The organism is Micromonospora zhanjiangensis (assembly GCF_042650605.1).
In the GTDB taxonomy this organism is placed as follows: Bacteria; Actinomycetota; Actinomycetes; order Mycobacteriales; family Micromonosporaceae; genus Micromonospora_J; species Micromonospora_J zhanjiangensis.
In genome coordinates this window covers 57672-114463 of sequence record NZ_JBHSBN010000008.1, presented here as the reverse complement: position 1 = coordinate 114463, position 56792 = coordinate 57672, and the positions used below count along the sequence as shown (strand labels likewise).

The window sequence follows — 56792 nt, the reverse complement described above, 5'->3', positions numbered from 1 at the left end:
CCCCGGGCGACTGCCCGGGGCGACGCGGATGTCGGTGTGCAGGTCGCCTCTCGGCGCGTGGCGCGACGCGGCTCCAGCCGAGCGGTATTCCGCGAAGGCATTTCAGGTGAGGCCCGGGGACACTGGAACACACCGACGGAAGGCACAACGGGCGACCCGGCCCGGATGTTCCCGGGTCGTCGGGGTGTCCCGCGTCACGTGTTTGACCGGTTCGCGGCGGGGTAGCCGGACCGGGTGACCGACGAGACATCGCAGCGCCGCCTGGACGACCTGCTCGACGGCCTGTGGGTGGGGCAGGAGCGGATGACCCAGGCGGAGATCCACCGCCGGGCCGTCGCCGCCGAGGTACCGGCGGACCTGCTCACCCGGATCAACGCGATCCCCGAGGGCGAGTACGCCGTCGACGAGGTGTCCGAACTGCTCGGCGGCTCGTCGGGGTGAGACCTCCCGACCGGTCACCTTCCCCCGTCCCTCCGGCCGAGAGAGCCCGCTGATGAATTCCGACCTGCCCGACCACGACCCGGCCGACGAGCGCCTGCCGGCGATCGGTCAGCCGCCCCGCGAGTCCGACCCCGACGCGGACCCCGACTTCGCCGACGAGCACGACGAGACCGCGGTCTCCGGGGACGTCATCACCGGTGCGGACGCCGGCAGGCGCGAGCCGGAGTCGCCGCGCGGTTGGTCCGGCATGCAACGCTGACCGGGCCCGTCCCTGCGCTGACCGGGCCCGTCCCTGCCCGGCACGGGTCAGCCGCTCCGGCCCGTCGGGCCGCCGGCCTCGCCGGCTACCCGGCCGGCGCCGCTGTCCCGTTCGGCGGCCCGCTGCGCCATCGCGTACCCCATCTGGAGGAAGTCGGAGGCGGCCACGGCGGTCAGCGCGGTGGCCACCAGGCGGGTCAGCCGGGGGGCCAGCACCAGTCCGCCGGTGAGTCCGGTGGCCACCCAGACGGCGAGGCAGAACGGGCAGCTGAGCAGCTCGCCGATCGCGTGCTTGGCGCTGCTGCCCTGGTCGCGTACCTGTTCCATCACCTCGCCACTGCCGATCGGCCTCTGGTAGCTGGTGAACGGTGCGCGCAGCGGGCTGGTGATCGCGTCCTTGGACAACAGCCGGCTGAGCTTGTGGGTGGCGATCGACAACAGCACGACGTCGGCGGCTGCCGGTCGGACCGGCATGCTCCGCCCGGTGGCCCGGGCCAGGCCGGCGATGGTGGCGGTGACCCCCGCGTAGGTGCCCATGGCCACCAGGTAGCCGTCCAGCGGCCGGTGCTCGTGCGGCGCGTACGCCCGGCGCAGCCGCGCCAACCGGTCGCGCACGCTCACCTCAGCCACCGTCCCGCAGCCGGCTCGGGTCGATCTCCCGGCCGGGATGCCGGGCGAGGTACTCGGTCTCCAGGTCGGCCGTGCGGCGCAGGTGGTTGGCCAGCGCCGTGTCGGCGGCGTGCCGGAGGGTGTCCAGCCGGGTCCGGTGCAGGCTGTGCAGTTCGCGGATCAGGTCGTCGTCGGTGAGTTCGGCGGGATCCACGCCGAGCAGGTCGGTGCCGTCCAGGTCCGGCCCTGCCGCCGCGTGTACGTGGTCGCCGTCCCACTCGGCGACCCGCTGTTCCGGGCTGGCGGCGTGGCCGGCGTCGGAGCCGGGCGATGGCGAACCGCCACCGCGTACGGATTCGGTCATGATCGTCCCCGGGGTGTCGGAAATGGGTTGCCGACTGGACGGTTGCCCAGAGCGGACCGCACCAAACCCGTCCGTCCCGACCCGCCGGTCGCCCGGAGCCGGAGTACGCCGGCGGCGCGACTACTACGACGGTGCGTCGGAGAAGGGCGCGACGGTCGGTAGGATTCAGCCCATGAGACGGCTGTGTACCCCGGCGTGGATCGCCCGGCACGCGCTGGCCGTCGGCCTGGTCACCGCGTGCCTGGGGCTCGGCTGGTGGCAGGTCAGCCGGGCCGCGTCCGGGAACACCCTGAGCTGGGCGTACGCCGTCGAATGGCCGATATTCGCCGGTTTTGTGGTGTTCTTATGGTTTCGTGAGGCGCGACAGGCCGTCCGGGGCGACGACCGACCGGCCGAGTCGGCGGACGACGTACCGGCCCCACCGTCGGCCGTGCCGGGGATCCGCCGCCCGGTCCGGTCCGCCCGGTCCGCCCGGTCCGCGGTGCCGGCCGAGCCGGTCGGCGACGCCGAACTGACCGAGTACAACCGTTACCTGTCCTGGCTGAGCGCCAACCCCGGCGCCCGGCCCGGCGACTACCCCGGCTGACCGGCCGGGCGGAAGGAATGGGAACCCAGGTGCGCGCTGCCCTGACCAGATACCGCGTCATGGCCTACATCGTGGGCGTGGCGCTGATCGTGCTCACGTTGATCGGCATGCCGATGAAGTACATCTGGGACGACTCGCGGGTGGTCGCCACCGTCGGCACCGCCCACGGCTGGTTGTACATGGTCCTGTTGGTCACGATCTTCGACCTCGGCCGCCGGGCCCGATGGTCGCTGGGCCGGATGGTCAAGGTGATGCTCGCCGGCACCGTGCCGTTCCTGTCCTTCTACATGGAGCGCGTGGTGACCCGCTGGATCCGGGAGCAGGAGCGCCGCCGGGAGCGGGAACCCGAGCGGGTCGCCGGCTGAGCCGGCCCGGTCATCCGGCGCCCGGCCCGGCCGCCTCCCAGGCCCGCAGCAGCGCCCGGCTGACCTGACCGAACTCGCGTTCCCGGGCACTGCGGAACAGCAGCACGGTCTGCCCCCGGTAGTGCCCCCACAGCTCGTAGTCGGGCGGGCGCAGCCGACGCCCCAGCACGACCAGCAACCCGGGTAGCACGGCCGCGGCCGCCAGGGTGAGGTAACCGACCGCGCCGGGCCGGTCCGGCCGGGTGGTGGCGTACAGCACCGCGACGACGGCGACGAGCACCACGCCGGTGGCGCCCGCCGCGCGCACGCCGAGCGGATCGCGCCGCCCCCGGGCGGTACGCAGGTCGGACAGCTCCCGTACCGGATAGCGCCGGCCGGCGACGGTCAGGTGCTCGGCCGTCACCTGGATCTCCGGCGTGGCGTAGTGCACCGGCGACTCCCCCGACCTGGGCCGGTACGGGCCGGTGGGACGGACGGGTGGACGGACGGGCTTCACCAGATACCTCCGACGGCACGCGGCCGAACTCGATCCGACACCGCACCGGCGCGGGATCGAGGGCCGCTGCGGGATCGACTGACGGTGGTGCGGGACCCGGGTCTGCCGTCATTGTGCGCCGGCCGCGCCAGTGGGAACGCCGAGCTGCACTGTGGATACTCTGGGTAATCTCGACATCAGGGCAATTGATGACGTCTGCCGCGCAAACCGTGGCCGCCACTGTTGGTTCTCCGCACAGCGGGTTAGGTTGGTCCGGCCGGCCTGGTCAGCAGCCATCCAAACAGGTGGCGCCGGGTCGGTGCCGTCGCCTCGCCGGCCCGGTCGTAAAGCCGCAGGACCAGCGGTTTCGTCGACGAGTCGGTTGCCCATACCGGTCGGACCCGCGCGGGTCCGACCGACAGGTGGCGGCCAGCGAGAAGGGTTCTACGTTCTTGTCGCCAGTGCGGATCCTGCTGCGCGCAATCGCCGTGGCCGGCATCACAGCCGGTCTGATCGCACCGGCAACGGTCGCTCGGGCCGCGCCGTCGCAAGCCGAGCTGACGCAGCAGATCAACAAGAAGTCCACCGAGCTGGAAAAGACCGTCGAGTCGTACAACAAGCTCAAAGAGGAGATCAAGGCGACCCAGGCGGCCAGCGCCGACCTGACCAAGCGCATGGCTCCCCTCGAACAGCAGGTCAACGCGGCCCGGGCGCAGGTCGGTGACCTCGCCGCGACCGCGTACAAGTCGGGCAACCTGCACACCGCTCGGGCGCTGCTGGAGAAGGGCTCCACCACCGACCTGCTGTCCCGGCTCGGCACACTCGACCTGCTGGCCCGGGACCGCGGCAAGCAGGTGGCCGGCTTCGACCAGGCACAGCAGAAGTACCTGGCGCAGAAGTCCCAGTTGGACACGACGCTGGCCCGGCAGACCGCGCAGGCCAAGCAGATGGATGCCGGCAAGAAGAAGATCGAGGCCGAGCTCAGCAAGCTGTACGACATGCGGACGGCGGCGTACGGCTCGGCCACCTCGTCGAGTGGCGGCTACACGGGCAAGATCCCGGCCGTCTCCGGCCAGGCCGGGGTGGCCGTGCGCTACGCGTACAACGCGATCGGCAAGCCGTACGACTGGGGCGCCGAAGGGCCGAACGGCTACGACTGTTCCGGCCTGACCCTCGCGGCGTGGCGGGCGGCCGGCAAGTCCCTGCCGCACAACGCCGAGATGCAGTTCAACCAGACGTCACGGATCAGCCGTTCCTCGCTGGCCGCCGGCGACCTGGTGTTCTACAGCAACCTCGGACACGTCGCGCTCTACGTGGGCGGCGGCAAGGTGATCCACGCGCCGACGTTCGGGGAGAGCGTCAAGCTCGCCGACGTCGACATGATGTCACCGTACGGCTACGGACGGGTCCGCTAGACCCGAAGGTCCGCGCAGACAGCGAAAAGGCCGCCGGCCGGCGTCCGGGAGATCGGACACCGGCCGGCGGCCTTTTCGTACGTGCGTCGCGGCGCGGGCGGGCGGACGGTGGGGCGCGTGGCCCCCGGGGTCAGGCGGCCTGCAGGCCCTCGGCCCGGGCCAGCTCGCGCAGCCGGCCGAGCGCCTGGATCTCCAGCTGCCGGATCCGCTCCCGGGAGAGCGAGAAGCGCGACGCGACCTCGGTGAGCGAGTGCTCGCGGCCGTCCTCCAGCCCGTACCGCGCCCGCATGATGCCGGCGGACCGGTCGTCCAGGTGGTTGAGCAGCCCTTCGATCCGCTGCCGCTCCAGCGCGGTGAGGACGATCTCCTCCGGCGACGGGGCGTCGCTGTCGGCGACCAGGTCACCCAGGTTGGTGTCGCCGTCGTCGCCGACCGGCGTGTCCAACGACACGGTGTCCTGCGACCAGCGGATCAGCTCGTTGACCCGCTCGACGGTCACGCCCAGGGCCGTGGCGACCTGCTCGGGCTCGGGGTCCTGGCCGAGTTCCCGGGTCAGCTGCCGGGCCACGTTGCGCATCCGGTTGACGTCCTCGACCAGGTGCACGGGCAGTCGGACCGTACGCTCCTGCTGGGCGATGGCCCGGCTGATCGCCTGGCGGATCCACCAGGTGGCGTAGGTCGAGAACTTGTAGCCGCGCTCGTAGTCGAACTTCTCCACCGCGCGGACCAGGCCGGTGTTGCCCTCCTGGATCAGGTCCAGCATCGGCATCCCGGACCGCACGTAGCGGCGGGCGATCGACACGACCAGCCGCAGGTTGGCCCGGATGAACAGGTCCTTGGCCCGCTCCCCCTCGACCACCAGGCGTTCGAGTTCCTCGCTGCCCACGCCGGCCGGGATCCGGCCCGACCCGAGCAGGTGCTCCGCGTACAGTCCGGCCTCGATCGACTTCGAGAGGTCGACCTCCCGCGCCGCGTCCAACAGCGGCGTCCGGGAGATCTCGTGCAGGTAGACACCAACCAGGTCGCGCTCCTCGGCGACCTCGTCGGTCCGCATCACGATCTTCTTCTCCACGTTGCCCACGATCCCCTCATTCGCGCCGGTCGCCCGGTTTACCGCCGTCCCCGCGTTCATCGACTCGGCCCCTCCCCCGTAACCTCCGCTGTGCCCCTTGGTGCTGACATCTACACAACAGATGAGACGCGTCAGGGATTCCATCTGGTCAGTCGAAAGTGTCACGAATGCCTGAGTGCTTGCTGAAAGCCCGGTCGATGTTTGCTGTCAGGCGCCCGCGTCAGGCGTGATTCGCCAGCTTGTCGGCCCCGGATAGGGCGGGTGGCGCGGCCTCGATCGGTCTGGCGCCCATTCGCCCAGTCCAACCACAGGACATCACCCCGGCCTGTCGCGGCGCAGCGACGCGGGTCACCGCGGCGCTGCGATCCTCGTCACTACACGGATACGCTTCCGTGCGCCGATCGGTTCACCCGCCGTCCAGGATTACCCCCGGGCCGGATGGCCAATCCCCGTCCGGCCCCGAAACGGGCCGGCGCGGTCGGGTGGCGAACTCAGTGATCGAGCATGCCCAGGGCCGTCCGTACCTGACCGGAGGCACCAGCCAGGGCGGCGCGGGAGTCACCCACCGGCGCACCTGACAGCAACGCCACGAGGGCCGTCTTCAATTCCCCGTCGGCCTGGTCGAGGGCCCGCCGGCAGGCCGGCTCGGCGCTGCCGGTGGCGGCCATCAGGATGGAGATCATCCGACCGCGCAGCTTGGCGTTGGTGGCCACCATGTCGATCATGAGGTTGGAGTAGACCCGGCCGAGCCGCACCATCACCGCCGTGGAGAAGGCGTTGAGCACCAGCTTCTGGCCGGTCGCGGCCTTCATCCGGGTGGAGCCGGTGACCACCTCGGGCCCGGTCGCCAGCCCGATGAACACGGTCACCTCGCCGGCCGCCACGGCGTCCGGGTCGGCGCACACCAGCACCGTGCCCGCGCCGCGCGCCGCCGCCGCCCGCAAGGCCCCGAGCACGTACGGGGTCCGGCCGCTGGCGGCCAGGCCGACCACCAGGTCACCCGGCCCGACACAGCCGTCCGCCTCGGCCGCGCCGGTCGCCTCGTCGTCCTCGGCGTTCTCCACCGCCCGGGCCATCGCCGCCGCGCCACCGGCCAGGTGGGCGCAGAACCAGCCGGCCGGAGCGTTGTAGGTGGGTGGCAGCTCGGCCGCGTCGAGCACCCCGAGCCGCCCGGAGCTGCCCGCCCCGAAGTAGTGCACCCGGTGGCCGGCCCGCAGCGCACCGACCGCCAGGTCGACCGCCGCGGCCACCTCGTCGAGGACGGCGGCGACCGCCACCGGCACCCGCTGGTCCTCGGCGTTGATCACCGCGAGCACGTCCCGGGTGGACATCAGGTCCAGGTCCGTGCTGCGGGGATTGCGAAGCTCCGTGGGGGCCGCCACCCGGACCACCGCCCCACCGTCCAGGCTCACGCCGCGACCTCTCCCCGACCCGCCGGCGTGCCCGACACCGTCGTCATGCCCGCCTCCGGCCGCCGCCGAGCCGGTGCGGCCGCACGGCCTCCGCCGTCGCCTCGAGTGCCTTCCGGGCTCTGGTCCGGTTCCGGGCGGCGACCCCGACGAAGAGGCAGTCCACCACGGTGAGCTGGGCGAGCCGGCTGGCCATGGCGCCGGACCGGTACGTCGTCTCGCGGGCCGCCGTGGTCAGCACGAAGTCGGACACCTCGGCGATCGGCGACCGGGGGAAGTTGGTAAGCGCCACCGTGGTCGCGCCTCGGGCCCGGGCCTGCTCCAGCACCTCGACCACGTCGGAGGTGGTGCCGGTGTGCGAGATACCCACCGCGATGTCACCCTTGCCGAGCAACGCGGCCGAGGTGAGCGCGGTGTGGATGTCCGGGAAGTAGAAGGCGGTCCGGCCGATCCGGTGCAGCTTCTGCTGGAAGTCGGAGGCGACGAATCCGCTGGCACCGGCACCGTAGATGTCGATCCGACCGGCGGCGCTGATCGCCTCGACCACCCGCTCGCACACGGCGGGGTCGAGCTGCTCGGCGGTCTCCTCGACGGCCCGGGCGTCGTTGAACGCGATCGTGGCGATGATCTGGGCCAGGTCGGCGCCCGGCGGGATGTCACCGCCCACCACCCGCGCGTCCGGCGGCTCGACCCGGCGGGCGGCCTCGGCGGCCAACCGAATCCGCAGCTGCGGGTAGCCGTCCATGCCGACCGAGCGGCAGAATCGGATGACGGTCGCCTCGGACGTCTCCGCGGCGGTGGCGAGATCGGTGATGGTGCGGCGGGCGGCGTCGGCCGGATCGGCCACCACGAGCCGCGCGACGCGTTGTTCGGCGGGCGAGAGCGACGGGAGCAGTCCGCTGATATGGACGATGAGCCCGCCCGGTTCCTGGTTTGCGGAAATCTTCGCACTCTTCGCCACGCATGAAACTTACTTTCAGTAAGGCCGAAGCGTCAACCAGGACACCGTCCTCTCGGGAAAGTACGCCCGGCCGGCGTACCGGGACCGCCTTTTCGGTGGTGTTTCCCTCGTCCGCCGGACCGGAGCCGGGGGTCGCCCGGCCGCGCCGGGCGGAGCCGCGGCGCACTACCGTGTTCGGCATGGTGCAGCGCAGCGTTCTGGTCACCGGGGGAACCGGCGGCCTGGGGCAGGCCGTCACCGCGGCGTTCGTGGCGGACGGTTGGCGGGTGGTCGTACCGGTGCGGGCCGGTTCCGGACGGCCGGACCGACGGGACGGTCGGCCGCCCGGCGGACCGGCCGGGCCCACCGCCGGGCGGTCCGCGACCGACGGCCCGGTGGTCCGGGTCACCGCGGACCTGACCCGGCCCGAGGACGTCGCCGCGGCGGTGGCGGTCGCGGCGGGCGAGGCCGACGCACCGCTGCGGGCCGTGGTCAACCTGGTCGGCGGGTACGCCGCCGGCGGCCGGGTACACGAGACCCCGGTCGAGGAGTTCGAGCGGATCGTCGCGTTGAACCTCCGGCCGACGTACCTGGTCACCCAGCAGGCGTTGCCGCACCTGGTGGCGGCCGGCGGCGGGTCGGTGGTGTGCGTGTCGTCGCGGGCGGCGGTGGCCCCGTTCCCGGGCGCGGCCGGCTACGTGACGGCCAAGGCCGCGGTGCTGGCCTTCGCGTCGGCCGTCGCCGTCGAGTACCGGGCCGCCGGGGTGCGCTGCAACACCGTGCTGCCCAGCATCATCGACACGCCGACGAACCGGGCCGACCAGCCGGACGCCGATCAGACCCGGTGGGTGCCGCCGGCCGAGATCGCCACCGTGATCCGATTCCTGGCCGGCGACGAGTCCGCGCCGACGAGCGGCGCCGCCATTCCGGTGTACGGCCGGGCCTGATCGGCCACCCGGCGCCCGTCGGCCGGCTCGGCCGGCTCGGCCGGCTCGGGCGGCTCGGCCGGCTCGGGCGGCTCGGGCGGCTCGGTGGGGTCGACGGCGGGCCCGCCCCACCCGGCGCGACCGTCCAGATACGCCAGGATGGCCGCGCCGACCTCGTCCGGCGAACCGTTCGCGTCGATCATGACGAAGTCCACCGACTCCGGCAGCAGTCGGTAGGCGGTGTCCAGGGCGGTCAGGTGGCCGAGTTCCTCGTGGTCGGTGCCGCGCCGCTCGACCCGCCGGTACGCCTCGGTCGGCCGGACGGTGAGCAGGAAGGTGACGTCCGGCGACGGGAACAGCCGGTACGCCAACCGGGCCGGCGGTTCCCACCGCGGGTTCCCGGTCGCCCGGATCCGGGCGTACTGGCAGACCGCGTAGCGGTCCATCACCGCCAGCCGCCCGGTCGTCCGGCTCGCGACGAGGGCCCCGGCGATGGCCAGCCAACGCAGCACGGACTCGAAGATCAGGGCGCCGACCGGCCCGAGCAGGTGCGGCCCGTCGGGCCGGCCCAGCCGGCGGGCCGCCCGGTCCAGCCACCGCCGGCCGCCCGCGTTGCGCCAGTAGCCCGCCGGTACGCCCGCCGCCCGGAGCGTGGCGGCCAACCGGCGCGCCTGGGTGGTCTTGCCCGAACCGTCGATGCCGACGAGGGCGACCGTGCGCGGCCGGCGGCGGTCGGCGCGGCGGTTGACCGTCGTGGGGACCATGCCCAGCAAAGGTACCGGGGCGGCGCCACCGGTAATTGCGACGAAAGCTGCCTTAAGCCCCAGAACGGTACAGTCGACTCCGAGTGGAAGGTGTGACGGACGGGATGTCGGGTACGGAACATCTTCGCCGGATCGCCGCGCGGACAGGGAGACTCGATGGCCGACCAAGAGGACGACAGGTTGCTGCACACCCTCAAGCGGGTGGCCGCCGTCCTCAAACAGTCCGAGATCCCGTTCGCGCTGGCCGGCAGCTTCGCCGTGTACGCGCACGGCGGTCACTCCAGCGAGCACGACGTCGACTTCCTGATCCGTGAGCGGGACGTCGAGCAGGCGCTGGCGGAGCTCACCGCGGCCGGCTTCACCGCCGAGCGGCCACCGGAGGACTGGCTGGTGAAGGTCTACGACGAGGACCGGATGGTCGACCTGATCCACCGGCCGGTCGAGACCCCGGTCACCGACCAGACCTTCGCCGACACGCTGGTCCGTTCGGTCGACGCGATCAACATGCCGGTGCTGTCGGCGACCGAACTGATGGTGCACAAGCTGTTGAGCTTCTCCCAGCACTACTGCGACTTCGCCCGCGGCCTGCCGCTGGCCCGCTCGTTGCGGGAGCAGATCGACTGGGAACGGGTCCGCCGAAAGACCCGGCACTCGCCGTACGCGGAGGCGTTCCTGGTGCTGCTGGACCGGCTGGAGGTCGTACCGGCGCCCCGGGCCACGCCGGCCGGGCCGATGGACACGAGGAGGGTGACGGCTTGACCGAGCACAGCGAACGCGGCGAGGAGTACCTCGAGGCCGCCGTGCAGCGGCTGTTGGCCGAGAACGCCGACACCGCCGAGCAGGGCATCACGGTCGTCCGCCGGGACGGCACGCTGGTGCTCTGCGGCGAGGTGGAAAGCCCGCAACGGCGGGACGAGATCTTCCGGCTGGTGGTGGCCAACTATCCCGACGTACCGGTCGCGGTCGACATCGGGGTGACCCGGGCGGCCGCGCCGACCGAGGTGGAGCACCTGCCGTGAGGGGGCCGACATGGTGATCAGGATCGCGGCGGTCGGGGACGTACACGTCGACCAGGACGTCGTGGGGCGGTTCCGGCCGGCGTTGGAGCGCCTGCCCGAGCAGGCCGACGTGCTGCTGCTGGCCGGCGACCTGACCCGGCACGGTACGGAGTCCGAGGCGCGGTGCGTGGCCACCGAGTTCGGCGGCCTGGGCGTGCCGGTGGTGACCGTGCTGGGCAACCACGACTACCACTGCGACCAGGTGCCGCGGGTGATCCGGGTGCTCGAGGACGCCGGCATCCTGGTGCTGGAGGGCACGAACACGGTGCTCGACTGTCCCGGCGGGCGACTCGGGGTGGCCGGCGCCAAGGGCTTCGGCGGTGGGTTCGCCGGGCGCTGCGCGAGCAACTTCGGCGAGCCGGAGATGAAGGCCTTCGTCGGCACCACCACCGCCATCGCCGACCAGTTGGGGGTGGCGCTGCGGGAACTCGACTGCGACGTGCGGGTCGCGCTGACGCACTACGCGCCCGTGCCGGACACGTTGGCCGGCGAACCGCCGGAGATCTACCCGTTCCTCGGCTCGTACCTGCTCGGGCAGGCGATCGACTCGGCGCCGACCGAGCTGGCCCTGCACGGTCACGCGCACGCGGGCAGCGAGCGGGGCACGACCCCGGGCGGGGTACGGGTACGCAACGTGGCGCACCCGGTGATCAAGCAGGCATACAGCATCTTCCATCTGCACGAACAGGGTGGCGGGACGAAGGTTTCCGTCAATCAGGGGTCGGGTATCGCATAGACATGCTGAGCCTTCTTCTCTGGATTCTCGCAGTCGTACTGGTGGTCGCCGGCGTGCTCGCGCTGTTCCGGCGGCAGATCCTCTGGGGCGTCGTCCTCATCATCGTCGGCCTGCTCGTCGGCCCCGGCGGTGTCAGCATCTTCACCTGATCGACCCCCACCCCCGTCCCGATAACCCCCCAGCCCGCCGGGGTCGTCGCGCCCGGGTCCCTGTCCTCCCGACAAGGAACCCGCAGCGGCGATCCCGGCGCCTTCATGTCCGCGCCCGGCCGCGCCCGTGGTCCTGTCGGCGGGACGCGGCGGGTGACCACCGAGGGTGGAGCCAACGGGGCGTACCGCACCGCGAGCCCGCCGACCCGCCGGCCTCCGACGGTCGGAAACCGGGCAATTCGCTGAGCGTCGTCACGCATTCAGCTATTCACGCCAACGCGGCTTCGCGTGCCCCCGCGGGCCCGCCGCCGGGTTCACCGTGCCGGGCGACCGGATTTTTTTCTCGGCGTGCGGACGGTGCCGACGACCTGCGGCACCGACCTCCTAAAAGGGGACGCCCACGACACACCGACGACGCCTGGCTATATCCCAATTCGGTGAACGTCCCGTCATTCAATTGTTATCGAGTCGATCACAACTGAGGCATTGCGGAATCCACCGATAACGGTTTGACTGGCGCCCGAGTATTCGCTCCGGGTGTCCGCGTGCGGTCACGCTGCGTGATCCGACAGTCGCCCCGGGGCATGATGAGAAAGGAAGGGCGCATGTCCCTCCGCCCCACCAAGCGGCGCCTGACGGTCGCTGCGGCCGGCGTTCTCGGACTCACCCTCACCATCCCGCTCGCGGCATGTGGCGGTGGAGGTTCCGACAAGGCGTCCGACGCACCCAAGATCGATTGTGAGCAGTTCAAGCAGTTCGGCGACCTCAAGGGCAAGACGATCTCGGTCTACACCGGCATCGTGACCCCCGAGGACACCCCGTACATCAAGTCCTACAAGCCCTTCGAGGACTGCACCGGAGCCAAGGTCAAGTACGAGGGCGACAAGGCGTTCGAGACCCAGATCCTGGTTCGGGCCAAGGCCGGTAACACGCCGGACATCGCCATCGTGCCGCAGCCCGGTCTGCTCAAGCAGCTCGTCGACACCGGCAAGGCCAAGGAGGCCCCGCCGGAGGTGGCCGCCAACGTCGACAAGTTCTGGGGCAAGGACTGGAAGGCGTACGCCACCGTCGACGGCAAGTTCTACGGCGCGCCGTCCGGTGCCAGCATCAAGTCGCTGGTCTGGTACTCCCCCAAGGAGTTCAAGGACAACGGCTACAAGATCCCCACCACGCTGGACGAGCTGACCGCCCTGTCGGACCAGATCGCGGCCAAGGGCAAGAAGCCGTGGTGCGCCGGCATCTCCAGCGGTGAGGCCACCGGTTGGCCGGTCACCGACTGGATGGAGGACATGATGCTCCGGCTCTCCGGGCCGGACGAGTACGACAAGTGGGTCAAGCACGAGATCCCGTTCAACTCGCCCGCGCCCACCGCGGCGCTGGACGAGGCCGGCAAGTTCCTCAAGAACCCCAAGTACGTCAACGGCGGCCTGGGCGACGTGAAGAGCATCGCCACCACCACCTTCCAGGACGGTGGCCTGCCGATCCTGCAGGGCACCTGCTCGCTGCACCGCCAGGCGAGCTTCTACGCCGCCAACTTCCCCAAGGGCACCAAGGTCGACGAGAACGGTGACGTCTTCGCCTTCTACCTGCCGGGCAAGACCGCGGCCGAGAAGCCGCTGCTCGGTGGTGGCGAGTTCAACGTGGCGTTCTCGGACCGCCCGGAGGTCAAGGCGTTCCAGATCTACCTGTCCACCGACACCTGGGCCAACCTCAAGGCCAGCCTGTCCCAGGGCTGGGTCAGCGCCAACAAGGGTCTGGACATCAACAAGGTGAGCAACCCGATCGACAAGCTCGCCGTGCAACTGCTGCAGGACCCGAAGTCGGTCTTCCGCTTCGACGGCTCGGACCTGATGCCCGCCGCCGTCGGTCAGAACTCCTTCTGGAAGCAGTCGACCAGCTGGATCACCGGGCAGAGCACCCAGGACACGGTGAACAACATCGAATCCTCCTGGCCCAAGTGACCTGAGGACCTCCTCGACCGGCCGGCGTCCCCGTACCACGACAGGCGCCGGCCGGTCCTTCCATCCCTAGAAGGAGGTGAGGGTGCCGTGCCCACTGCCGAAAAGTTCGGTGACATGGCTCTCGCGGTGCTCCTCTTCGCCGCGGTCATGGGCGTCATCCTGTTCATCGCGGGCCGGGTCGGTGGCCGCCGCAACGACCGGGTGGTGGCGTACGCCTACCTGGCGCCGGCCCTGTTGATGCTCGCCATCGGGCTGCTCTACCCAGGCGCCCGCACGATCTACCAGTCGTTCTTCGACGCCGCCGGCAACGCGTTCGTCGGCCTGGACAACTACAAGACCATCTTCACCACCCCGGACCAGCTCACCGTGCTGCGCAACACGGTCCTCTGGGTGGTCGTCACCCCGTTCGTGGCCACCGCGGTCGGCCTGCTCTACGCCATCCTGGTGGACAAGGCCCGGATCGAGGCGTTCGCCAAGGCGCTGATCTTCCTGCCGATGTCCATCTCGTTCGTCGGTGCCTCGATCATCTGGAAGTTCATCTACGAGTACCGGCCCGACCAGGCCGGCGTGAACCAGATCGGCCTGCTCAACCAGGTCCTGGTCTGGCTGGGCGCCACGCCCCGGCAGTGGCTGGTCGACTCGCCGCTGAACACGCTGTTGCTGATCGTGGTGATGATCTGGATCCAGGCCGGGTTCGCCATGACGGTGCTGTCCGCGGCGATCAAGGCCATCCCGGACGACGTCGTCGAGGCCGCCCGGTTGGACGGGGTCACCGCGTTCGGCATGTTCCGGTTCGTGACCCTGCCCAGCATCCGGCCGGCCGTGGTGGTGGTCCTGACCACCATCGGTATCGGCACGCTCAAGGTCTTCGACATCGTGCGCACGATGACCGGTGGCCAGTTCGACACCAGCGTGGTGGCGAACGAGTTCTACAGCCAGAGCTTCCGAAGCGGTAACGACGGTCTGGGCGCGGCGCTGGCCGTGCTGCTGTTCGTCCTGGTCATCCCGATCGTCGTCTACAACGTCCGGCAACTGCGCGCTTCGGAGGGACGATGAGCACGACAGCCACTCCGCTCACCACCACACCGGCCGTACCGCCGGTCGGCACCCCCGCGGCCAAGGCCCGCCGCAAGCTCACCTCGCCCTGGGCGTCCCTGGTCGCGGTCGTGCTCGCGGTGCTCTGGACCATCCCGACCCTGGGGCTGGCGATCTCGTCGTTCCGGCCGGAGTTGCAGATCAAGACCACCGGCTGGTGGACGGCGTTCTCCGACCCGGAGTTCACGCTGGACAACTACCGGGCGGTCCTGGGCGTCGGCGAGGACGCCTCGACCAACCTGGGTGACTACTTCATCAACTCGCTGGTGATCACCATCCCCTCGGTGATCATCCCGATCTGCCTGGCCACCCTGGCGGCGTACGCCTTCGCGTGGATCAAGTTCCCGGGCCGGAACCTGCTGTTCGTGGCGGTGTTCGTCCTGCAGATCGTGCCGATCCAGGTCACCCTGATCCCGCTGCTCAAGCTCTACGTCGACGCGGACCTCATGGGCGGCTACTGGCCGATCTGGCTGTCGCACTCGACCTTCGCGCTGCCACTGGCGATCTTCCTGCTGCACAACTTCATGAAGGAGATCCCGGCCGGGCTGCTGGAGGCCGCCCGGGTGGACGGCGCCGGGCACGTCGCCATCTTCTTCCGGGTGCTGCTGCCGCTGCTCACCCCGGCACTGGCGGCGTTCGCCATCTTCCAGTTCCTCTGGGTCTGGAACGACCTGCTGGTGGCGCTGACCTTCGCCGGCGGCGGGGAGGACGTCGCGCCGATCACGGTGGCGCTGGCCAACCTGTCCGGCACCCGGGGCACCGCCTGGCACCTGCTCTCGGCCGGTGCCTTCGTCTCCATCATCCTGCCCGTCACGGTGTTCCTGCTGCTCCAGCGCTACTTCGTCCGGGGCCTGCTGGCCGGCGGCCTGAAGGGCTGACCGGCCGGACGTCGACGGACCCCGTCACCCGTACCGTGGGTGGCGGGGTCCGTCGCGTTCGCGCCGGCCGGCGGCACCGAGGGCCGAAACCGGGCGGCCGGGTGATCCCCGACACACCGACCGGCAGGTCGGCATCGGTCGGACCGGTATGGGCACACTGGAGCGGAACCGCAGGCCCACACCCCCGGGAGAGTGCCCTGAATACCGACTCCACGACGTCCCCGCCCCCGACACGGACCGCCACGCCCCCGGCGTGGTGGCGGGACGCGGTCATCTACCAGATCTATCCCCGGTCCTTCGCCGACTCCGACGGCGACGGCATGGGCGACCTGCCGGGCATCACCGGCCGGCTGGGACACCTCGCCGAGCTGGGCGTGGACGCGGTGTGGCTGTCGCCGTTCTACCCGTCGCCGCAGGCCGACGCCGGGTACGACGTCGCCGACTACCGCGGCGTCGACCCGCTCTTCGGGCAGCTCGCCGACGCCGACAAGCTGATCGCCGAGGCCCGCTCGCACGGGCTGCGGGTGATCGTCGACCTGGTACCGAACCACACCTCGTCGGCGCACGCCTGGTTCGTCGAGGCGCTGGCCGACGAGCCGGGTGGCCCGGCCCGGCAGCGCTACATCTTCCGCGACGGCAAGGGTCCGGACGGCGGCGAGCCGCCCAACGACTGGCAGAGCGTCTTCGGCGGGCCGGCGTGGACCCGGGTCACCGACCCCGACGGCCGGCCCGGGCAGTGGTACCTGCACCTGTTCGACGTCGGCCAGCCGGACCTGAACTGGGATAATCCGCAGGTCCGCACCGAGTTCCTGGACATCCTGCGGTTCTGGCTGGACCGCGGGGTGGACGGTTTCCGGGTGGACGTGGCGCACGGCCTGGTCAAGCAGGCCGACCTGGCCGACTGGAAGGAACCGCAGGAGATCCTCTCCGGTCGCGAGGTCGACAAGCCCCGACCGCCGATGTGGGACCAGGACGGCGTACACGAGATCTACCGGGAGTGGCGGGCGCTGCTGGACGGCTACCCCGGCGAGCGGATCCTGGTCGCCGAGGCCTGGGTCGAGCCGGTCGAGCGGCTGGTCGCCTACATCCGCCCGGACGAGATGCACCAGGCGTTCAACTTCGAGTACCTGCTGGCGGCCTGGACCGCGCCGGCCCAGTACGCGGTGATCACCCGATCGCTGGAGGCCACCGACGCGGTCGGCGCGCCGACCACCTGGGTGCTGTCCAACCACGACGTGGTGCGGCACGCCTCCCGGCTCGGGCTGCCGGTCGGCACCCCGCGCCCGAACGGCATCGGCGTCGGTGACCCGCAGCCGGACGCGGCCCTGGGCCTGCGCCGGGCCCGGGCGGCCACCCTGCTGATGCTGGCCCTGCCCGGATCGGCCTACCTGTACCAGGGCGAGGAACTCGGCCTGCCGGAGCACACCACGCTGGACGACGCCGCCCGACAGGACCCCACCTGGGTCCGCAGCGGACACACCGAGCGCGGTCGGGACGGCTGCCGGGTGCCGATCCCGTGGGAGGCGGACGCCCCGTCGTACGGCTTCGGCCCGACCGACGCGAGTTGGCTGCCCCAACCAAAGAGCTGGGCGGAGTACGCCCTGGACCGGCAGCGCGGGGTGCCCGCCTCGACGTACGAGATGTACCGGACCGCGCTGCGGCTGCGCCGGGAACTCGGCCTGGGCGGCGGGACGCTGGAGTGGCTGGAGAGCCCGGACGACGTGCTGTCGTTCCGGATCGGCGGCATCCGGGTGCTGACCAACTTCGGCGCCGACCCGGTCGAGTTGCCGGCCGGTGCCGAACTGCTGCACGCCAGTGGGCAGGTGGCGGCCGACGGCCTGGTGCCCACCGACGTGACGGTCTGGCTGCGCGGCTGAGCCGTCGTGGCGCGAGGGGGTCCGCCCGGCACACGACGGGCGGGCCCCTTCCCGTTCACCGCTTCCCGGCGCGCTCGTCGAGCAGGTCGTGCACGGCGGCGATGTCCCGGGGCGAGCTGCGCGAGGCGCGCCAGAACGCCAGTCCGGTCGGGATGAAGAAGAGTTGGCAGACGGCCAACCCGACGGCGAAGTTCAGCGGCGGCGGGAACGCTGTCCGCAGGGCGCCGAACACCACGCCGACCAGGCCGTTGCCGGCCGCCCGGCCCACCCCGTTGACCAGGTTCACCAGGCTGTAGACCGTGCCCCGGTGCTCGGGCGGGTTGACGTCGGCGATCAGCGCGAACCAGTTCGGCGCGTTCGCGGAGGTCAACCCGAGGGCGACCAGGGCCGCGAGCAGGCTGATCCCGACGGTCGGTTCGGTCAGCACGCTGGCCAGCACCGCGCCGACCACGGTGCCCGCGCCGGCGCCGTCCGGAACGTCCACCCGCATCGGCACGAAGAACAACACCAGGTAGAACGGCACCGCCGCGAGTACCCCCACGGCGGCGACCAGGGCCCGCCCGCGCGGGGTACGCCGCTGCAGCGCGTCGCCGGCCAACCCGCCGACGATCGACAGCACCCCGCCCAACTGGAACAGGGTGGCGAACACGCTGCCGACCACGACCGAGGTCTCGGTGGAGTAGCCCTGCGCCTCGGCCCGGTTGGCGAACAGCACCGGCAGCCAGACCAGCGACCCGAAGGCGAACTGGGCGGTCAGGCCCTGCAGGATCAGCCAGACGTTGGTCCGTCGGGCGACGATGCCGGGCAGGTCCGAACGGCTGATCCGGTAGTCGTAGTCCGCCGCCCCGGCCAACTCCGGCTGGCTCTGGCCCGGCCGGATGTCGTACGTGAAGAAGTAGGCCGCCGTGGCGACCAGGCCGGCGACGCTGAGCAACAGGAAGGGGCGGCGCCAGTCGGCGGCGCCCAGGATTCCGCCGGCCAGCGTCCCGGCCAGCGTCCCGACCCCCTGGGACAGCCCCCAGAAGCTCATCACCAGCCCGCGCCGGCGCGGCGAGATCAGATCGGTGACCACCGAGAAGCCGACCGAACCGACCGCGCCGAGGCCGACCGCCGCGACCAGTTGGGCCAGCAGGAACAGCGGATAATTCGCCGCGTACCCGCTGCCGGCCGTGCCGGCGGCCCAGATCAACGTGCCGATCATCAGCAGTGGCTTGCGGTTGGTCCGGTCGCCGGAGTAGGCCCAGCCGACCGCGGCCACCGCGCTGACCAGGAAACTGGCCGCGGTGACGAAGCCGACGGCGCGCTGCGGGACGGCGAGCGCCGTGCTGATCGGCCCGTACAGCGGCGGTACCAGACCGATCGCCACGTTGTCCAGCGAGGCCAGCACGACGAAGACCAGCACGCTGTAGAACCGGTGCGCCGGACCGCCACGCGGCGGGAACCCTCCCGTCGCGCTGGTTCGGCCGGTCGGCGTGGCGGGCTCCCCGCTGGTCATGAGCGGAACTCAATCAGCAATCGGCCCGGTTGGAAAGCCGGAACGCCGGTCGATTCGCCCCGGTGGCGCACGGCAGGGGACCCGACCCGGGTCAGGCCGAGCGGGCCGGGCGGTGCCGCTCGGTCGTGGGCTGCTGCACCTCGTCGAACTCGGCCAGGCCGCGCAGCAGGGCCTGCCGGCCGGCCGGGCTCATCGAGGTGAGCACCTCGGCCAGCCGCTGCCGCCGGTGGTCCCGCAGCTCGTCGAGCAGCTTCCGACCGGCCGGGGTCAGATGCAGGGAGATCTCCCGCCGGTCCTGGCGGCCGGGCTCGCGTTCGAGCACGCCGGCGGCGACCAGCCGGTCGCACAGCCGGCTCGCCGACGACAGGAGCATGTTGACGCTCTTGGCGAGGCCGCGCAGGTTGATCCCGTCGTACCGCTCGACGACAATCAGGGCGCGCAACTGCGAGGCGGACAACTGACTCACGGCCTGTTCCCGGGCGGCGTCCCAGAGCGACACCAAAGCAGCCGCCGCGGTGTCCACCGCGGCGGTGATGCTCACATCGGGCCCGTCCGAGCCATGAATGTCGGTCATGCTGGGCAAGAGGGTACTCCAGCAGGGAGAACCCCTGCACCAGCGAGGGGGCGAGATGTCGGACCGATTGACCGAGATCCGCCGGATCCTGGCCGGAGCCCCCGCCGATCTCCTCGTCGAGCGGCTCGCCGAGGCGGTGGCGAAGGCGTACGAACTCACCACCACCGAGCTGCTCCTGGTCGACTACCGGCTGACCTCGCTGCTGCCGCTGGGCGGCGGGCGGGAGCGGGTCGGCGCCGGGGATCCGGCCTGGCGGTGCTTCGACCACCAGGAGGCGCTGGTCCGCGACGGGATGCTCTACCTGCCGGTGACCATGCGGGGCGAACGGACCGGTGTGCTGGCGCTCGCGCCCGCGCCGGCCGACCCGACGGACCTGGACGAACTGGCGGAGATCGCCACGCTGCTGGCCCACGAACTGGCCGCCGTGCGGGCGGGCACCGACCTGTACGCGCTCGCGGCCCGCAGCCGGCGGCTCACCCTGGCCGCCGAGATGCAGTGGGAACTGCTGCCCGGGCGCAGCCGGGAGCGCTCCTCGTTCACCCTGGCCGGCCAGTTGGAACCGGCGTACGCGGTCCGTGGCGACACCTTCGACTGGTCCGACGACGGGCACCGGGTCTGGCTGTCGGTCGTCAACGGCATGGGCGAGGGCGTGGTCGCGGCCAGCCTGACCGCCCTGGCCACCAACGCGCTGCGCAACGCCCGGCGCGGCGGCCTCGAACTGGCCGACCAGGCGACGCTGGCCGATCAGGCGATCTACTCGTACCACCGGGGCGCGCAGCACCTGTCCGCCCTGCTGCTCGAACTCGACCTGGCGGGCGGGCAGGTGACGGCGATCGACGCCGGGTCGCCCCGGCTGCTGGTGCTGCGCGGCGACGCGGTGCTCGAACAGCCGCTGGAGGCGCAGTTCCCGCTGGGCATGTTCGAGGACACCGTCTACCGTCCGCAACGATTCCAGCTGTCGGTGGGCGACCGGTTGTTCGTGGTCAGCGACGGCATCTTCGAGGCCACCTCCGACACCGGCCGCCGGTACGGCGACACGGCGCTGGAACGGTTCGTCCGGCGCAGCGGGACGATGGCGCCGCTGGAGGCGGTCCGGTCGCTGCTGGGCGACCTGCGCGCGTACGTCGGCTCCGACCTGGTGGACGACGCGGTGGCGGTGTGCCTGGACTGGCGTGGCCCGCAGCCGTGAGCCGTGTCCGGGTCAGTAGGCACCGCGGCCGTTGACGACCGCGCCCACCGTCTTCCACAGGATTGTCAGGTCGGTGGCCAGCGACCAGTTCTCCACGTAGTAGAGGTCGAGCCGGATGCCGTCCTCCCAGGTGAGATCGGACCGTCCGCTGACCTGCCACAACCCGGTCATGCCCGGCTTGACCAGCAGTCGCCGGGCGACGTCCCCGTCGTACCGGGCCACCTCGGAGGGCAGCGGTGGCCGGGGGCCGACCAGGCTCATGTCCCCGAACAGCACGTTGGCCAGTTGGGGCAGTTCGTCCAGGGACCACTTGCGCAGGAACCGGCCGACCCGGGTGACCCGGGGATCCTCGCGCATCTTGAACAACAGTCCGTCGGTCTCGTTCCGGGCGGCCAGCTCGGCCAGCAGCGTGTCGGCGTTGACCACCATGGTGCGGAACTTGTAGACGCCGAACTCCTCGCCGCCACGGCCGACCCGGACCTGCCGGAAGATCACCGGGCCGCGGCTGTCCAGCTTGACGGCCAGCGCGATCGCGGCGAGCGCCGGCAGCGCGAGGGTCAGCGCGGCCAGCGCGACGGTCCGGTCGACCAGACCCTTGACGAGCTTGCGGGCGCCCCGGAACTCGGGCGCCTCGACGTGGATCAGTGGCAGCCCGGCGACCGGCCGGGTGTGGATGCGCGGTCCGGCGACATCGGTCAGCGCGGGCGCCAGCACCAGGTCGATGCCGGTGCCCTCCAACTGCCAACCCAGCCGGCGCAACCGGGTCGCGGTCAGTTCCCCGGACGCGGTCACCGCGACGGTGTCCACGCCGCTCGCGTCGGCGGCCTCCAGGATGCCGCGGAACGAGCCGACCACCGGGACGTCGCCGAGTCGCTGCGGCACCGGGGCGAGCAGCGCGTCGGGGATGCACGCGCCGACCACCTGGTACCCCGCGTACGGCTCGCGGCGCAGCGTGCCGACCAGTTCCAGCACGTGGGCCGCGTCGCCGACCACGAGCACCCGGCGGGACCAGCCGGCTCCCCGGGCCCGGGCCCGGTGCAGCACCTTACGGGCGCCGAACCGGGCCGCGACCAGGCCGGTCGTGCCGACGCCGAAGGAGATGGCGAGGAAACCCCGGGAGACACCCACGTCGGCGACGTAACCGGCGATCGCGACCGCCCCGGCGAGCCGCAGGCTGGCCGACACCACCCGGCGGTACTCGTCGGCACCGTAGCCCAGCACCCGGTCGTCGTAGCACCGGAGCGTCTTGAGGAAGAGCAACCAGGCCAGCACCAGACCCGGCCCGACCAGGATGTACGGGATGTCGGAACCGCGCGGGTCGTCGTCGCCGAACCGGGCCAGGTAGCCGCAGATCACGGCGACCGCGATGACCCCGACGTCGAGCACGAGCAGGAAGCGCAGGTAACGGCTCTGTTGCTCCCGCTGGGCGAGAACGGCACCGTCCGAAGTGGTCCCGGGCCCCGCAACAACGGGGCTGAGCAGGGGCGACGTCGTCAACGGCCCTCCCACAGGTCTGCCGGGGCGCCCCCGTGACCGAACCGACGGCCCGTTACCGGGACCGACGACATCGGGGCACCAGGACATCCTCACCCATGGGCGGGATTACGGAGAGCTTCCGACAGATTACTGTCACTTGGCGCGTCGTGAACGAAATTCACTTGCGCTCATGGGGCGTACCCCTTCCCGCCGGAGGCGGGAACCGACGCGGGCCGCGGTCGGAAACCGACCACGGCCCTGGCGTCGATCCGGGGTCAGCGGGTGGCCGGTGGTCGCAGCGAGATCGCCTTGAGGAAGATGGTGCCGATCTCGGCCGGGTCCTCGGTGACGAACTGGCCGCCACCGGTCACCTTGACGATGGCCTCCAACTCGGCCCGGCTCACGTCCCGACCGATGCCGATGATGATCACCTGGACCGGCCGTTCGGGGTCAATGGCCGCCTTCAGCTTGGCGATGAGTTGCTGCTGGGTCAGACCGCCGGGGTTCTCGTTCTTGCCGTCGGTGAACAGCACCACCGAGTTGACCTTGCCAGGCTCCCAGCCGTCCTGTACCGCCTTGTACGCCGCCAGGGTGGTGTCGAACAGGCCGGTGTTGCCGTCCGGCTTGGGCACGACCGTGGTCAGGCCGGCGAGCAGCTTCGTCCGCTGGCTGGACAGCGGGCCGATCGGCACGAGCTGCTTCCACGGCTGGCTGCCGACCATGTTCGTTGAGAACGTCCACAGGCCGATCGCCCAGGAGTCGTCGAAGAGGCCGAGCCCCTTCGACGCCGCCGCGACGGTCACCTGTTCCCGGGTGGCGTTGTTCGCCGTCGGGACGGTCCGTTCCATCGAGCCGGACACGTCGATCACGGCCAGCATCCGCCCGCTCTGGGTGGCGATGGACCAGGTGGAGAGCGCCCGCTCGACCACGTCCGCGGCCAGCCCGCCGGCGGCGGCCGTACCGCCCGGTTGCGGGGTGGTCGCGCCGGGCGGGCTGCCGGCCGGACTCGGGGCGCCCTGCGGCGCGCTCAGCCCGGGCGTCACGGTGCCGTCCGGCGCGCGCAGGCCCTGGGCGCCGAGCCGGTCGCGGAACCCGGCGGTGTTGAGCAGTTCGAACAGCCGACCGGCCGCGGCCGCACGGGCCGGATCGATGCCCGGCATCACCGCGTACGGGTAGTCCAGCGAGATCGGCGCGGGCTCCAGGTAGAGCGCGGCGAGCGGGATGGGCGGCTTCTTCGCGTTGTAGTAGATGACATCTTCCTCGGACATCGCCGCCGCGCTGAGCGCGGCGGCGATGGCCGCGGGGTCACCGGCGCGGGGGAACCGCTGCAACAGGTCCTCGCGGAGCACCGACTTGGTGGCCGCGAGCGCCCGGAGCGCCCCGGTGGTCTGCCGCTGCGCGTCCGGGCCGGCGGTCGCCGCGGCCTGGCTGATGGAGAGCAGGCCGGACAGGCCGGCGGCGTCCCGGCTCGGCTCGACGATGCCGGCCTTGAGCTTGGTCCCCGTGGTGAGCTGGCCGAGCAGGTCGTTCCAGGTCAGCTTCTTGTCGGGCCAGCCGAGGGTGGCGGCGACCGGCTCGGGCATGGCCACCACGACCGGGCTGCGGGCGATCGACGCGCGGTTGCTCGGCGCGAATCCGGCGGCGGCCTTCTGCAACCGCAGCAGCCAGGTCGACGAGTCGGGCACCCAGACGTCGGGCAGGACCGCGTCGCCGCTGGCCTGGCCGACCCCGGGCAGGGTGACCCCGTGCTGGCCGGCCACCGCGGCCGCGACGTCCACCGGCTCGGCCGCCTGTACGTCGGCGACGACACAGACACCGCCGACCGCGGCGCCGTCGGACGACCACTTCGCGGCGGCGGCCTGGACGGCCGGGGCCATCTCGGGCGTGGCCGCCACCCGGATCCGCAGCTCCCCGGAGCAGGCCGGTTCGGTGAACTTCTGGTAGCCGAACCACGCCCCCGTGACAACGAGGACCACCGCCATCGCCCCAGCGACGGCGGCTCCTCGACGGATCTGGGCACGATTGCGATGGCGGCCTGACACGATCACCAATCTTGCGGGTCGGAGGGTTCTCCCTGCTAGGTACGTTCGGACGAAAGTTACTCAGGAGAAACAGCGCGGGCAACTCTCGTCACTGCGGGCACACCCCTCATCGCGGTGCGTCTCGGTATGCGTAGCTTTTGTCCGGCTCGCATCTTAGGCCGGAAAACTCACCACGACAAAACTTAAGCAAAATTTAAGGCAGGACACAGGTTGGGCTGGCAACGGGAACCGGTTCCACCGCCGGGGTGAGACCACCCGACTCCGGATCGACCGCGAAGACGAAGATGCGATGTGCGCGTTCGTCGGCAACGTAGAGATGATCCCCGATAAGGGCGAAATGCCGGGGCCAGTCGCCGCCGGTATCCACCTCCGACACCTGCCGCGGCGCGCTCTCGTCCAGCGCGAAGACCGTCACCGTGCCGATCCCCCGGTTCGCCACGTAGAGGAACCGCCCGTCCGGCCGCACCGCGATCTCGGACGGCTGCACGTGCCCCGACCGCCGGCTGGCCGGCACCCGGGCCCGCTCGCGCAACACCCCGTCGGCGTCCCGCTCGTAGCCGGTCACCGTCGGGTCCAACTCCCCGGCCAGGAAGAACCGGTGCCCGTCCGGATGCCGGGCCAGGTGCCGCGGTCCGGTGCCAGGCCGGATCCGCACCGGCGGGCCGGCCTGCGCCAGCCGCCCGGCCGGACCGACGTCGTACCGGTAGATCCCGTCGGCGCCCAGGTCCACCACCAGCAGTCGGTCGCCGGTCGGCTCGGGCGACACCATGTGCGCGTGCGCGTGTTCCTGCCGGTCGGCGACCGGACCATGGCCGTCGTGGGTCACCAGGTCGGCACGCTCGCCGGGCCGACCCGCGTCGTCGAGGCGGTGCACCGCGACGCTGCCGCTGCCGTAGTTGGCCGAGAACAGGAACCGGCCGGTCGCCGAGACGGCCAGGTGACACGGGCTGTCACCACCCGTGGCCACGGTGCCCGCCGCGGTGAGCCCGCCGTCCGGCCGCACCGTGAAGGCGCTCACCGTCCCCTCGGCCAGCTCGTTGACCGCGTACAGCACCGGGAGTTCGGGGTGCCGGGCCAGGAAGGACGGGGACGGCGTCGACACGGCCGGGCCGAGCGGCGCCAGGGCGCCGGACGCCGGATCGCGGCGGGCCGTGACGATCCCCTCCCCCCGGCCGCCGCTCACGGCCGTGTAGCAGCCGATATGGACGATGGTGTCGTCGCCGTTCACCCGCGGTTCCCTCCGCCGATCCGTGTCCCGTCCATACGCGCGGAAGGGCCCCGGCGCCGCGCTCGTCGCCCGGGCGGAGACCCTTCCCGACCGATGTAACCAGAGTCCCGCCGGGTGCGCAGCGCGTCCCGGCTCGACGTCCTGCTGGTGCTCGACGTCCTGCTGGTGGTCGTCCACCCCCGGGACGGTGGTACGTCCCGTTCCGCCGACGGTATTTCCCCGCCCGGGGGAAAATGCTCCGGAGGGGGATTGGCGACCACCTCCGCGCGGGAATAGCAGGTGGCGAAGGAGGAGCCATGTCGCCCACGCAGATAATCGTTCTCGTCCTCGTCCTGCTCGTCGTCGCCGCCGTCGTGGTCACCGCGGTGGTGCTCGGTCGACGCCGGGCCCTGCGGACGCGGTTCGGCCCGGAGTACGACCGGGTCGTCGCTGAGCAGGAGAATCGGTCCGCCGCCGAGCGGGAGTTGCGGGAGCGGGAACGGCGGCACGCCGACCTCGACCTCACCCCGCTGTCCGACGAGTCCCGCCGCGAGTACTCGACGGCCTGGGAGGAACTCCAGGCCCGGTTCATCGACGCTCCCGGCGAGGCCGTCGGCGCGGCCGACGAGCTGGTCACCCGGTTGATCGCCGAACGGGGCTACCCGACCCAGGGGTACGAGGAGCAGCTCGCCCACCTCTCCGTCGAACACGCCCGGACCCTGACCCACTACCGCGACGCCCACGAGATCCACCTGAGCAACGAACGCGGCGAGGCGAGCACCGAACAGCTCCGCCAGGCCGTCGTGCACTACCGGGCGCTCTTCGCCGACCTGCTCGGCACCGATCCGGTACGCGCCCACACCTCGGACGGGACCCGTCCGGACGCCCCCCAAGACGCGCCGAACCGCTGAGGAGATCCCCATGCGTCACCAGGACCAGCAGTTCCAGGACGACCGGACCGACCACCCGACGGGCCCGGCCGACACCGACCGGGACGACACCGACCGGGACGGTCTCGCCGCGGCCGACACCGACCGGGACGGCCTGGCGCACGACCGGGCGGACTCCCTGCACGACTCGGACCGGATCGACGGCGCGCCGATCGGCGACGCGGAGGTCGACGACCGGGACGGGACGGAGTTCCACGAGCCGGGTCCGGTCCCCACCGCGTTCGGGGCCAGCACCGTCGGCGGTGCCGCGGCGGCCGCCGCCCTGGCCAACCCCGACCGCGAGCGGGAACCCGACCCCCGGGACGAGAGCACCGTCCGGTCCGGCGACGGGACCGTCGACGACCGGACCGCGCCACTGACCGGCGAGCACGCCGACGCGCCGCTGACCGGCGAGCACGTTGACGGGGCAGTCGACGGCGTGGCGCACCACGGGCCGGAGGACGTACCGGAGCAGGCGGTGATCAACCCCGTGGACGAGGCCACCCCGGCGCCGGACGGGGACCGCTCGGTGGGCGCGGCCGGACCGGCGTCGACCGAGCTGATGCCGGGTGACGTACCCGTCGAACCGGTCGCCGCGTTGCTGACCGACGACGCCACGCGGGGATTCCGGGACCGGTGGCGGGACGTGCAGCTTCGGTTCGTCGACGACCCGCGGGCCGCGGCCGGCGAGGCGCAGGGACTGGTCGAGGAGGCGATCGAGGCGCTGGCCGCCGCGCTGTCCCGGCAGAAGGACGACCTCGGTGGTTGGCAGAACGGTGAGCCGGGCGACACCGAACAACTGCGGGTGGTCGTCCGCCGCTACCGGGACCTCCTGGACCGGCTGCTCGGGCTCTGACATATCGGACAGCCAGCGCGGAGCACCCACGGGACCACCGGGCTCCACACCCATTCGGCCGAAAACCCCGCCGTCGCACCCCGGACGGCGGGGTTTTCCCGTCAAAACCTGCCGGTCGGCAAGAGGGCGTGAATTTTCTTCGCCCTGGGTAGTAGGCCCGGCGCCCCTACCGGGCGGTAGCCGACCATAGACAGGAGTGGCTCGTGGATGGCGGCCTGAGACTCAATATGAACGCGCTGGACTACACGCTCCTGGCGCTGTACTTCGTGACGGTCCTGGGGGTCGGTTTCGCCGCCCGACGGGCGATCAAATCGAGCGTGGACTTCTTCCTGTCCGGTCGTTCCCTACCGGCCTGGGTGACCGGTCTGGCCTTCGTGTCGGCCAACCTCGGCGCGTTGGAGATCATGGGTATGGCCGCCAACGGCGCCCAGTACGGCATGATGACCGTGCACTACTACTGGATCGGCGCCGTACCGGCGATGGTCTTCCTGGGCATCGTGATGATGCCCTTCTACTACGGCTCCAAGGTCCGCAGCGTGCCGGAGTACCTGCGGTTGCGATTCAACCGGCCGACCCACCTGCTGAACGCGCTGAGCTTCGCGGTCGCCCAGGTGCTCATCGCCGGGGTCAACCTGTACGCCCTGGCCCTGGTCATGCAGGCCCTGCTCGGCTGGCCGCTGTGGCTCTCGATCGTGGTGGGCGCGGCCATCGTGCTGGCCTACATCACCATCGGTGGCCTCTCCTCGGCCATCTACAACGAGGTGCTCCAGTTCTTCGTCATCCTGGCCGGCCTCATCCCGATCACGGTGATCGGCCTGGTCAAGGTGGGCGGCATCCACGGCCTGTTCGACGCGGTCCGGGGCAGCGAACTCGGTGAGGCGGGACTGCACGCCTGGGCGGACACGAACGGCACCGGCAACCCGCTCGGCGCGCATTGGCTGGGCATCGTCTTCGGGCTCGGTTTCGTGCTGTCGTTCGGTTACTGGACCACCAATTTCGCCGAGGTGCAGCGTGCCCTGTCGGCCAAGAACATGAGCGCCGCGCGGCGTACCCCGATCATCGCCGCGTACCCGAAGCTGCTGATCCCGGCGGTCACCGTGATCCCGGGCCTGGTCGCCCTGGTCACCGTGAAGGGGCTGGGAGCCGACAAGGGCGACCTGCAGTACAACAACGCCATCCCGCTGCTGATGCGTGACCTGTTGCCCAACGGCGTGCTCGGCATCGCGGTCACCGGCCTGCTCGCCTCGTTCATGGCCGGCATGGCGGCGAACGTCAGCGGCTTCAACACCGTCTTCACGTACGACATCTGGCAGGCCTACATCCGCAAGGACCGGCCCGACGGGTACTACCTGAAGGTGGGCCGGATCGCCACCATCGTCGGTGTCGTGGTCGGCATCGGCACGGCCTTCATCGCGGCCGGCTTCAGCAACATCATGAACTACATCCAGGCGCTGTTCTCGCTGTTCAACGCGCCGCTGTTCGCCACCTTCATCATCGGCATGTTCTGGAAGCGGATGACCGCGTGGGCCGGCTTCTGGTCGCTGCTCACCGGCACCCTGGGCGCGCTCGCGACGTACCTGCTCTACAAGGGCGGCGTCATCGACTTCAACTCGGAGCTGGAGGAGAGCTTCTGGGGTGCCGGCATCGCGTTCGTCCTGGTCGCGATCGTCGCGGCGATCCTCACCCCGCTGACCACCCCGAAGCCGGACAAGGAACTGCGCGGCCTGGTCTCCGGACTCGGCGGGGTGGACCTGAAGGGCGACGTGCTGGTCGGTGACACCGCCTGGTACCGCTCGCCGGTGCTGCTCGGCGTGATCGCGGTCGCCCTGGCCGTGCTCTTCTACCTGCCGGTCTTCTAAAGAGGGAGTTCCGCGATGACTGACCACACCTCCGAACCAAACGACCCGCAGGTCGACGAGACCGAGCGGGAACAGCGCACGTCCTCCGCCGCGGCCCGGCTGTTCGACATCCGCCGGGTGATCGGTGGCCTCTTCCTGGCGTACGGGCTGATCGTCACCGTTGTCGGCCTCCTCGACGGGCAGAGCGAGCTCGACAAGGCGCAGGGCGTACGGATCAACCTGTGGGCCGGGCTCGGAATGCTCGCCCTCGGGCTGTTCTTCCTCGTCTCCCAGTGGCTGCGACCGGCGCAGGCCCCGGAGGGCAGCCCGGACGCCGACCGGCCGGCCCGGGACGGGGACTCCTGACCCGGGTACCCAGAGACCCCGGCTCGCGGCCGCCACCGTCACCGACGGTGGCGGCCGCGGTCGCATGGGGCCGCCGATCCTGGGTACGTGGACTGGTGGCCGTAATCAACCGGACAGAAGGGCGGAGAGCCGATGACGGCACGTGATCGGAACAGCGGGCGCCCGCTGGAGGAGTCGCCCGAGGTGCGGTCGGCGGTGCGGGACGAGAGCACGGTGCCTCAACTGGCCACCGACGGCGGCGCCGACCCGGACACGCCCACCTTCACGGCACCGGGCGAGAAACCGACGGACCGGTCCGACACGGAGGACCTGCTCGGCGACCCGTACGGTGCCGGCTCGAACAACGCCGCCGGCTACCGGACCGGGGCCGAGCAGCCGTGGGAGGCCGAGGACCTGGCGAAGGCCCGTGGCCAGGACCCGACGCCGACCAACGTCGAGCGGGCCCGTCACGACCTCGACGAGGATGGCCGGGCGGCGGTGGAACGCACCGTCCCCTGAGCCCGACCGGGCATCCGACGAGACGCCCCCCGTCCGCCGCCTGTCGGCGGGAACGGGGGGCGTCTGCGTTGTCCTGCTGGTCCCTACCGGATCAGAGCGCCGGGTAGGCGTTCGCCATCAGCTGGCGGAACTGGGCGGAGAACCAGGCACCGGAGATCGGCGCGTCGGGCATCGCGCCACTCATGTTGTTGCCGTTGCGGGCGTTGCCGGTGTACGTCGGGTCGCACATCCGGTCGAAGCCCTTGCCCTCGTTGTTCGGGATCTCCTTGCTGGAACCGTCCGACTCACCCGGCGGCTTCACCCAGACGTACGCGTCGATGCCGCTGGCCGGGGCCGCCTTGGGCCGCTCGCCGAGGCCGGCGCCGTTCTGGTTGCACCAGTTGCCGGCGTGCAGCCGACGGTCGATCCGGCCACCGTCCACGTAGGCGTCCACGCTGGTCGACGGGCCAGGGCCGGTGGGCCGGGCCGAGCCGCCCCAACCGTTGCGCGAGGTGTCGATCAGCATGCCGATGTCCGAGCGGAAGCCGACCGAGACCAGCTTCTGCCGGAACGCCTGGGCGAACGACAGCTCGTCGACGTACTGGTTCCAGTCGATCCACTTGGACTGCCGCACGGTCTGCCCGTTCACCGAGTCGGTGACCTTGATGTACGGCTCGGTCAGCGCCGAGTAGTTCGCCGTGTTGGTGATGAAGCCGGCCACGTTGTTCACGGTGCTGCCGGAGGCCACGGCGGCCGCCTTGAGCTGGTCGGCGACCGGGCCGAAGTTGCTGTCCCAGCCGATCCAGCCGTGGTGCGCGGCGTCGATGTAGTTGTAGACGTTGCCGATCGCGCCCAGCTTGGCCAGCGCGTAGCCGACGCCGTTGACGTAGGCGCCGTTGGCCTTCACGGTGTCGCACATCACCGTGCCGCCCGCGTTGCCCGAGGTGTTGGTCACCAGGTTGGGCAGCGAGTCGATCTCGATGATGTTGACGATCCGCAGGTTGCGGTACTTCGCGTCGCCCTGGATCGCGGCGATCGGGTCGATGTACTCCGACTTGTAGCGGGGCAGCTCGTCCGGCCCGAGTTCGCCGTTGGAGGCCAGCGCCGAGCAGTCCCGGCCGGGCAGGTTGTAGATGACGAACTGGATGTAGCCGGCCCCCTGGGCAACTGCCGCGTCCAGGTGGTCGCGCACTCCCATCGCACCGTTGGAGCTGCTGTTCGGGGTGCCGTTGATGGCGGCGATCCGGTCGATCCACACCGCGGTCGGGTTGTTGGAGACCCGGTTACCGCCCGGCTCGGCGTCCGCCTTGGCCTTCCACTCCGGGTTCACGTAGCCCTTGGCCCCGGCGTACGGGTTGTCGACCCGGGTGCCCGCCGGCGGCGTGGTCGGGTTACCCGTGGGTCCTCCGGTCGGGCTGCTGGTCGGGTTGCCGGTGGGGCCACCCGTCGGGCCACCCGTGGTGGGGGTGGTGCCGCCGGTGCAGGTCACGCCGTTGAGGGTGAACGAGGTCGGCTTGGGGTTGCTGCCGCTCCACGCCCCGTTGAAGCCGATGTTGGTGGAGGCGCCGGTGCCCAGCGAGCCGTTGTAGGACAGGCTCTTCGCGGTCACCTGCTGGCCGGTCTGGGTGAACGTGGCAGACCAGCCCTGCTGCACCTTCTGGCTGGAGTTGGGGAACGTCCAGCCGAGGGTCCAGTTGCTCAGCGAGTCGCCGAGGTTCTTGATGGTGATGCTGGCGGTGAACCCGCCGGCCCAGTCGTTGGTCGTGTAGGCGACGTCGCAGCCGGCGGCCGCTTGTGCCATGGACGCGGGGACGGTGACCAGACCGCCGACGAGCAGCGCACTCGCGCCCGCCAGCGCGGTCGCCTTGCGGCGGCCGGTCAGCCTGTTCCACACACTCATTGCCACTGATCTCCTTGGGCAGGCCGGCGTCCCGGGATGCGGGGACGGCCGGATAAAGGGGGTGGTGGGGGTCGACGCCGTCCGGAGGATCCCGGTTGCCCTCGGCGTCCGTGGTACTGGTGCGGCTCGCGCTGCGGGAATTGTTACATGGGAGCGCTTCCATGACAACACCGCAACAATGACGAAACTCTATGCGCCGGGGCGCCCACCTGCCACAAGTCCGGACGAAAAAGCCCGGGCCGGGCCCCCACCGGGGGCCCGGCCCGGGCCGGGATCTTCGTCGCTCACTGGTTCCACAACTGCCGGACGAGGTCGGCCGCCTGCCGCTCCCACTGGGCGTAGGCGAACGGATACGCCGACACCTGCACGGTCTGCGCCGCGTCGGTCAGCGGCATGTTCTGCCAACCGTTGACCCGCTTGAGCCCCTCGAAGAAGGCCGACGAGGCGTACTGCGGATCGGTCACCTGGTCGGGCGAGCCCCAACCCGTGGACGGCCGCTGCTGGAACAGGCCGAGCGAGTCGTGGTCGTTGAGGTAGCCCAGGTGGCCGAAGTTGTTCAGCTTCGACTCCTGCAGGGCGGTGGCCACGCCGATCACCGCACCCCGTTCGCCGACACCCGCCCGCTTCGCGGTCCGCACGATGGTCCGGGCGTTGTCCACCTGCTCGGGCGAGAGCCGCACGCTGGACTGGGCGCCCTGGGTGCCGTACGGGATGAGGTCGGCCATCGACGGCGTCGGCGCGACGTCCGCGGCCGGGGCCGGGGCGGCCGACGACGTCCCCTTGCCCGGCTTCGGCGCCGCATTCGGCTCCACCGCCGTGGCACCCGGGGTGGCGGCCGGGGCGGCCGTGGTCGCCGCGGCGCCGGCGGCGACCTGGCCGCCGGCCAGCGCCGCGGCGGCGGTCAGGCCGGTCGCGGCCAGCAGCGCCTTGCGCTGGGTGGGCACCCGGGAGGCCCGGACCAGCACGTGACTGGGGAAGGTACGCGCGATGGCCGGAAGCCATCGATTGAAGGCCGTCTTCACGATGGTTGCCTTTCGGTCGGGGGCATACGGGTGGGTCCAACGACGGCGTCGCATCCGACATTCCGGATTTGCGGCTTCGGCCGACCGGCGGACGCCTCGGGCGACCCAGGGGTCCGGTCACCCGATCGGGAAACGGGCCCGACCACCCGATCCGGTGAATCGCGGATGTTGTCGGCGAAACCGGAAAGTCGGATCTCCACCAGGCTGAGCGACGCGGCCGAACCGAGAAAGGCCCGAAGGCGCCAGCCGGTGCCTTCGCCGGTGATCGCGGTCTACGGGGGCGGTAGGCGGCAGAAGCCGAGATAGCACAAAGAACCCGCCTAGTCCGGCAATGGAGAAATCTTCGGATTATTACGGACGAAAGCCATCAACCCGGCTAGCGTCGGTGCTGGTTCGGCTCCCGCCGGGCCCGACAGACAACCAGCCGAAGGGTGACTCACGTCATGTCCAAGAAGTTCCTCGGCAAGATGATCGCCGGCGCCGCGCTGGGCGGCGCCTCCCTCCTCGTGTTTGCCCCCGGCGCCGCCTTGGCGGACGGGGGACCGCACCACCAAGGGCAAGAGGGCGCGATCTTCACCAAGCCGAAGGCCGTCAAACCCGGCCACGAGGCAGCCATCTACCAGATCTGCGACGACCCGCAGGAGCACGCGACCGCGTGGTCCGAGGTCACCGGCAAGGTCAAGCTGAAGCCGAAGAAGGACGACTACCGCGACTACCGCAAGTCCGACCGGGGCGACCGGGGCGACGAGGACCGCGGCGACAAGGACCGCAGCGACAAGGACCGCGGCGACGAGGGCCGGACCCCGCAGTGGTTCGGTGGGTCGATGGGCCAGCCGCTGGAGGGCTACGACCTGGGCGGGACCGCCGCCAGCTCCGGCCTGACCGACCCGGCCCCGGGCGGCGAGGGCAAGAAGGACGAAAAGGGGAAGGACGACTCCAAGAAGCACGAGAAGGACAAGAAGCACGAGAAGGGAAAGAAGGACGAGAAGGGGAGGGACGACTCCAAGAAGCACGAGAAGTCGGACGAGGAGGAGTCGACCAGCGCCCAGGACGAGGAGATGGGCGCCTGGAAGAACAAGAAGGACCACGAATCCGACGAGGAGTTGGGTCGCTGGGAGAACAAGAAGGACCACGAGGCCGACGAGGAGGAGTCGCCCGAGCACGGTGACCACCGGGGTGGTCACAGCTGGGGCGGCCACGAGAGTGCGGGCGAGAACAGCGGGGTTCACGACCACGGCTGGCACGGCCCGCAGGGCGGATCCCAGGGCGGACCGCAGGGCGGATCCCAGGGCGGACCGCAGGGCGGATCCCAGGGCGGACCGCAGGGCGGATCCCAGGGCGGACCGCAGGGCGGACCGCAGGGCGGACCGCAGGGCGGACCGCAGGGCGGACCGCAGGGCGGACCGCAAGGTGGACCGCAGGGCGGCGCACCCGGTGCTCCCGGCGGAACCCAGGGCACCGCACCGGGCGCCCCCGGCGGAACCCAAGGCACCGCACCCGGTGCTCCCGGCGGAACCCAGGGCACCGCACCGGGCGCCCCCGGCGGAACCCAGGGCACCGCACCGGGCGCCCCCGGCGGAACCCAGGGCGGACCGCAGCTCGACTCGTCCATCAGCCAATTCCTGAGCGAGCAGTCGGACCGCAGCTTGCGGCTGTGGACCGGCGCCGAGCAGGAGGAGGGCTGGGCGCAGCGCGCCGCGGGCGGAACCCAGGGCACCGCACCCGGTGCTCCCGGCGGAACCCAGGGCACCGCACCGGGCGCTCCCGGCGGAACCCAAGGCACCGCACCGGGCGCCCCCGGCGGAACCCAAGGCACCGCACCGGGCGCCCCCGGCGGAACCCAAGGCACCGCACCGGGCGCCCCCGGCGGAACCCAAGGCACCGCACCGGGCGCCCCCGGCGGAACCCAAGGCACCGCACCCGGTGCTCCCGGCGGAACCCAAGGCACCGCACCGGGCGCCCCCGGCGGAACCCAAGGCACCGCACCGGGCGCCCCCGGCGGAACCCAAGGCACCGCACCGGGCGCTGGCGGAACCCAGGGCGGACCGCAGGGCGGCCGCGGCGAGCAGGGTGACTGGGGCGGTCGCGGCGAGCAGGGCGGCCGCGGCGAGCACGGTGACTGGGGCGGTCGCGGCGAGCAGGGCGGCCGCGGCGAGCACGGTGACTGGGGCGGTCGCGGCGAGCAGGGCGGCCGCGGCGAGCACGGTGACGAGGGTGACCAGGGCCGCGAGCACAAGTTCGTGTACTGGGCCACGGTCGAGATCTCGGACGACGCCGAGCCCGGGCACTACGAGCTCAAGGGCTCGTGCGCCGAGGGTGAACTGATCGTCGCGCCCAGCGGCTCGGTCGACGGCGGCGACGGCGGCGGTTCGGGCAGCAGCACCGGCCTCGCTGCGGGCGGTGTCGGAATGCTCGGGGCGGCCGCGCTCGGCGGCATCGTCCTGATGCGTCGACGCCGTAACGATGGCGCCGCGCTCTGACGCGGCGACGATGACAGCCGGCGGGCGTCGCGGGAGACCGTGGCGTACCGCCGGCTTCGTCTTCGTCGCGCTGCTGGCCCTGATCGGCGCCGGCCTGCTCCGCGTCGGGGTACGGGAGGACCCGCCCCGGCCACCACAACCGGCCGCCGGGGCGGCACCCACGAACCTGCCCGGCGCCGGACCGACCGACGGCGACGCGGCGGACCGCTCCGCGGACGGTGCCGGGGATGAGGACGACGGCGACGGGACCCGGTCGGAGGCGCCCGGGCCGGATCAGAACTCGGTACCGGCCGATCCGCTGCCCCGGTCGGTCCCGACCACCGTCGCCATCCCGAAGATCGGGGTGCAGGCGCAGGTCATCGGGTTGGGGGTGCAGGCCGACGGCACCCTGGAGGTGCCCCCGCTGGAACGGGCCGAGCTCACCGGCTGGTACCGGGCCGGACCCAGCCCGGGCGAGACCGGCAACGCCGTCGTCGTCGGGCACGTGGATTCGCACGTCAGCGGGCCGGCGGTCTTCTTCCGCCTCGGTGAACTCATGCCCGGCGACGTGGTGCGAATCGGCCGGGCGGACGGCACCGTCGCCACCTTCCGGGTGGACGGGGTGAAGTCGTACCCGAAGACAAACTTCCCGACCGACCTCGTCTACGGGTCGTCCGACCGGCCCGGCCTGCGCCTGATCACCTGCGGCGGCGACTTCAACCGGCGGACCGGCTCGTACGACGACAACGTCGTCGTCTTCGCCACGCTCACCGGGTGACCGCGCCACCCGCGCGGAACGACACCACCCGGCCGGGTAGCCCCCGACCGGGTGGTGTCGTCGACTCCGTCAGCTCGCGGCGGAGGTGCGGACCAGGGTACGGATCTGCCGCAGCAACACCGACAGGGCCGCCAGATCGGCGCGGGACTCGTCGAACTCGCCCATCGCCCGCTGGGTACGACTGATCGAGGTCGCGTTCGACTCCTCCCACTGCTGCACCCGCTCCTGCGGCGGCAACGACCCGGACGTCGAGCTGAGCACCTCCGTGGTGAGCGCGGCCAGCGCGGCGTACAGGTCGTAGCGCAGCGCCATCCGGGCCAGGGTCTGCCACCGGTCCTCCCGCGGCAGCAGCGAGATCTTGGACAGCAGCGAGTCGACCCGGAACCGGTCGGAGAGCACGAAGTAGACCGAGGCCACCTCGCCGACGTCCCGCCCGGTGACGGCCGCCGCCTCCACGACGTCGAGCAAACCGAAGCTGTACATCAACCGGGTGGACCGCTCGGCCAACTCCCGGGGCAGGCCCTGCTCGGTTAGTTGCTCGACGTGCGCCTCCAGCCGCTCCCGCTCGCTGCCGAAGAAGAGCTGGTCGAGGTCGGGCAGCAACCGGGCCACGCCGTCGCGCAGCCGGCGGATCTCGCCCGGCACGTCGATCGGCGACCGTCGGTTGGTGACCAGCCAGCGCACCGCGCGGTCGAGCAGCCGACGCGAGTCCAGGTAGACGGCCGTCTGCAGCTCGGTGGGCACCTTGTTGTCCAGGGCCGCGACGTCGTCCCACAGCCGGCCGATGCCGAACACGTCACGGACCACCACGTAGGCCCGGATCACGTCCGCCGGGCTCGCCCCGCTCTCCTCGACCACCCGGTAGATGAACGAGATGCCGCCCCGGTTGACCGCCTCGTTGACCAGCACGGTGGTGACGATGTCCCGGCGCAGCCGGTGCGCCGACATCAGCTCCGCGTACCGCTCGCGCAGCGGGGTCGGGAAGTAGTGGACCAGGACGTCGTCGGTCCACTCCTCGTCCGCGATGCCGTCGGCGACGATCTCCCGTTCCAGGCCCATCTTCACGTACGACAGCAGCACCGCGAACTCGGGCAGGGTGAGGCCCGCGTCGGTACGGGTGGCCAGTTCCTCGTCCGGTGGCAGCGCCTCCAGCTCCCGGTTGAGCTGCCCGGAGCGTTCCAGGTCGCTGATCATCCGGCGGTGCACCGGCAGCAACGACGCCGCCTGGGCGGCCGCGTTGCCCAGCGCCCGGGCCTGGTCGTAGTTGTCCCGCAGGACCAGCTCGGCGACCTCGTCGGTCATCTCGGCCAGCAACGCGTCCCGTTCGGGCAGGGTCAGTTCACCCTCGGCGACCGCCCGGCCCAGCAGGATCTTGATGTTGACCTCGTGGTCGGAGCAGTCCACGCCGGCCGCGTTGTCGATGAAGTCGGTGTATATCCGGCCGTCGGTCTGGGCGTACTCGATCCGGCCGACCTGGGTGAAGCCCAGGTTGCCGCCCTCGCCGACCACCCTGGCCCGCAGGTCCCGGCCGTCCACCCGGATCGCGTCGTTGGACTTGTCGCCCACCGCCGTGTTCGCCTCGCTGGACGCCTTGACGTAGGTGCCGATGCCGCCGTTCCAGAACAGGTCCACCGGCGCGGTCAGGATCGCCTTCATCAGCTCCTGCGGCGACAGCGTGCCGACATCGTCGGCCAGGCCGAGCACCGTACGCACCTGCGGCGAGACCGGGATCGACTTCGCCGTACGTGGGAAGACGCCGCCGCCTTCGGAGATCAGCTCGGCGTTGTAGTCGGCCCACGACGAACGCGGCAGGTCGAACAGCCGGCGCCGTTCCGCGTAGGACGTCGCGGCGTCCGGATCCGGGTCCAGGAAGATGTGCCGGTGGTCGAAGGCGGCCACCAGCCGGATGTGCTCGGACAGCAGCATCCCGTTGCCGAACACGTCGCCGGACATGTCACCGACCCCGACCACGGTGAAGTCCTGCGTCTGGGTGTCGTGGCCCAGGTCCCGGAAGTGCCGCTTGACCGACTCCCAGGCGCCGCGGGCGGTGATGCCCATCTTCTTGTGGTCGTAACCGGCCGAACCGCCGGACGCGAACGCGTCACCCAGCCAGAAGTTCTTCGAGTTGGAGATCTCGTTGGCGATGTCGGAGAAGGTGGCGGTGCCCTTGTCCGCGGCGACCACCAGATAGGGGTCGTCGCCGTCGTGCCGCACCACGTCCTGCGGCGGCACGATCTGCCCGTCGACGATGTTGTCGGTGACGTCCATCAACGCCGAGACGAACTCCTGGTAGCAGACCACCGCCTCGTCCCGGTCGCCCGGCTTCTGCTTCAGCACGAAGCCACCCTTGGCACCGACCGGCACGATCACCGAGTTCTTCACCATCTGGGCCTTGACCAGGCCGAGCACCTCGGTACGGAAGTCCTCCCGCCGGTCGGACCAGCGCAACCCGCCCCGGGCCACCGGCCCGAACCGCAGGTGCACGCCCTCGAACCGGGGCGAGTACACGAACATCTCGTACATCGGACGCGGCGCCGGCAGCTCCGGCACCGCCTGCGGATCCAGCTTGAGCGCCACGTACGGCTTCGGCCGGCCGTCCGCCCGCCGCTGGTAGAAGCTGGTCCGCAGGGTGGCCTGGATCAGCGTGAGGTAGGAGCGCAGGATCCGGTCCTGGTCCATGCTGGACACGTCGTCGAGCTGCTCGTTGATCCGGTCGACCAGCTCCTTGCCCCGCAGGTCGCGCTCCTGCGTGGACAGTTGCAGGGTCGGCGAGAACCGGGTCTCGAAGAGCTCCACCAGCAACGCGGCGATGCCGGGGTACGCGATGAAGGTGGACTCCATGTAGTCCTGCGAGAACACCGTGCCGGCCTGCCGCAGGTACTTCGCATACGCCCGCAGCACCACCACCTGCCGCCAGGTCAGCCCGCCCCAGAGCACCAGCTCGTTGAAGCCGTCCACCTCGGCCTCGCCGCGCCAGGTCGCCGAGAAGGCGTTCTCCACGTGCGGGCGTACCTCGGCCAACTCCCGGACGCCGGCGGGCAGTTGCAGCCCGAAGTCGTACAGGTAGATCCGGCCGTCGATCCGATCCACCTCGTACGGGTGCTCGTCCACCACCCGGACACCGAGCGAGTGCAGCACCGGCAGCACCGCGGACAGGATCATCGGCTCGCCGTACCGGTAGACCTTGAACCGGACGTCCTCGGCGTCCGGCAGCTGCGGGTACTGCTTGCGGAACAGGTGCATCTCCAGCTGGCCGGGCTCCTCCAGCAGCTCCAGCTTGGCCAGGTCCTTCATCGCCTCGTACGGCGTGTGCCCGTCCTTGTAGCCTTCCGGGAACGCGTCGGCGTACCGGGTGAACAGGTGCTTGGCCTGCTCGTCGCCGAGCTTGCGCTCCAGCACCAGCCGGTAGTCGTCGTCCCACAGCCGGGTCGCGTCGGCCAGCTGCTCGGCAAGCACGTCCGCGTCCACCTCGCCGGGCGGCCGGGTCGGGTCGGTCCGGACGATGAAGTGCACCCGGGCCAGCATCGACTCGGTCACCCGGGTGGTGTAGTCGACGCCCACGCCGTTCAGCTCACGCAGCAGGATCTCCTGCATGCGCAGCCGGTTCTGGGTGGTGAACCGGTCCCGGGGCAGGTAGATCAGGCAGGAGATGAACCGACCGTAGCCGTCCCGGCGCAGGAACAGCCGCAGCTGCCGACGGCCGGCCATCCGCAGCACGCCGATGACCGCGTGGTAGAGGTCGTCGGTCTTGATCTGGAACAGCTCGTCCCGCGGGTAGGTCTCCAGGATCTGCAGCAGGTCCTTGCCGGAGTGGCTGCGCGGGCTCAACCCGGACCGGTCCAGCACCTCGGCCACCTTGCGGCGGACCACCGGCAACTCCCGCACGCTGGTCCGGTACGCGGCGGTGGAGAACAGCCCGAGGAAGCGGCGTTCGCCCACCACCTCACCGGCCTCGTCGAAGATCTTGAAACCGATGTAGTCCAGGTAGGCCGACCGGTGCACGGTGGCCCGCGAGTTGGCCTTTGTGATGATCAACAGCCGCTTCTCCAGCACCTTCTGGTGCGCCTCCGGGGTCAGCGAGGAGAGCGCCCGGGGGGTGGTGGAGTCCTGCCGCAGGATGCCCAGACCGGTGCCGAGCACCGCTTCGAGGGCCTTCTCACCGGGCTCGCCCTCGACGTCGACCAGTCGGTACTCGCGGTAGCCGAGGAAGGTGAAGTGCTCGTGCGCCAACCAGCGCAGCAGCTCCACCGAGTCGGTGATGTCCTTCTCCGGCACCGGCGGCCGGGCCGGCGACGTCCGCGCGGCGGACAGTTCGTCGGCCAGCGCCAGCGCCCGCTGGCGCATCTTCGGCCAGTCCTCGACGGCCTCCCGCACGTCGGTGAGCACCCGCTGCAGTTCCTTGCGCAGCCGGTCCCGGCCGGCCGGGTCGCGGACCGGGTCGATCTCCACCCGGATCCAGCTCTCCACCAGGTCACCGGCGATGGCGTCGTCCGGCTCGACGTCGGCGGCCACCTCGGTCAGCCGGCCGAGCGGCTCCCGGCGGACCACCACCAGCGGGTGGACCAGCATGTGCACGTCGAGGTGCTGCGCGGTGAGCAGGGCGGTGACCGAGTCGACCAGGAACGGCATGTCGTCCGTGACGATCTCGATCACCGTGTGCTGCTGTTCCGGCGCCGGCTCGTGGATCCGCAGCTTCAACTCGCCGGGCACCCGCTGCTGGGCCAGCTCCCGGTGGTCCTGCGCGGCGGCCAGCATCTCCTCGGCGGTGAACCCGATCAGTTCCTCGTCCGGCGCGAACCGCCAGAACCGGTCGACCAGGGTGGCCGCGTCGTGATCCTCGCCGGCCAGCGCGACGGCCTGGGCCACCAGCCGTTCCGCGTTCGGAACCGGCTCGTCCAGGTCGGACTCCTCGACGTCGTCGGCCAGCGCCTCCGGCGGCAGGCCGAGATCGTAGAGGGTGTCGACGCTGGCGCCGGCCACTCCGGTCACGCCGCTGTCGAGCCGGGCCCCGGCGTCGTCGTCGGCCGCCGAGTCGAAGTCGTCATCTCGGCCGGTTTCCACCTGCCGGAGATCGGGTTCCGGTTTGATCGCCGGACGCCGGTCCATGGGTGCCACTCCCCTCGACCCACCACGTTGTGGGTCACTCGCCGCTCAGCCTATGCCCTCCCGTTCGGCGCCCTGATCGGTGGATCATCGGTTGGGCGTCCGGATCCGGACTCTGGCCGTTCACCCGTTTGTGCCAGGCCGCTGCGCCTGGCCATGAGTACCCCCGTTGCCCTGTTCATCACACGTGCCGGCGGCGCTGTTGTGAGCTGGGCCACGGGGTGACGGAACATCTCGATGGCTGGGACGTACTACGGTCGTAGGGTGCTCCGCCCCCTTTCCTCCGGCATATCCGGATCGACCGCCACGGCCCGGCGGCGGCCGACCGGCGGGCGGGCCCGGTCGGCGCTCGCGGCGGTGGCCGCGGTCGCGCTGGCCGGCGGGACGCTGACCGCCTGCTCCGGTGGCGACGGCCCGGACCGGACCGTCGACGCGTTCCTGAGCGGTTGGCGCGACGGCCGGCTGGACCCGCTCGGATTCGTCGACACGGGCGGGCGGAAGATTCCGGCGAAGGACGTCGCCGAACAGCTCAAACAGCTCTCCGGTGACCTCGCCGCGAGCAAGCCGGAGCTGCGTCGCGACGGTGCCGCGAAGGAGGCGAACGGCATCGCCACCGCGACCGTGACGGTGGACTGGCCGCTGCCCGGCGGGCAACGCTGGAGCTATCCGACCACGGTCCGGTTGAAGAAGGGCGCCGACGACGCCTGGCAGGTGATCTGGGACCCGAGCGTCGTACAGGAGAAGCTGACCAGCGGCGAACAGCTCGCGGTGACCCGGCGCAACGCGCCCCGGGCGGCGGTCCTGGACGGCGCCGGGCAGCCCCTGGTCACCGCCCGACCGGTGGTCCTGGTCGGGGTGCAGCCGGATCAGGTGACCGACCCGGTGGGCCTGACGAAGCAGCTCGACGCGGCGTTCCGGGCGGTCCGGCCGGCGTTCACCCCACCGATCGACGTGTCCGACCTGTCGGAACGGATCAGGACCGGCAAGCCCGGCTCGTTCGTCGAGGTGCTGACCCTGCGCCGGGAGGCGTACCTCCAGATCAAGTCCAAGATCTACGACCTGCCGGGCACCAGGTTCCAGGAGCAACAGCGGGACCTGGCACCGACCCGCCAGTTCGCCCGGGCGTTGCTGGGCTCGGTCGACCCGGTGCAGAAGCAGGACATCGACGCCGATCCGGCCCGGTACGGGCTCGGCGACCTGGTCGGCCACGGCGGCCTGGCCGGCCGGTACGACCAGCAACTACGCGGCACCGCCGGAGCCAGCGTGATCATCACCCGGCGGAACCCGGACGGGGTGGTGGAACCGACCGGCGAGGAGGTGTTCCGGGTGGAGCCGAAGCCGGGCTCCCCCGTTCGGACCACGCTGGACGTCAGGACCCAGAACGCCGCCGACGCCGCCCTGGCCGGCGACGCCGCACATCGGACCGCCCTGGTGGCGGTGCGGATCAGCGACGGCGCCGTGCTGGCCGCAGCGAACGGCCCGGCCGGCGCCGCCGAGAACCTGGCCTTCACCGCCCAGGTCCCGCCGGGCTCGACCTTCAAGATGGTCAGCGCCCTCGGCCTGCTGGACCGCGGCGCGGTCACCGCGGACACCCCGGTCGCCTGCCCGAAGACGTTCGCCGTACCGGGCCGGCCGCCGGTGAAGAACTCCGACTTCTTCGAACTCGGCAGCGTCCCGTTCCGGGTGGACTTCGCCAGGTCCTGCAACACCGCCTTCGCCGCGCTCGCTCCCAGACTGGGCGCGGACGGACTGGCCGCCGCCGGCCGTGACCTCGGTCTGGAAGGAAAGTGGGAGCTGGGCGTCGAGGCGTTCACCGGCAAGGTCTCCACCGGCGGCTCCCCCGCCGAGCAGGCCGCCGCCACCTTCGGCCAGGGCACCACCGTGGTCAGCCCGCTGGCCATGGCCGCCGCCACCGCCGCCGTCGCCCGTGGCCGGTTCCAGCAGCCCAGGCTGGTCGACCCGCCACCGGCGCCGCCGGTCGCGGCCGGCCCGGAACTCAAGCCGACGTCCGTCGGCCCGCTGCGGGCCATGATGCGCGCGGTCGTCACCAGCGGTACGGCCACCGCGCTGGCCGACGTACCGGGCGGCCCGGTCAGCGGCAAGACCGGCACCGCCGAGTACGACGACAACCCGGCCCACACGCACACCTGGTTCGTCGGCTGGCAGGGCGACGTGGCGTTCGCCGTCTTCGTCGAGAAGGGTGGCTCCGCGACCACCACCGCCGTCCCGATCAGCGAGAAGTTCCTCCGCGCCCTGCGCTGACCCCTACCACCCCACGGGCGTCAGGCGATCTCGGCGGAGGGGGTGGTGGCCGGTGGGGGGTGCGGGGGGTTGCCCGGTTCAGGAGTCGCGGCGCGGCGCAGGCGGCCGGGTCCGGCGGACGGCGGCGGCCCCACCGGTTCCGGTTCCCGGGGTGCCGGCACGACGACCTCCGGCACGACGACCTCCGGCACGACGGTGTCCGGTCCGGCACCGTTGCGCGAAGCCAGGCCGCCCGTGGTGCGGTCGCCGGGCTCCTCCCGGGTGGCCAGGCCGCCGATCCGGGCCGGGCTCCGGCGGGCCGGTTCGTCGTCGGGGCGGACGGCCGGGCCCGGACGGGCCGCGGCGAGCCGGTCGAGCGGGCTCCCCGGGGCGTGCAGCGGCGACAGGCCGGCCTCCAGGGTGCCGACGATCTCGGCCGCGTACGCGCCGTCCAGGTCGTAGTCCGGGTCGAAGACGGTGATCTCGACGCCCAGGCAGTGCGGGGTGTCCACCAGGCCGGACAGCAGCAGTTCCAGCTCCGGGAAGGCGATGCCGCCCGGGTCCGGCGCGTCGACGGCCGGCATCACCGCCGGGTCGAGCACGTCGACGTCGACGTGCACCCAGTAGCCGGCGCAGTCGACCAACTCGTCCCGGGCCCACTGGGCGGACCGGGCCGCGCCCTCGGCGCGCAGTTGCGGCACCGGGCGGTGCACGATGCCGGCGGCCTGCAGGTCGAGGCGATACTCGTCCTGCGACCGGATGCCGAGCACCACCACGTCGACGTCCCGGAAATACGGTCGGCGGCCCTCGATGGCGGCCAGGTCGGCCTGCCCGCGACCGGTCACCAGGGCCAGGTCCTCCCCCGCGGCGGCGCCGACGTAGGAGGCGTTGCCGGGGTGCCGGAAGTCGGAGTGCCCGTCGACGAAGACCAGGCCGATCCGGCCGCCGACCGCCTCGCCGAGCCGGTGCATGGCCAGCGCCGAGCCGAGCAGGATCGAGCAGTCCCCGCCCAGCACCACCGGGAACTCGCCCTGGTCGATGATCGCGCCGATCCGGTCGGCCAGCGCCACCGAGTACGCCCCGATCTCCGCCGCGTGGCAGACCCCGTCACCGGGGCGCCAGTCGCCCGGGTCGTACCGGGGAGGGGTGAGACAGCCCGCGTCCCGGGCGGCGAGCCGGGCGATCAGGTCCTGGTCGCGCAGCGCGCCCGGGGCCTTGCCGCAGCCCGGCACGGAGGTGGCGGTCGGCGGACGCAGGCCGAGGTTGGAGGGCGCGTCCAGGACGGCGATGCGGCGCATGGTGAGGGCTCCGTCCTGGTCGCGACCTTCGTTGTCCCCGTTACCCGTAATCTTCCGGCAGACCGGCCAGTTTCGTCAGAACAGCGCGCTGGCCAGGGCGCGACGTGCGCTGGCCACCGCCGGATCGTCCGGCCCGGCGATGGTGAACAGCGACACCAGGTGCTGCCGGACGGTCTCCCGGTCGTCGCCGGTGGTGCGCCGGACCAGCCCGACCAGCCGGGCGTACGCCTGCTCGGCGTTGCCGCCGAGCACCTCGACGTCGGCGGCCAGCAGTTGGGCCCGGACGTCGTCCGGGTCGGCCTCGGCGGCGGCGAGTGCCGCCTCCGGGTCGGCGCCGATCACCCGGCGGGCCAGCGAAACCTGCGCGAGGCCGGCCTCGGCGGCCGAGTCGGCCGGCGACTCGGCGAGGATCTTCCGGTACGCCTGCTCCGCGGTGTCCAGGTCGCCGACCATCAACGCCTCGTCGGCCTCGCTCAGCCGCGGGTCCTCCGCCGGCTGCACCGCCACCCCGCCGGCCTTGAGCACGGCGTCGATCCACTGCCGCAGCTGGGCCTCGGGCACCACGCCGGAGAACGCGTCCACCGGCTGCCCGCCGATCACCGCGTAGACCATCGGGATGCCCTGCACCCGGAACATCTGCGCGATCCGCGGGCTGGTCTGCACGTCCACCCTGGCCAGCACCCACGCGCCGGCACCCTCGGCGGCGAGCCGCTCCAGCACCGGGGAGAGCTGGTCGCCGCCCTCGTAACCGGCGGCCCAGAAGTAGAGGACGACCGGGGTCGTCAGGGACCGCTCCAGCACCTCCGACTGGAGGGTCGTCTCGGTGACGTCGATCACGGCGACCCCGCCGCCCCCACCACCCGCCGCGCCGGGTGTGCCGCCCGGTCCGGCCGGCTGGCTCGGCGGGCCGGCCGGGGTGCCGGTCGCGGGTCGGGAAGGGGACGGTGCGGCGCTACGCAGCGCGCCGAGGTCTACCGCGCCGCGGGTGAAGATCGACGGGTTGATCCGTGGGTCGCTCATGGTTGTCTAGTCTCGCACGTGCGGACACGTTCTCCGTCGAACCGTGGTCGCGGCGAACGTCACCGCGGCGGGCCCGGTCAGCAGCGACCGGACGCCCGGTGGCGGGTCACCGCGACAGTCTCGCCGTGGCGAAGACCCGCCCGGTCACGTTGCGCACCTCGACGGCGGTGACGTCGTCCGGGGCGACCACCACGCTGCCGTCCAGGTGCACGCCCTCGGCCGCGCCCCGCTTCGACACGATCCAGCCGGCGGCCGACTGCCGAGTGCCGTCCCGGGTGACCACGACCAGCCGGCAGTTCTCACCGGCCGGGATGCCCTCGACCGAGGCGCTGACCCGTACCCAACCGGCGAAGGGCGCGACCGCCGCGGTCAGCCGGGTGCCGGTGTCCGCGTCGACGACCCGGCCGGTGCGGGTGCCCGCCGGGGTGGTCGCGGCACCGGCCGACGGGGCCACCGCCTGCGGTGTCCCGCCGGGCACCGACCGTCGCCCGACCGTCAGGCCGGCTCCCACCGCGCCGGCCAGCAGGACCACCGCGGCGGCGGCCACCAGCGCCCGCCGTCGTCGGGTGGACGCGGTGGTCTCGGCGCGCATCCGGCGCAGGGTCCGGGCCAGCACCAGGTCGGCGTCCGGCGGGCCCTGGATCAACGCCTCCGGCGGCAGGTCCCCGAGTACGTCCCGTACCTGCTCCAAATCCGCCACCTCCGACCGGCAGGGCCGGCAGCCGACCAGATGCTCCTCGACGGCGTGCCGTTCGGCCCGGTCGAGGGCGTCCATCACGTACGCGCCGAGCAGCTGCGGGTGGTGCGCCGCGGTCCTCAACCCGCCACCTCCTCCAGGACGGCCGGCTGCCCGACGAGCAGCCGACGGAGATTGCGCATCGCGCCATGGGTACGGGACTTGACCGTCCCGGGTGGGATGCCGAGCCGCTCGGCGGTCTCGTTGACCGTGCGGCCGCCGTAGTAGATCTCGACGAGCACCCGGCGCTGGTCCTCGGGCAGCCGGTTCAGCGCGTCGAGGGCAACCATCGAGTCGACCACGCTGTCCGCGTGGTCCCGTTCGGCGGGGGCCGCCAGGGGCGCCTCAGGCACCTCGTGCGGCCGGGAGGCCCGGGCCCGCGCCGAGTCGGTCATGATGTTGCGGGCCACGGTGAACAACCAGCCCCGGATCGACCCGGTGGCCTCGCTGAGCGAGTCCGCGTTGCGCCAGGCGCGCAGCAGGGTCTCCTGCAGGACGTCCTCGGCGGCGGTGCGGTCGCCGGTGACCCGGGTCGCGTAGCCGAGCAGCGCGCTGCCGTGTTGCTCGTACAGGGTCCGCACCAACGCCTCGCCGCTGGACGTCTGCCGTAGCCGACCTCGCCGCATCAGCAATCCTCCGACCGTTCCGCGCCCGCCCGGACGCTGGTCATGTCGTTGGAGGTACGCACGAACCGGCCGACCGGTTCGACCGGGGCGGGGACGAACGGCTCCGGCGCCCCGCGGTGCGGGGCGCCGGAGCGGCCGGTCAGAACCGGGCGGGCTCCCGGTAGACGCCCCACTCGCCGCGCAGCGCGTCGCAGATCTCGCCCAGGGTGGCCTCCGCGCGGACCGCGTCCAGCATCGCGGGGATCATGTTCTCCCCGGTACGGCTGGCCGCGACCATCCGCTCGATGGCGGCCTTCACGGCGGCGTCGTCCCGGCCGGCCTTGCGCTCGGCGAGCAGCCGCTTCTGCTCGATCTCCACCTCGTGCGAGATGCGCAGGATCTCGAGTTCCTTGGCCACCGTGCCGGTGTGACAGTTCACGCCGACGATCTTCTTGTCACCCTTTTCCAGGGCCTGCTGGTAGACGAACGCCGACTCGGCGATCTGGCCGGTGAACCAGCCGTCCTCGATGCCGCGCAGGATGCCGGAGGTCATCGGGCCGATCTGGTGCGGCCCGTCGCCGCCGAGCTGCCGGATCCGGGCGAAGATCTCCTCGGCCTCCGCCTCGATCTTGTCGGTGAGCGCCTCGACGTACCAGGAACCGCCCAGCGGGTCGGCCACGTTGGTCACCCCGGTCTCCTCCATCAGCACCTGCTGGGTACGCAGGGCGATCTCGGCGGAGGAGTCGGTGGGCAGGGCGAGGGTCTCGTCCAGGGCGTTGGTGTGCAGTGAGTTGGTGCCGCCGAGCACCGCGGCGAGCGCCTCGACCGCCGTGCGGACCACGTTGTTGACCGGCTGCTGGGCGGTCAGCGACACCCCGGCGGTCTGGGTGTGGAAGCGCAGCCAGAGCGCCCGCTCGTCGGTGGCGCCGTAGACGTCGCGCAGCCAGCGGGCCCAGATCCGGCGGGCGGCCCGGAACTTGGCGATCTCCTCAAAGAAGTCGACGTGCGAGTCGAAGAAGAAGCTGAGGCCGGGGGCGAAGACGTTCACGTCCAGGCCCCGGGACAGGCCGAGTTCCACGTACCCGAAGCCGTCGGCCAGCGTGTAGGCCAACTCCTGCGCGGCGGTGGAACCGGCCTCCCGGATGTGGTAGCCGGAGACCGACAGCGGCTTGTACCGCGGGATCTCCCGGGCGCAGTACTCCATCAGGTCACCGATCAGGCGCAGGTGCGGCTCGGGTTCGAACAGCCACTCCTTCTGCGCGATGTACTCCTTGAAGATGTCGGTCTGCAGCGTCCCGTCCAGCGTGGCGAGGTCGGCGCCCTGCCGCTCGGCGGCGACCAGGTACATGCAGAACACCGGCACCGCCGGGCCGGAGATGGTCATCGAGGTGGTGACCCCGGCCAGGTCGATCCCGTCGAACAGCGCCTGCATGTCGACGGCGGAGTCGATGGCGACCCCGCAGTGGCCGACCTCGCCGAGCGCCTGCGGGTCGTCGGAGTCCCGACCCATCAGGGTGGGCATGTCGAAGGCCACCGAGAGCCCGCCACCGCCGGCGCCCAGGATCATCTTGTAGCGCTCGTTGGTCTGCCGGGCGTTGCCGAACCCGGCGAACTGCCGGATGGTCCAGGTCCGCCCGCGGTAGCCGGTCGGGTACAACCCCCGGGTGTACGGGAACTCGCCCGGCCAGCCGATCCGGTCGAAGCCGGGGTGGTCGGTGCCCTCGGGCGGACCGTAGACGGGGTCGACCGGCAGCCCCGACAGCGTGGTGAAGTCGGCGTCCCGCTTGCGCGCGGCGTCGTACCGGGCCTGCCAGCGTGCGCGGCCCGCAGCGATCTCGTCGGCGTTCATCCGGGGGGCTCCTCCTCGAGTCCTCGACTGTCCGTCGAGTCTAAGCCGCCCGCCTGAACGATCGCTAAGTCACCTCGAACCGGCCGGTAACTCCGGTCAGGTCGACGGCATCAGCGGGCCGCCGAGCGCGACGTCGTCGACCCGGATGTTGATCTCGTCGACCCGCAGCCCGTACGCCTCGACGGCCGAGGTCACCGCCGCCCGGACCGCCTCGGTCACCTCGGGCACCGGCCGGCCGCCGTCGATCACGATGACCAGGTTGATCAGAGCTGCTCCGTTGGTGACGTGCGCCGAACAACCCCGCCGCGCGTCACCGACCTGGTCCAGGCCGACCCGGTCCAGCACCGCGTTGAAGAACCTGGCCACGTCGCCGCCGAGTTCCGCCACGCCGGGCACGGACCTCGCGGCGGCCACCGCGATCTTCTCCACCACCTCGTCGGCGACCTGCGTCGTGCCACCGGCCACCAGGTTCGGCGTCGCTGACAGCTCCTGGGTCGCGTGCGCGTCGTCCACCATCTCGTCTCCACCACCGTCGAACCGTCCCACGGATCCGTGAGGCCGCTGCGAGCGTACTAGTCGCGGCCGGTCCGCAGTGGACCGCGATCGGCGCGGGCCCTCGCCTGCCGCGCCTCGGCCCGGGTCGGATCTGGGACGGGGCACGGCCGATGTCCTCGTCCGGAGTCGGCTGCCCGGACTGTGCGGCTGGCTAGGAGCGCAGTTGCGCCAGGAGTTCATCGGCGGCCGCGTACGGGTCGAGCGCCCCGTCGGCCACCCGGGCGGCGAGCGCCGGCAGCTGCGTACCGTCGCGGAGCGAGCCCATCCGGTCGCGCAGCACGCCCAGCGCGATCGCCTCGACCTCGGCGGCGGCCCGGGCCTCCCGGCGGCGGCGCAGCTCGTCGTGTTCGGTCAGCCAGCCGCGATGCTTGTCGATCGCGGCGACGATGTCGTCGATCCCCTCGCCCCGGGCGGCGATCGCGCGGACCACCTGCGGCCGCCATTGCCCGGGGCCCCGGTCGCCGAGCGCGATCATGCCCTGGATGTCCCGGACCGTGGCGTCCGCGCCGTCGCGGTCCGCCTTGTTCACCACGAAGACGTCGGCGATCTCCAGGATGCCGGCCTTGACCGCCTGGATGGCGTCGCCCATGCCCGGGGCCAGCAGCACCAGCGTGGTGTCCGCCAGCGACGCGACCTCCACCTCGGCCTGGCCGACCCCGACGGTCTCCACCAGCACCACGTCGCAGCCGGCGCCCTCCAGCACCCGGACCGCCTGCGGGGTGGCCGCGGCCAGCCCGCCCAGGTGGCCGCGGCTGGACATCGACCGGATGAAGACGCCCGGGTCGGTGGCGTGGTCCTGCATCCGGACCCGGTCGCCGAGAATGGCGCCGCCGGTGAACGGGCTGGACGGGTCGACGGCCAGCACACCGACCCGGTGCCCGCGGGCCCGCAGCGCGCGGACCAGCTCGTTCGTGGTGGTCGACTTGCCGACGCCCGGCGACCCGGTCAGGCCGACCACCTGCGCCTGGCCGGTGTACGGCGCGAGGGCCGCCGCGACCCGCGGCAGCGCCTCGTCGCCCGACTCGACCAGGGTGATCAGCCGGGCCACCGCCCGCGGGTCACCCTGGCGCGCCCGGTCGACCAACATCGGTACGTCCCGGCTGCGCCGGACGCCACCGGCCGGTCGGTCCACCACCGCGCTCACGCCCCGGGTACGTGAAGGATCAACGCGTCGCCCTGTCCGCCGCCACCGCACAGCGCCGCCGCGCCGGTGCCGCCGCCGCGCCGCTTGAGTTCCAGGGCGAGGGTGAGCACCAGCCGGGCGCCGGACATCCCGATCGGGTGGCCCAGCGCGATCGCCCCGCCGTTGACGTTGACGATTCCCGGGTCGACCCCGAGTTCGCGGGTGGACTGGATGCCGACCTGGGCGAACGCCTCGTTGATCTCGATCAGGTCGAGGTCGGCGACGGTCAGGCCATCCTTGCGCAGGGCGTGCGCGATGGCGTTGGCCGGCTGCGCGTGCAGCGAGTTGTCCGGACCGGCCACGTTGCCGTGCGCGCCGATCTCGGCCAGCCAGGTGAGCCCCAGTTCGGTGGCCTTGGCCTTACTCATCACCACCACCGCGCAGGCGCCGTCCGAGATCGGCGACGAGCTGGCGGCGGTGATCGTGCCGTCCTTGGCGAACGCCGGGCGCAGCTTGGCCAGCGACTCGGCGGTGGTGTCCGGCCGGATGCCCTCGTCCTCGGTGATCACCACCGGGTCACCCTTGCGCTGCGGGATCGACACCGGGACGATCTCCTCGCCGAACGCGCCGTTCTTCTGGGCGGCGGCGGCCCGCTGGTGGCTGGCCGCGGCGAAGGCGTCCTGATCGGCCCGGGAGATCCCGTACCGGGTGTTGTGCCGCTCGGTGGAGGCGCCCATCGCGTCCTGGTCCCAGGCGTCGGTCAGCCCGTCCAGCGCCATGTGGTCCTTGATCACCACATCGCCGTACTTGTAGCCGGCCCGCTGGCCGAGCAGCAGGTGCGGGGCGTTGGTCATCGACTCCATGCCACCGGCCACCACGATGTCGAACTCGCCGGCCCGGATCAGCTGGTCGGCCAGCGCGATGGCGTCCAGGCCGGAGAGGCAGACCTTGTTGATCGTCAGCGCCGGTACGGACATCGGGATGCCCGCCTCGACGGCCGCCTGCCGGGCCGGGATCTGCCCCGCGCCGGCCTGCAGCACCTGGCCCATGATCACGTACTGGACCTGGTCGGGTCGCACCCCGGCCCGCTCCAGGGCGCCCGCGATGGCCACCCCGCCGAGCTTGGTCGCCGGCAGGTCCTTGAGGTTGCCCAGCAGGCGACCCATCGGGGTCCGCGCGCCACTGACGATCACCGAAGCCATGACTCTCGCCTCCGAGGGGTGCCGGCGGTGTTCCTTAACGACTGTTCGGTCAGACTAGCGCCATGGCTGACAACTCCCCCGCCGAGCCCGCTGCGGACTACGTCACAGACATCGGGCTGCTCCGGATCGACCACGTCGGCATCGCGGTCGCCGACCTGGACGCGGCGATCGACTTCTACGGTCGCACCTTCGGCATGCGCTGCGTGCACACCGAGACCAACTCCGAACAGGGCGTCCGGGAAGCGATGCTGGCCGTGGGACCGACCACCGAGGGTGGCTGCCTGCAACTGCTGGCCCCGCTCACGCCGGAGTCCACCATCGGGAAGTTCCTCGACCGCAACGGCCCGGGGGTGCAGCAGGTGGCGTACACGGTGGCCGACGTCGACGCGGCCTGCGCCGCGCTGCGGGCCAGGGGTCTGCGGCTGCTCTACGACCAGCCACGCCGGGGCACCGCCGACTCCCGGATCAACTTCGTCCACCCCAAGGACGCCGGCGGCGTCCTGGTCGAACTGGTCGAGCCGGCCCGCTCCTGAGACCGACCCGGCGGCCCGGCGCGGCCCGGCTCGACCCGGCGGCCCGGCTCGACCCGGCGGCACGGGCCCAGCGACGCGGGCCCAGCGGCACGGGCCCAGCGGCACGGGCCCAGCGACGCGGGCTCAGCTCGGACTCAGCGGCATGGGCTCAGCGGTCCGGCGGGTGTGCGCGGCGACGAGGTCGGCGGGGAGCGGGCTCAGGTCGGCGGCGGACCGGAAGTCGCCGAGGGTGGTGCCGGTGCACTCCGAGTCGACGTTGCGGGCGCCCCGCCCCCGCTCGACGTCCCGCCGGTCGACCACCCGGAAGTCGATCGAGAACCGGGTCCGGCCGGAGGTGTTCGGCACGGTGCTGTGCAACTGCGCCCCGGAGAAGATCAGTACGCCACCGGGTGGCGTGATCACCCGCAGGTCCGGCACGGTGTCCAACTCCTCCTCCAGGCGCGGCTGCTTACGGGTCTCCACCTCGACCTGCCGCGCCGCGGCGACGCGTCCGTTCGCCACCCACTCGGCGTAGTCGTAGTCCCGGGAGCTGTTGCGCACCCCGGCGTCGAAGTACCGCGGGTGGAAGGCCATCACGTTGGCCTCCGCCACCTCGTACACCGGGAGCCAGAAGTTGAGCTGACACATCGGCGCGGCGAACCAGGTGTCCCGGTGCGCCGCGAACTGCAGGGTCAACCCGGCGTTGAGGTAGTCGCTGGTCATGGTGCGCAGGCGCGGTACGTCGAAGTAGCTGTGCGCCGGATCGAGGCCCAGGTCGGCGAGCACCCCGCGGACCAGATCCTTGCTGCGCGGGTGGTTGATGAACGCCGGCTTGAGCCCGGCGAGCACCTCGACGTAGCCGGTGGCGCCCAGGTGGTGCTGGGCGTCCGGCGGGAAGTGCGGGGCGAACGCGAACTCGGCCATCTCCCGGGCGAACGCCGCCAGCGCCAGCGAGTTCGGCGTCGGGCCGTGGACGAACAGATCGCCCGCGTACAGCCGGCGCCGCCGCTCGTCGTCGGGCAGGGGCGAGTCGACGTACACCACCGTCACGATGACCTCCGGTGACGAGATCCGTACTTTCGGTGGTCACCGTACGACCGGCGCCCGCGCTCGCGGAAGCGCCCACCCCGCGACCCCGCCCCATGTCGCGAATCCGACTTGACCGTACGGGTCGGATGACTGGTCGCGGACCCTGGACACACCCGTGGCCACCCCGCCGACCAGGGAGTACGCCATCAACCGACCGCGTCCGTTCCGGTTCACCACCTCGATGCCTCCGTTGACCCGGCCGGCCCGGCGGTGGCGGGACGAGATCCGCCGGATCGAGGAGTTGGGGTTCAGCTCCGTCTCGGTCTCCGACCATCTCACCGGCGGGTGGGCCATGGACCCGCTGGTGGCCATGACGGTGGCGGCCGAGGCGACCAGCCGGCTGCGGGTGCTGAGCCTGGTGCTCTGCAACGACTTCCGGCACCCGGTGGCGCTGCACCGGGCGCTGGCCAACCTGGACGTCTTCTCCGGCGGCCGGGTCGAGTTCGGCCTGGGTGCCGGCTGGCTGCGCGACGACCACGACGCCGCCGGCCTGCGGTTCGACCCGGCCGGGGTACGGATCGACCGGCTCGCCGAGTCGATCGGGATCATCCTGGACCTGTTCGGCGGCAAGCCGGTCAGCCGCACCGGCCGGTACTACCGGGTGACCGACCTGGTCGGGCTGCCCGAGCCGGCGCAACGCCCGCACCCGCCGCTGCTGGTCGGCGGCGGCGGCCGGCGGATCCTGGAACTGGCCGGCCGGACGGCCGACATCGTCGGGGTCAATCCCCGGCTCGCCCCCGGGCGGGACCCGCTCTCGGCGGCCGCCGAGCTGAGCGCCGACCGGCTGGACGAGCAGCTCGCCTGGGCCCGCGCCGCCGCCCGGGGCGCCGGGCGCGATCCCGCGACGATGGAGTTCCAGCTGCGGATGTTCGACGTCCGGGTGACCCACCGCGGCGTCGAGCAGCGCTGTACGTCCAGCCACGCCGCGCTGGTCCCGGCCGAGGCGCTGGCGGACTCCCCGGTGGCGCTGCGCGGCGACGTCGAGGAGTGCGTCGACCGGCTGCTGGCCCTGCGCGACCGGTTCGGGATCAACTATCTCCACCTCGGCTCGAACCTGGCCGCCGCGGCACCGATCGTCGACCGGCTGGCCGGCCGGTAGCCGGCCGACCCGTCCCGCGGGCCCGGCACGAGCCGGCGATCAGCCGGTTCCGCGGTCCCTGACCCCCATCGCCCCGGGGGGACGCCGGCCGGTCATGATGGACCGACCGGGCGGGCGCACCGGTACGACCGGTGCGCCCCGACCGCATTTCGCATTCGACCGGCCACCCGAACGGCGGCACCGCCGACCATTAGGGACCACCCGGGTATCGTTATTCGGCACCGGTCCGACGGTCGATCCACCGACCGGTCACTCGCATTCCGGCCGCCCGGTGAACGGCGCGGAAAACCCGGGGTTCCGGCCCGCCCGGCCGATGCGCGGGTGGGCGTGGCGCGCCGGTCGAGGCCCGGCACGCTGGCAAGATCGCTGGAAAAAGGTGAACGCGCGCGCTCCGCCGCCGGCTCGCGGGCCTCGGGTTCAGTTGACCTTGTGAGCCGGCCGGAATACGGCCGCCCGCTCTTGCGAAGCCCCCTGGGTTGTCTGCAAGTATGGGCCAATGCCCCAGCAGCAACCCCCCTCGCTTGCGTTCTTTGATAACGCGAACTCTCAGCCCGACTTCACCGTCGGCCTTCGTGGCTACAACGTCGGCCAGGTGGACGACTTCATCGGCCGGCTCAGCGCCGCGCTGTCCCAGTCCGAGCAGGCCCGCGGCGAGGCCGAGCAGCGGATGAACGACGCCCAGCGTCGGCTCCGCCAGGCCGAGCAGCGGCTCGCCGCCGTGGAGCAGAAGCTCGCCGACTCCAACAAGCAGCTCGAGGAGAACAACCGGCCCACCCTGTCCGGGCTCGGCACCCGGGTGGAGCAGATCCTCCGGCTGGCCGAGGAGCAGGCCAACGACCACCGCGGCGAGGCCAAGCGGGAGTCGGAGGGGATCCTCTCCGCCGCCCGCCTGGAGGCCCGGGAGATCACCGACAAGGCCCGCGCCGAGGCGGCCGCCATGAAGGCCACCGCCGAGCGGGAGGCCGGCGGGGTCCGGACCGCCGCCGAGCGGGAGGCCGCCGAGGTCCGGGTGCAGGCCCGGCGCGAGGCGGACACCCTGCGGGCGGACGCGGACCGGGAGACCAAGCAGCTGCGCACGGTCACCGCGCACGAGGTCTCCGAGCTCAAGTCGACCGTCGAGCGTGAGGTCGCCACCCTGCGCGCCACCGCCGAGCGGGAGATCACCCAGCAGCGGGCCAAGGCCGCCCGGGACGCCGAGGAGAAGCGGGCCGAGGCCACCAAGCTGCTCACCGACGCCCGCGACAAGCGGGACAAGGACCTCCAGGCGCTCGAACTCCAGCTGGCCGAGCGCCGGGAGAAGGCCGAGCGGGAGGAGTCCGAGCGGCACGCCGCGCACGTCTCGCAGACCCAGAAGATGGTCGGCGAGGCCGAGCAGCGCGCCCGGGCCGCCCAGGAACGCGCCAAGGAGATCGAGCAGCGGGCCGAGGCACGCCGGATCGAGTCCGAGCGCACCGCCTCGGACGTCGTGGAGAAGGCCAAGGCGCTCGCCGACAAGACGCTGACCGAGGCCCGGGCCGAGGCCAACCGCCTGCTCGGCGACGCGCGCACCGAGGCGGAGCTGACCACCCAGGCGGCCCGCCGGGAGGTCGAGGACCTCACCCGGCAGAAGGAGGCGGTCACCTCGCAGCTCGGCCAGATGCTCTCCGGCCTGGCCGGCATCGTCCCGACCGTCGGGAAGCAGGACAGCCAGCCCGCCGCCGAGCAGCCGGCCGCCGAGGAAAAGGTCAACGCCGAAGCCGCCGGCTGACCGACGCGGTCGACCGCGGCAGGTCGCCCCGGTCCCCGTACGGGGGACCGGGCGACGATGGACGCTCGGGGCATGATTCGGACTAGTGGGGCGTATCGGTAGAATCCGGTGCGCCCCACCGGTCGGTCAGGACCGGGTCACCCGCCACCCCGGCGTGTCGCCCCGGACCTGCCCTCCCGCCCCAACCCGGCCAAACAGTGACCTGTGTCCCATCACGCCCGACCGTATCGCCGCGCAACGGGGCGATACGTGTGAGGATGGGGGCATGTCGCACGGCGAGGAACTGTTCGCTCTTGGCGGGGAAGTGGCTACGGAGCCCGACTTCGAGTCCGCCCTGCGGGGCTTCGACAAACGGCAGGTGAAGCGCTACGTCGCCCGGGCGGAGCATGAGATCGCCACCTTGGCGGCGGAACGCGAGCAGGCGTACGCGCAGGTCCACACCATGGCCGGGCAGATCGAGCAGCTCCAGCGGGATCTCGCCGCCGTCCGGCGCCAGGTCGGCATGGTGGACCGGGCCTCGTTCCGGCACCTCGGGCCCCGGGTGGAGCAGATGCTCGCGCTGGCCGAGGAGCAGTCCGAGGCGATCATCGCCGCCGGTCGGCAGGAGGTCGAGGCCCAGCGGGCGGA

Annotated in this window: 50 protein-coding genes and 1 pseudogene (1 of these 51 only partly in view); 27 read left to right on the top strand and 24 right to left on the bottom strand. The window is 71.9% G+C overall.

All coding sequences use genetic code 11. From position 1 onward, the window contains the following. Positions 1 to 234: 234 nt before the first annotated feature. Complete coding sequence (locus ACFOX0_RS14280; RefSeq protein ID WP_377545632.1) at positions 235 to 441, top strand: hypothetical protein; 207 nt, start codon at positions 235 to 237, stop codon at positions 439 to 441. 52 nt (positions 442 to 493) lie between these two features. Continuing rightward, on the top strand, positions 494 to 700 hold the full coding sequence (locus ACFOX0_RS14275; protein ID WP_377545630.1) for a hypothetical protein: 207 nt from the start codon (positions 494 to 496) through the stop codon (positions 698 to 700). A 47-nt stretch (positions 701 to 747) separates the two neighbouring features. On the opposite strand, the gene ACFOX0_RS14270 is transcribed toward ACFOX0_RS14275, so the two are convergent. Beyond that, entirely contained in the window at positions 748 to 1320 is a 573-nt protein-coding gene (locus tag ACFOX0_RS14270; RefSeq protein WP_377545628.1) for a DUF1360 domain-containing protein, read from the bottom strand. A gap of 1 nt (position 1321) precedes the next feature. Continuing rightward, positions 1322 to 1675: a DUF6158 family protein gene (locus tag ACFOX0_RS14265; RefSeq protein ID WP_377545926.1), complete on the bottom strand. Its 354-nt coding sequence runs from the start codon at positions 1673 to 1675 to the stop codon at positions 1322 to 1324. Between the two features lie 169 nt (positions 1676 to 1844). Between ACFOX0_RS14265 and ACFOX0_RS14260 the strand changes: the two genes are divergently transcribed. Together ACFOX0_RS14260 and ACFOX0_RS14255 are read left to right on the top strand one after the other, a co-directional pair. Next, positions 1845 to 2258 (top strand): hypothetical protein, encoded by a 414-nt coding sequence (locus tag ACFOX0_RS14260; RefSeq protein ID WP_377545626.1) that lies wholly within the window; start codon positions 1845 to 1847, stop codon positions 2256 to 2258. Positions 2259 to 2275: 17 nt separating this feature from the next. Next, positions 2276 to 2623, top strand: a complete 348-nt coding sequence (locus tag ACFOX0_RS14255; RefSeq protein WP_377545624.1) for a DUF3817 domain-containing protein — start codon at positions 2276 to 2278, stop codon at positions 2621 to 2623. Positions 2624 to 2633: 10 nt separating this feature from the next. Here the strand turns inward: ACFOX0_RS14255 and ACFOX0_RS14250 are convergent, their stop codons facing one another. Continuing rightward, complete coding sequence (locus ACFOX0_RS14250) at positions 2634 to 3053, bottom strand: DUF6232 family protein (RefSeq protein WP_377545622.1); 420 nt, start codon at positions 3051 to 3053, stop codon at positions 2634 to 2636. 497 nt (positions 3054 to 3550) lie between these two features. On the opposite strand from ACFOX0_RS14250, the gene ACFOX0_RS14245 reads away from it, so the two are divergent. After that, the gene (locus tag ACFOX0_RS14245; protein WP_377545620.1) at positions 3551 to 4513 is read left to right on the top strand and encodes a C40 family peptidase; all 963 of its coding nucleotides are present in this window, start codon (positions 3551 to 3553) and stop codon (positions 4511 to 4513) included. A 130-nt stretch (positions 4514 to 4643) separates the two neighbouring features. Here the strand turns inward: ACFOX0_RS14245 and ACFOX0_RS14240 are convergent, their stop codons facing one another. The 3 genes from ACFOX0_RS14240 to ACFOX0_RS14230 form a co-directional block, all read right to left on the bottom strand. Continuing rightward, entirely contained in the window at positions 4644 to 5645 is a 1002-nt protein-coding gene (locus ACFOX0_RS14240) for a sigma-70 family RNA polymerase sigma factor (protein ID WP_377545618.1), read from the bottom strand. 431 nt (positions 5646 to 6076) lie between these two features. Further along, entirely contained in the window at positions 6077 to 6997 is a 921-nt protein-coding gene (locus ACFOX0_RS14235; protein WP_377545616.1) for an N-acetylmuramic acid 6-phosphate etherase, read from the bottom strand. Between the two features lie 43 nt (positions 6998 to 7040). After that, a complete protein-coding gene (locus tag ACFOX0_RS14230; protein ID WP_377545614.1) occupies positions 7041 to 7955 on the bottom strand; it encodes a MurR/RpiR family transcriptional regulator in 915 nt (304 codons plus the stop codon). A gap of 179 nt (positions 7956 to 8134) precedes the next feature. On the opposite strand from ACFOX0_RS14230, the gene ACFOX0_RS14225 reads away from it, so the two are divergent. Then, positions 8135 to 8881 carry an SDR family NAD(P)-dependent oxidoreductase gene (locus ACFOX0_RS14225; protein WP_377545612.1) on the top strand — a complete coding sequence of 249 codons (747 nt, stop codon included), beginning with the start codon at positions 8135 to 8137 and terminating at the stop codon, positions 8879 to 8881. A 142-nt stretch (positions 8882 to 9023) separates the two neighbouring features. Here the strand turns inward: ACFOX0_RS14225 and ACFOX0_RS14220 are convergent. After that, positions 9024 to 9624, bottom strand: a pseudogene (locus ACFOX0_RS14220) (dTMP kinase); the annotation flags it as partial. Positions 9625 to 9780: 156 nt separating this feature from the next. On the opposite strand from ACFOX0_RS14220, the gene ACFOX0_RS14215 reads away from it, so the two are divergent. The 8 genes from ACFOX0_RS14215 (at position 9781) to ACFOX0_RS14180 (ending at position 17378) form a co-directional block, all read left to right on the top strand. Next, the gene (locus ACFOX0_RS14215; RefSeq protein ID WP_377545610.1) at positions 9781 to 10383 is read left to right on the top strand and encodes a nucleotidyltransferase family protein; all 603 of its coding nucleotides are present in this window, start codon (positions 9781 to 9783) and stop codon (positions 10381 to 10383) included. Beyond that, a complete protein-coding gene (locus ACFOX0_RS14210) occupies positions 10380 to 10643 on the top strand; it encodes a hypothetical protein (protein ID WP_377545608.1) in 264 nt (87 codons plus the stop codon). The genes ACFOX0_RS14215 and ACFOX0_RS14210 overlap by 4 nt, the downstream gene beginning before the upstream one ends. A gap of 10 nt (positions 10644 to 10653) precedes the next feature. After that, positions 10654 to 11418, top strand: coding sequence for a metallophosphoesterase family protein (locus ACFOX0_RS14205; RefSeq protein WP_377545606.1), 765 nt, complete (start codon positions 10654 to 10656; stop codon positions 11416 to 11418). A gap of 5 nt (positions 11419 to 11423) precedes the next feature. Continuing rightward, positions 11424 to 11567 (top strand): GPGG-motif small membrane protein, encoded by a 144-nt coding sequence (locus ACFOX0_RS14200; RefSeq protein ID WP_231921526.1) that lies wholly within the window; start codon positions 11424 to 11426, stop codon positions 11565 to 11567. Positions 11568 to 12172: 605 nt separating this feature from the next. Then, on the top strand, positions 12173 to 13528 hold the full coding sequence (locus tag ACFOX0_RS14195; protein ID WP_377545604.1) for an ABC transporter substrate-binding protein: 1356 nt from the start codon (positions 12173 to 12175) through the stop codon (positions 13526 to 13528). A 114-nt stretch (positions 13529 to 13642) separates the two neighbouring features. Beyond that, positions 13643 to 14584, top strand: coding sequence for a carbohydrate ABC transporter permease (locus tag ACFOX0_RS14190; protein WP_377545924.1), 942 nt, complete (start codon positions 13643 to 13645; stop codon positions 14582 to 14584). Further along, positions 14581 to 15501, top strand: a complete 921-nt coding sequence (locus tag ACFOX0_RS14185) for a carbohydrate ABC transporter permease (RefSeq protein WP_377545603.1) — start codon at positions 14581 to 14583, stop codon at positions 15499 to 15501. Before ACFOX0_RS14190 ends, ACFOX0_RS14185 begins: the two co-directional genes overlap by 4 nt. A gap of 197 nt (positions 15502 to 15698) precedes the next feature. Further along, positions 15699 to 17378 (top strand): glycoside hydrolase family 13 protein, encoded by a 1680-nt coding sequence (locus ACFOX0_RS14180; RefSeq protein WP_377545922.1) that lies wholly within the window; start codon positions 15699 to 15701, stop codon positions 17376 to 17378. A gap of 55 nt (positions 17379 to 17433) precedes the next feature. Here the strand turns inward: ACFOX0_RS14180 and ACFOX0_RS14175 are convergent, their stop codons facing one another. Together ACFOX0_RS14175 and ACFOX0_RS14170 are read right to left on the bottom strand one after the other, a co-directional pair. After that, positions 17434 to 18873 carry an MFS transporter gene (locus tag ACFOX0_RS14175; RefSeq protein ID WP_377545601.1) on the bottom strand — a complete coding sequence of 480 codons (1440 nt, stop codon included), beginning with the start codon at positions 18871 to 18873 and terminating at the stop codon, positions 17434 to 17436. 91 nt (positions 18874 to 18964) lie between these two features. Next, positions 18965 to 19447: a MarR family winged helix-turn-helix transcriptional regulator gene (locus tag ACFOX0_RS14170; protein ID WP_377545599.1), complete on the bottom strand. Its 483-nt coding sequence runs from the start codon at positions 19445 to 19447 to the stop codon at positions 18965 to 18967. A 55-nt stretch (positions 19448 to 19502) separates the two neighbouring features. Between ACFOX0_RS14170 and ACFOX0_RS14165 the strand changes: the two genes are divergently transcribed. After that, positions 19503 to 20636 (top strand): PP2C family protein-serine/threonine phosphatase, encoded by a 1134-nt coding sequence (locus tag ACFOX0_RS14165; protein WP_377545597.1) that lies wholly within the window; start codon positions 19503 to 19505, stop codon positions 20634 to 20636. 12 nt (positions 20637 to 20648) lie between these two features. On the opposite strand, the gene ACFOX0_RS14160 is transcribed toward ACFOX0_RS14165, so the two are convergent. The 3 genes from ACFOX0_RS14160 to ACFOX0_RS14150 all read right to left on the bottom strand — a co-directional run bounded on the left by ACFOX0_RS14160 (position 20649) and on the right by ACFOX0_RS14150 (position 25382). Then, positions 20649 to 22133, bottom strand: a complete 1485-nt coding sequence (locus ACFOX0_RS14160) for a sugar transferase (RefSeq protein WP_377545595.1) — start codon at positions 22131 to 22133, stop codon at positions 20649 to 20651. A gap of 254 nt (positions 22134 to 22387) precedes the next feature. Beyond that, entirely contained in the window at positions 22388 to 24157 is a 1770-nt protein-coding gene (locus ACFOX0_RS14155) for a substrate-binding domain-containing protein (RefSeq protein ID WP_377545920.1), read from the bottom strand. A 190-nt stretch (positions 24158 to 24347) separates the two neighbouring features. After that, a complete protein-coding gene (locus tag ACFOX0_RS14150; RefSeq protein ID WP_377545593.1) occupies positions 24348 to 25382 on the bottom strand; it encodes a lactonase family protein in 1035 nt (344 codons plus the stop codon). A 296-nt stretch (positions 25383 to 25678) separates the two neighbouring features. Here ACFOX0_RS14150 and ACFOX0_RS14145 point away from each other — a divergent pair, with 296 nt between their 5' ends. The 5 genes from ACFOX0_RS14145 (at position 25679) to ACFOX0_RS14125 (ending at position 29848) form a co-directional block, all read left to right on the top strand. Next, positions 25679 to 26272, top strand: coding sequence for a hypothetical protein (locus ACFOX0_RS14145; protein WP_377545591.1), 594 nt, complete (start codon positions 25679 to 25681; stop codon positions 26270 to 26272). 10 nt (positions 26273 to 26282) lie between these two features. Further along, complete coding sequence (locus ACFOX0_RS14140) at positions 26283 to 27146, top strand: hypothetical protein (RefSeq protein ID WP_377545589.1); 864 nt, start codon at positions 26283 to 26285, stop codon at positions 27144 to 27146. Between the two features lie 227 nt (positions 27147 to 27373). Beyond that, positions 27374 to 29005: a sodium:solute symporter family protein gene (locus ACFOX0_RS14135; RefSeq protein ID WP_377545918.1), complete on the top strand. Its 1632-nt coding sequence runs from the start codon at positions 27374 to 27376 to the stop codon at positions 29003 to 29005. Between the two features lie 15 nt (positions 29006 to 29020). After that, positions 29021 to 29350 (top strand): hypothetical protein, encoded by a 330-nt coding sequence (locus ACFOX0_RS14130; RefSeq protein WP_377545587.1) that lies wholly within the window; start codon positions 29021 to 29023, stop codon positions 29348 to 29350. 132 nt (positions 29351 to 29482) lie between these two features. Next, positions 29483 to 29848, top strand: coding sequence for a hypothetical protein (locus ACFOX0_RS14125; RefSeq protein ID WP_377545586.1), 366 nt, complete (start codon positions 29483 to 29485; stop codon positions 29846 to 29848). 91 nt (positions 29849 to 29939) lie between these two features. On the opposite strand, the gene ACFOX0_RS14120 is transcribed toward ACFOX0_RS14125, so the two are convergent. Continuing rightward, positions 29940 to 31727 (bottom strand): glycoside hydrolase family 6 protein, encoded by a 1788-nt coding sequence (locus ACFOX0_RS14120; RefSeq protein ID WP_377545584.1) that lies wholly within the window; start codon positions 31725 to 31727, stop codon positions 29940 to 29942. 284 nt (positions 31728 to 32011) lie between these two features. Next, positions 32012 to 32749, bottom strand: a complete 738-nt coding sequence (locus ACFOX0_RS14115; RefSeq protein WP_377545582.1) for a hypothetical protein — start codon at positions 32747 to 32749, stop codon at positions 32012 to 32014. Between the two features lie 443 nt (positions 32750 to 33192). Here ACFOX0_RS14115 and ACFOX0_RS14110 point away from each other — a divergent pair, with 443 nt between their 5' ends. Both ACFOX0_RS14110 and ACFOX0_RS14105 read left to right on the top strand, forming a co-directional pair. Next, on the top strand, positions 33193 to 35229 hold the full coding sequence (locus ACFOX0_RS14110) for a hypothetical protein (protein WP_377545580.1): 2037 nt from the start codon (positions 33193 to 33195) through the stop codon (positions 35227 to 35229). A 10-nt stretch (positions 35230 to 35239) separates the two neighbouring features. Beyond that, positions 35240 to 35986 carry a class F sortase gene (locus ACFOX0_RS14105; protein ID WP_449288858.1) on the top strand — a complete coding sequence of 249 codons (747 nt, stop codon included), beginning with the start codon at positions 35240 to 35242 and terminating at the stop codon, positions 35984 to 35986. A 69-nt stretch (positions 35987 to 36055) separates the two neighbouring features. On the opposite strand, the gene ACFOX0_RS14100 is transcribed toward ACFOX0_RS14105, so the two are convergent. Next, complete coding sequence (locus ACFOX0_RS14100; RefSeq protein ID WP_377545576.1) at positions 36056 to 41092, bottom strand: NAD-glutamate dehydrogenase; 5037 nt, start codon at positions 41090 to 41092, stop codon at positions 36056 to 36058. Between the two features lie 261 nt (positions 41093 to 41353). Between ACFOX0_RS14100 and ACFOX0_RS14095 the strand changes: the two genes are divergently transcribed. Continuing rightward, positions 41354 to 43351, top strand: a complete 1998-nt coding sequence (locus ACFOX0_RS14095) for a penicillin-binding transpeptidase domain-containing protein (RefSeq protein ID WP_377545574.1) — start codon at positions 41354 to 41356, stop codon at positions 43349 to 43351. A 20-nt stretch (positions 43352 to 43371) separates the two neighbouring features. Here ACFOX0_RS14095 and ACFOX0_RS14090 read toward each other — a convergent pair whose 3' ends face one another. The 8 genes from ACFOX0_RS14090 to ACFOX0_RS14055 form a co-directional block, all read right to left on the bottom strand. Then, positions 43372 to 44628: an arginase family protein gene (locus ACFOX0_RS14090; protein WP_377545572.1), complete on the bottom strand. Its 1257-nt coding sequence runs from the start codon at positions 44626 to 44628 to the stop codon at positions 43372 to 43374. Positions 44629 to 44703: 75 nt separating this feature from the next. Then, positions 44704 to 45648, bottom strand: a complete 945-nt coding sequence (locus ACFOX0_RS14085; RefSeq protein ID WP_377545570.1) for a tetratricopeptide repeat protein — start codon at positions 45646 to 45648, stop codon at positions 44704 to 44706. Positions 45649 to 45754: 106 nt separating this feature from the next. Next, entirely contained in the window at positions 45755 to 46468 is a 714-nt protein-coding gene (locus tag ACFOX0_RS14080) for an anti-sigma factor family protein (RefSeq protein ID WP_377545568.1), read from the bottom strand. Then, positions 46465 to 46968, bottom strand: a complete 504-nt coding sequence (locus ACFOX0_RS14075; RefSeq protein WP_377545916.1) for a sigma-70 family RNA polymerase sigma factor — start codon at positions 46966 to 46968, stop codon at positions 46465 to 46467. Before ACFOX0_RS14075 ends, ACFOX0_RS14080 begins: the two co-directional genes overlap by 4 nt. Positions 46969 to 47149: 181 nt before the next feature. Further along, positions 47150 to 48838 (bottom strand): acyl-CoA mutase large subunit family protein, encoded by a 1689-nt coding sequence (locus tag ACFOX0_RS14070; protein WP_377545566.1) that lies wholly within the window; start codon positions 48836 to 48838, stop codon positions 47150 to 47152. A 96-nt stretch (positions 48839 to 48934) separates the two neighbouring features. Then, complete coding sequence (locus tag ACFOX0_RS14065; RefSeq protein WP_377545565.1) at positions 48935 to 49354, bottom strand: Asp23/Gls24 family envelope stress response protein; 420 nt, start codon at positions 49352 to 49354, stop codon at positions 48935 to 48937. A 190-nt stretch (positions 49355 to 49544) separates the two neighbouring features. Then, entirely contained in the window at positions 49545 to 50480 is a 936-nt protein-coding gene (gene meaB / locus ACFOX0_RS14060; protein WP_377545914.1) for a methylmalonyl Co-A mutase-associated GTPase MeaB, read from the bottom strand. 53 nt (positions 50481 to 50533) lie between these two features. After that, positions 50534 to 51718 carry an acetyl-CoA C-acetyltransferase gene (locus ACFOX0_RS14055; RefSeq protein WP_377545564.1) on the bottom strand — a complete coding sequence of 395 codons (1185 nt, stop codon included), beginning with the start codon at positions 51716 to 51718 and terminating at the stop codon, positions 50534 to 50536. Between the two features lie 62 nt (positions 51719 to 51780). On the opposite strand from ACFOX0_RS14055, the gene mce reads away from it, so the two are divergent. Next, on the top strand, positions 51781 to 52251 hold the full coding sequence (mce, locus tag ACFOX0_RS14050) for a methylmalonyl-CoA epimerase (protein WP_377545563.1): 471 nt from the start codon (positions 51781 to 51783) through the stop codon (positions 52249 to 52251). A gap of 123 nt (positions 52252 to 52374) precedes the next feature. Here the strand turns inward: mce and ACFOX0_RS14045 are convergent, their stop codons facing one another. Beyond that, positions 52375 to 53280, bottom strand: coding sequence for a hypothetical protein (locus ACFOX0_RS14045; protein WP_377545561.1), 906 nt, complete (start codon positions 53278 to 53280; stop codon positions 52375 to 52377). A gap of 154 nt (positions 53281 to 53434) precedes the next feature. Between ACFOX0_RS14045 and ACFOX0_RS14040 the strand changes: the two genes are divergently transcribed. From ACFOX0_RS14040 to ACFOX0_RS14030, 3 genes are all read left to right on the top strand, one after another. After that, positions 53435 to 54418, top strand: coding sequence for a TIGR03621 family F420-dependent LLM class oxidoreductase (locus ACFOX0_RS14040; protein ID WP_377545560.1), 984 nt, complete (start codon positions 53435 to 53437; stop codon positions 54416 to 54418). 496 nt (positions 54419 to 54914) lie between these two features. Further along, a complete protein-coding gene (locus ACFOX0_RS14035; protein WP_377545558.1) occupies positions 54915 to 56165 on the top strand; it encodes a cell division protein DivIVA in 1251 nt (416 codons plus the stop codon). 265 nt (positions 56166 to 56430) lie between these two features. Continuing rightward, positions 56431 to 56792: the start of a hypothetical protein gene (locus ACFOX0_RS14030; protein ID WP_377545556.1), read on the top strand. Its footprint extends 1633 nt past the window's final position; only the first 362 of its 1995 coding nucleotides appear in the window; its start codon is at positions 56431 to 56433; its stop codon lies off the right edge, out of view.

Coding starts and splice junctions, on each gene's coding strand:
- ACFOX0_RS14165 (WP_377545597.1), top strand. CDS start 19,503: ATGTCGGACCGATTGACCGAGATCCGCCGGATCCTGGCCGGAGCCCCC.
- ACFOX0_RS14190 (WP_377545924.1), top strand. CDS start 13,643: ATGGCTCTCGCGGTGCTCCTCTTCGCCGCGGTCATGGGCGTCATCCTG.
- ACFOX0_RS14100 (WP_377545576.1), bottom strand. CDS start 41,092: ATGGACCGGCGTCCGGCGATCAAACCGGAACCCGATCTCCGGCAGGTG.
- ACFOX0_RS14255 (WP_377545624.1), top strand. CDS start 2,276: ATGGGAACCCAGGTGCGCGCTGCCCTGACCAGATACCGCGTCATGGCC.
- ACFOX0_RS14120 (WP_377545584.1), bottom strand. CDS start 31,727: ATGAGTGTGTGGAACAGGCTGACCGGCCGCCGCAAGGCGACCGCGCTG.
- ACFOX0_RS14085 (WP_377545570.1), bottom strand. CDS start 45,648: ATGAGCGACCCACGGATCAACCCGTCGATCTTCACCCGCGGCGCGGTA.
- ACFOX0_RS14055 (WP_377545564.1), bottom strand. CDS start 51,718: ATGGCTTCGGTGATCGTCAGTGGCGCGCGGACCCCGATGGGTCGCCTG.
- ACFOX0_RS14260 (WP_377545626.1), top strand. CDS start 1,845: ATGAGACGGCTGTGTACCCCGGCGTGGATCGCCCGGCACGCGCTGGCC.
- ACFOX0_RS14070 (WP_377545566.1), bottom strand. CDS start 48,838: ATGAACGCCGACGAGATCGCTGCGGGCCGCGCACGCTGGCAGGCCCGG.
- ACFOX0_RS14170 (WP_377545599.1), bottom strand. CDS start 19,447: ATGACCGACATTCATGGCTCGGACGGGCCCGATGTGAGCATCACCGCC.
- ACFOX0_RS14195 (WP_377545604.1), top strand. CDS start 12,173: ATGTCCCTCCGCCCCACCAAGCGGCGCCTGACGGTCGCTGCGGCCGGC.
- ACFOX0_RS14135 (WP_377545918.1), top strand. CDS start 27,374: ATGAACGCGCTGGACTACACGCTCCTGGCGCTGTACTTCGTGACGGTC.
- ACFOX0_RS14205 (WP_377545606.1), top strand. CDS start 10,654: ATGGTGATCAGGATCGCGGCGGTCGGGGACGTACACGTCGACCAGGAC.
- ACFOX0_RS14105 (WP_449288858.1), top strand. CDS start 35,240: ATGACAGCCGGCGGGCGTCGCGGGAGACCGTGGCGTACCGCCGGCTTC.
- ACFOX0_RS14035 (WP_377545558.1), top strand. CDS start 54,915: ATGCCCCAGCAGCAACCCCCCTCGCTTGCGTTCTTTGATAACGCGAAC.
- ACFOX0_RS14215 (WP_377545610.1), top strand. CDS start 9,781: ATGGCCGACCAAGAGGACGACAGGTTGCTGCACACCCTCAAGCGGGTG.
- ACFOX0_RS14125 (WP_377545586.1), top strand. CDS start 29,483: ATGACGGCACGTGATCGGAACAGCGGGCGCCCGCTGGAGGAGTCGCCC.
- ACFOX0_RS14110 (WP_377545580.1), top strand. CDS start 33,193: ATGTCCAAGAAGTTCCTCGGCAAGATGATCGCCGGCGCCGCGCTGGGC.
- ACFOX0_RS14130 (WP_377545587.1), top strand. CDS start 29,021: ATGACTGACCACACCTCCGAACCAAACGACCCGCAGGTCGACGAGACC.
- ACFOX0_RS14225 (WP_377545612.1), top strand. CDS start 8,135: ATGGTGCAGCGCAGCGTTCTGGTCACCGGGGGAACCGGCGGCCTGGGG.
- meaB (WP_377545914.1), bottom strand. CDS start 50,480: ATGTTGGTCGACCGGGCGCGCCAGGGTGACCCGCGGGCGGTGGCCCGG.
- ACFOX0_RS14275 (WP_377545630.1), top strand. CDS start 494: ATGAATTCCGACCTGCCCGACCACGACCCGGCCGACGAGCGCCTGCCG.
- ACFOX0_RS14065 (WP_377545565.1), bottom strand. CDS start 49,354: ATGGTGGACGACGCGCACGCGACCCAGGAGCTGTCAGCGACGCCGAAC.
- ACFOX0_RS14175 (WP_377545601.1), bottom strand. CDS start 18,873: ATGACCAGCGGGGAGCCCGCCACGCCGACCGGCCGAACCAGCGCGACG.
- ACFOX0_RS14090 (WP_377545572.1), bottom strand. CDS start 44,628: ATGCGCCGCATCGCCGTCCTGGACGCGCCCTCCAACCTCGGCCTGCGT.
- ACFOX0_RS14145 (WP_377545591.1), top strand. CDS start 25,679: ATGTCGCCCACGCAGATAATCGTTCTCGTCCTCGTCCTGCTCGTCGTC.
- ACFOX0_RS14240 (WP_377545618.1), bottom strand. CDS start 5,645: ATGAACGCGGGGACGGCGGTAAACCGGGCGACCGGCGCGAATGAGGGG.
- ACFOX0_RS14185 (WP_377545603.1), top strand. CDS start 14,581: ATGAGCACGACAGCCACTCCGCTCACCACCACACCGGCCGTACCGCCG.
- mce (WP_377545563.1), top strand. CDS start 51,781: ATGGCTGACAACTCCCCCGCCGAGCCCGCTGCGGACTACGTCACAGAC.
- ACFOX0_RS14140 (WP_377545589.1), top strand. CDS start 26,283: ATGCGTCACCAGGACCAGCAGTTCCAGGACGACCGGACCGACCACCCG.